Annotated in this window: 48 protein-coding genes (2 of these 48 cut by a window edge); 17 read left to right on the top strand and 31 right to left on the bottom strand. The window is 37.0% G+C overall.

The window, feature by feature from the left end; all coding sequences use genetic code 11:
* A protein-coding gene (locus DRF61_RS04985; RefSeq protein ID WP_111954675.1) for a type I restriction-modification system subunit M crosses the window boundary here: on the bottom strand, window positions 1-561 show its beginning. The gene continues 1,011 nt to the left of window position 1, outside the view; only the first 561 of its 1,572 coding nucleotides appear in the window; its start codon is at window positions 559-561; its stop codon lies beyond the left edge, outside the window.
* Window positions 562-1,220: 659 nt separating this feature from the next.
* On the opposite strand from DRF61_RS04985, the gene DRF61_RS04980 reads away from it, so the two are divergent.
* The gene (locus DRF61_RS04980; RefSeq protein WP_174772305.1) at window positions 1,221-1,400 is read left to right on the top strand and encodes a hypothetical protein; all 180 of its coding nucleotides are present in this window, start codon (window positions 1,221-1,223) and stop codon (window positions 1,398-1,400) included.
* A 98-nt stretch (window positions 1,401-1,498) separates the two neighbouring features.
* On the opposite strand, the gene DRF61_RS04975 is transcribed toward DRF61_RS04980, so the two are convergent.
* From DRF61_RS04975 to DRF61_RS04945, 7 genes are all read right to left on the bottom strand, one after another.
* A complete protein-coding gene (locus DRF61_RS04975) occupies window positions 1,499-2,275 on the bottom strand; it encodes an SDR family NAD(P)-dependent oxidoreductase (protein ID WP_111954673.1) in 777 nt (258 codons plus the stop codon).
* Between the two features lie 12 nt (window positions 2,276-2,287).
* Complete coding sequence (locus DRF61_RS04970) at window positions 2,288-5,353, bottom strand: efflux RND transporter permease subunit (protein WP_111954671.1); 3,066 nt, start codon at window positions 5,351-5,353, stop codon at window positions 2,288-2,290.
* A gap of 6 nt (window positions 5,354-5,359) precedes the next feature.
* Complete coding sequence (locus tag DRF61_RS04965) at window positions 5,360-6,403, bottom strand: efflux RND transporter periplasmic adaptor subunit (RefSeq protein WP_228452590.1); 1,044 nt, start codon at window positions 6,401-6,403, stop codon at window positions 5,360-5,362.
* Window positions 6,404-6,419: 16 nt separating this feature from the next.
* The gene (locus DRF61_RS04960) at window positions 6,420-7,754 is read right to left on the bottom strand and encodes a TolC family protein (protein WP_111954667.1); all 1,335 of its coding nucleotides are present in this window, start codon (window positions 7,752-7,754) and stop codon (window positions 6,420-6,422) included.
* 52 nt (window positions 7,755-7,806) lie between these two features.
* Entirely contained in the window at window positions 7,807-8,424 is a 618-nt protein-coding gene (locus DRF61_RS04955; RefSeq protein ID WP_111954665.1) for a TetR/AcrR family transcriptional regulator, read from the bottom strand.
* Window positions 8,425-8,803: 379 nt separating this feature from the next.
* Window positions 8,804-9,562, bottom strand: a complete 759-nt coding sequence (locus DRF61_RS04950; RefSeq protein WP_111954663.1) for an SDR family NAD(P)-dependent oxidoreductase — start codon at window positions 9,560-9,562, stop codon at window positions 8,804-8,806.
* Between the two features lie 485 nt (window positions 9,563-10,047).
* Complete coding sequence (locus DRF61_RS04945; protein WP_111954661.1) at window positions 10,048-10,635, bottom strand: Crp/Fnr family transcriptional regulator; 588 nt, start codon at window positions 10,633-10,635, stop codon at window positions 10,048-10,050.
* Window positions 10,636-11,165: 530 nt separating this feature from the next.
* Here DRF61_RS04945 and DRF61_RS04940 point away from each other — a divergent pair.
* Complete coding sequence (locus tag DRF61_RS04940) at window positions 11,166-12,677, top strand: serine hydrolase (RefSeq protein ID WP_111954659.1); 1,512 nt, start codon at window positions 11,166-11,168, stop codon at window positions 12,675-12,677.
* 166 nt (window positions 12,678-12,843) lie between these two features.
* Here the strand turns inward: DRF61_RS04940 and DRF61_RS04935 are convergent, their stop codons facing one another.
* The 8 genes from DRF61_RS04935 to DRF61_RS23090 all read right to left on the bottom strand — a co-directional run bounded on the left by DRF61_RS04935 (window position 12,844) and on the right by DRF61_RS23090 (window position 26,154).
* On the bottom strand, window positions 12,844-13,764 hold the full coding sequence (locus tag DRF61_RS04935) for a carbohydrate kinase family protein (RefSeq protein ID WP_111954657.1): 921 nt from the start codon (window positions 13,762-13,764) through the stop codon (window positions 12,844-12,846).
* Between the two features lie 152 nt (window positions 13,765-13,916).
* Window positions 13,917-15,614, bottom strand: coding sequence for a RagB/SusD family nutrient uptake outer membrane protein (locus DRF61_RS04930; protein WP_111954655.1), 1,698 nt, complete (start codon window positions 15,612-15,614; stop codon window positions 13,917-13,919).
* Window positions 15,615-15,631: 17 nt separating this feature from the next.
* A complete protein-coding gene (locus DRF61_RS04925) occupies window positions 15,632-18,733 on the bottom strand; it encodes a SusC/RagA family TonB-linked outer membrane protein (RefSeq protein WP_111955065.1) in 3,102 nt (1,033 codons plus the stop codon).
* A 10-nt stretch (window positions 18,734-18,743) separates the two neighbouring features.
* Entirely contained in the window at window positions 18,744-20,306 is a 1,563-nt protein-coding gene (locus tag DRF61_RS04920; protein ID WP_111954653.1) for a glycoside hydrolase family 32 protein, read from the bottom strand.
* 95 nt (window positions 20,307-20,401) lie between these two features.
* On the bottom strand, window positions 20,402-21,712 hold the full coding sequence (locus tag DRF61_RS04915) for a sugar porter family MFS transporter (protein WP_111954651.1): 1,311 nt from the start codon (window positions 21,710-21,712) through the stop codon (window positions 20,402-20,404).
* Between the two features lie 516 nt (window positions 21,713-22,228).
* Entirely contained in the window at window positions 22,229-24,997 is a 2,769-nt protein-coding gene (locus tag DRF61_RS04905) for a substrate-binding domain-containing protein (protein ID WP_228452586.1), read from the bottom strand.
* Between the two features lie 147 nt (window positions 24,998-25,144).
* Entirely contained in the window at window positions 25,145-25,702 is a 558-nt protein-coding gene (locus DRF61_RS04900; RefSeq protein ID WP_111954647.1) for a dihydrofolate reductase family protein, read from the bottom strand.
* 80 nt (window positions 25,703-25,782) lie between these two features.
* Window positions 25,783-26,154 carry a DoxX family protein gene (locus DRF61_RS23090; protein WP_111954645.1) on the bottom strand — a complete coding sequence of 124 codons (372 nt, stop codon included), beginning with the start codon at window positions 26,152-26,154 and terminating at the stop codon, window positions 25,783-25,785.
* 92 nt (window positions 26,155-26,246) lie between these two features.
* Here DRF61_RS23090 and DRF61_RS04890 point away from each other — a divergent pair, with 92 nt between their 5' ends.
* Entirely contained in the window at window positions 26,247-26,603 is a 357-nt protein-coding gene (locus DRF61_RS04890) for a winged helix-turn-helix transcriptional regulator (protein WP_111954643.1), read from the top strand.
* A 168-nt stretch (window positions 26,604-26,771) separates the two neighbouring features.
* Window positions 26,772-27,188: a nuclear transport factor 2 family protein gene (locus DRF61_RS04885; RefSeq protein WP_111954641.1), complete on the top strand. Its 417-nt coding sequence runs from the start codon at window positions 26,772-26,774 to the stop codon at window positions 27,186-27,188.
* A gap of 202 nt (window positions 27,189-27,390) precedes the next feature.
* On the opposite strand, the gene DRF61_RS04880 is transcribed toward DRF61_RS04885, so the two are convergent.
* From DRF61_RS04880 to DRF61_RS04860, 5 genes are all read right to left on the bottom strand, one after another.
* On the bottom strand, window positions 27,391-28,332 hold the full coding sequence (locus tag DRF61_RS04880) for an alpha/beta fold hydrolase (RefSeq protein ID WP_111954639.1): 942 nt from the start codon (window positions 28,330-28,332) through the stop codon (window positions 27,391-27,393).
* A 398-nt stretch (window positions 28,333-28,730) separates the two neighbouring features.
* Window positions 28,731-29,471, bottom strand: a complete 741-nt coding sequence (locus tag DRF61_RS04875; protein ID WP_146896997.1) for a hypothetical protein — start codon at window positions 29,469-29,471, stop codon at window positions 28,731-28,733.
* A gap of 655 nt (window positions 29,472-30,126) precedes the next feature.
* Window positions 30,127-30,678, bottom strand: a complete 552-nt coding sequence (locus tag DRF61_RS04870; protein WP_111954635.1) for a putative glycolipid-binding domain-containing protein — start codon at window positions 30,676-30,678, stop codon at window positions 30,127-30,129.
* 152 nt (window positions 30,679-30,830) lie between these two features.
* Entirely contained in the window at window positions 30,831-31,310 is a 480-nt protein-coding gene (locus DRF61_RS04865) for a DinB family protein (RefSeq protein WP_228452584.1), read from the bottom strand.
* A 251-nt stretch (window positions 31,311-31,561) separates the two neighbouring features.
* Window positions 31,562-31,747, bottom strand: a complete 186-nt coding sequence (locus DRF61_RS04860; RefSeq protein WP_111954631.1) for a hypothetical protein — start codon at window positions 31,745-31,747, stop codon at window positions 31,562-31,564.
* A 189-nt stretch (window positions 31,748-31,936) separates the two neighbouring features.
* On the opposite strand from DRF61_RS04860, the gene DRF61_RS04855 reads away from it, so the two are divergent.
* The 11 genes from DRF61_RS04855 (at window position 31,937) to DRF61_RS04810 (ending at window position 43,514) form a co-directional block, all read left to right on the top strand.
* On the top strand, window positions 31,937-32,287 hold the full coding sequence (locus tag DRF61_RS04855) for a cyclase family protein (RefSeq protein ID WP_202974494.1): 351 nt from the start codon (window positions 31,937-31,939) through the stop codon (window positions 32,285-32,287).
* Between the two features lie 306 nt (window positions 32,288-32,593).
* Complete coding sequence (locus DRF61_RS04850; protein WP_111954629.1) at window positions 32,594-34,477, top strand: type VI secretion system Vgr family protein; 1,884 nt, start codon at window positions 32,594-32,596, stop codon at window positions 34,475-34,477.
* A 92-nt stretch (window positions 34,478-34,569) separates the two neighbouring features.
* Complete coding sequence (locus DRF61_RS04845; protein ID WP_111954627.1) at window positions 34,570-36,114, top strand: PAAR-like protein; 1,545 nt, start codon at window positions 34,570-34,572, stop codon at window positions 36,112-36,114.
* Window positions 36,115-36,118: 4 nt separating this feature from the next.
* Complete coding sequence (locus DRF61_RS22560; protein WP_146896994.1) at window positions 36,119-36,841, top strand: hypothetical protein; 723 nt, start codon at window positions 36,119-36,121, stop codon at window positions 36,839-36,841.
* Between the two features lie 86 nt (window positions 36,842-36,927).
* Window positions 36,928-38,595: a hypothetical protein gene (locus DRF61_RS04835; protein ID WP_111954623.1), complete on the top strand. Its 1,668-nt coding sequence runs from the start codon at window positions 36,928-36,930 to the stop codon at window positions 38,593-38,595.
* Window positions 38,592-39,074, top strand: a complete 483-nt coding sequence (locus DRF61_RS04830) for a hypothetical protein (RefSeq protein WP_111954621.1) — start codon at window positions 38,592-38,594, stop codon at window positions 39,072-39,074. The genes DRF61_RS04835 and DRF61_RS04830 overlap by 4 nt, the downstream gene beginning before the upstream one ends.
* A gap of 19 nt (window positions 39,075-39,093) precedes the next feature.
* Window positions 39,094-39,963, top strand: coding sequence for a hypothetical protein (locus DRF61_RS04825; protein WP_111954619.1), 870 nt, complete (start codon window positions 39,094-39,096; stop codon window positions 39,961-39,963).
* Window positions 39,950-40,120, top strand: a complete 171-nt coding sequence (locus tag DRF61_RS22555) for a hypothetical protein (protein ID WP_157963359.1) — start codon at window positions 39,950-39,952, stop codon at window positions 40,118-40,120. Before DRF61_RS04825 ends, DRF61_RS22555 begins: the two co-directional genes overlap by 14 nt.
* Window positions 40,121-40,154: 34 nt before the next feature.
* A complete protein-coding gene (locus DRF61_RS04820) occupies window positions 40,155-41,747 on the top strand; it encodes a hypothetical protein (RefSeq protein ID WP_111954617.1) in 1,593 nt (530 codons plus the stop codon).
* Window positions 41,740-42,726, top strand: a complete 987-nt coding sequence (locus DRF61_RS04815; RefSeq protein WP_111954615.1) for a hypothetical protein — start codon at window positions 41,740-41,742, stop codon at window positions 42,724-42,726. The genes DRF61_RS04820 and DRF61_RS04815 overlap by 8 nt, the downstream gene beginning before the upstream one ends.
* 347 nt (window positions 42,727-43,073) lie before the next feature.
* Window positions 43,074-43,514 (top strand): hypothetical protein, encoded by a 441-nt coding sequence (locus tag DRF61_RS04810; RefSeq protein WP_111954613.1) that lies wholly within the window; start codon window positions 43,074-43,076, stop codon window positions 43,512-43,514.
* A 161-nt stretch (window positions 43,515-43,675) separates the two neighbouring features.
* On the opposite strand, the gene DRF61_RS04805 is transcribed toward DRF61_RS04810, so the two are convergent.
* Together DRF61_RS04805 and DRF61_RS04800 are read right to left on the bottom strand one after the other, a co-directional pair.
* Window positions 43,676-44,272 (bottom strand): Crp/Fnr family transcriptional regulator, encoded by a 597-nt coding sequence (locus DRF61_RS04805; protein WP_111954611.1) that lies wholly within the window; start codon window positions 44,270-44,272, stop codon window positions 43,676-43,678.
* A gap of 129 nt (window positions 44,273-44,401) precedes the next feature.
* A complete protein-coding gene (locus tag DRF61_RS04800) occupies window positions 44,402-44,575 on the bottom strand; it encodes a hypothetical protein (RefSeq protein WP_157963358.1) in 174 nt (57 codons plus the stop codon).
* 64 nt (window positions 44,576-44,639) lie between these two features.
* On the opposite strand from DRF61_RS04800, the gene DRF61_RS04795 reads away from it, so the two are divergent.
* Window positions 44,640-45,911, top strand: a complete 1,272-nt coding sequence (locus DRF61_RS04795; protein WP_111955061.1) for an NAD(P)/FAD-dependent oxidoreductase — start codon at window positions 44,640-44,642, stop codon at window positions 45,909-45,911.
* Between the two features lie 34 nt (window positions 45,912-45,945).
* Here the strand turns inward: DRF61_RS04795 and DRF61_RS04790 are convergent, their stop codons facing one another.
* The 4 genes from DRF61_RS04790 to DRF61_RS04775 are packed head-to-tail and all read right to left on the bottom strand — an operon-like array spanning window position 45,946 to window position 52,210.
* Window positions 45,946-47,127 carry an alpha/beta hydrolase gene (locus DRF61_RS04790; protein WP_111954607.1) on the bottom strand — a complete coding sequence of 394 codons (1,182 nt, stop codon included), beginning with the start codon at window positions 47,125-47,127 and terminating at the stop codon, window positions 45,946-45,948.
* Between the two features lie 4 nt (window positions 47,128-47,131).
* Window positions 47,132-49,861 carry a TonB-dependent receptor domain-containing protein gene (locus tag DRF61_RS04785; RefSeq protein WP_111954605.1) on the bottom strand — a complete coding sequence of 910 codons (2,730 nt, stop codon included), beginning with the start codon at window positions 49,859-49,861 and terminating at the stop codon, window positions 47,132-47,134.
* A complete protein-coding gene (locus tag DRF61_RS04780; RefSeq protein ID WP_111954603.1) occupies window positions 49,803-50,681 on the bottom strand; it encodes a prolyl oligopeptidase family serine peptidase in 879 nt (292 codons plus the stop codon). Before DRF61_RS04780 ends, DRF61_RS04785 begins: the two co-directional genes overlap by 59 nt.
* Window positions 50,678-52,210: a long-chain-fatty-acid--CoA ligase gene (locus tag DRF61_RS04775; RefSeq protein WP_111954601.1), complete on the bottom strand. Its 1,533-nt coding sequence runs from the start codon at window positions 52,208-52,210 to the stop codon at window positions 50,678-50,680. The genes DRF61_RS04780 and DRF61_RS04775 overlap by 4 nt, the downstream gene beginning before the upstream one ends.
* Window positions 52,211-52,615: 405 nt before the next feature.
* On the opposite strand from DRF61_RS04775, the gene DRF61_RS04770 reads away from it, so the two are divergent.
* A complete protein-coding gene (locus DRF61_RS04770; protein ID WP_111954599.1) occupies window positions 52,616-53,911 on the top strand; it encodes a hypothetical protein in 1,296 nt (431 codons plus the stop codon).
* A gap of 41 nt (window positions 53,912-53,952) precedes the next feature.
* On the opposite strand, the gene DRF61_RS04765 is transcribed toward DRF61_RS04770, so the two are convergent.
* The 4 genes from DRF61_RS04765 to DRF61_RS04750 all read right to left on the bottom strand — a co-directional run.
* Entirely contained in the window at window positions 53,953-54,828 is an 876-nt protein-coding gene (locus DRF61_RS04765) for a helix-turn-helix transcriptional regulator (protein ID WP_111954597.1), read from the bottom strand.
* 61 nt (window positions 54,829-54,889) lie between these two features.
* Window positions 54,890-56,020 (bottom strand): alpha/beta hydrolase-fold protein, encoded by a 1,131-nt coding sequence (locus DRF61_RS04760; RefSeq protein WP_111954595.1) that lies wholly within the window; start codon window positions 56,018-56,020, stop codon window positions 54,890-54,892.
* 184 nt (window positions 56,021-56,204) lie between these two features.
* The gene (locus tag DRF61_RS04755; RefSeq protein ID WP_111954593.1) at window positions 56,205-57,200 is read right to left on the bottom strand and encodes an alpha/beta hydrolase; all 996 of its coding nucleotides are present in this window, start codon (window positions 57,198-57,200) and stop codon (window positions 56,205-56,207) included.
* Between the two features lie 137 nt (window positions 57,201-57,337).
* Window positions 57,338-57,671, bottom strand: partial view of an AraC family transcriptional regulator gene (locus DRF61_RS04750; RefSeq protein WP_167409396.1) — the final stretch only. The gene runs 524 nt beyond the window's last position; only the last 334 of its 858 coding nucleotides appear in the window; its start codon lies off the right edge, out of view; it ends in the stop codon at window positions 57,338-57,340.

The following is a 57,671-nucleotide window of genomic DNA, read 5'->3' as shown; positions in this document are numbered from 1 at the left end:
TGGAGTTCTAAATTGTCCGTTTTTACCTGCACTGGCAATTTCACCCAACAACATTTCATACACGTCACCTTGTATATCTTGAAAAGCATGACCGCCCTCAATAGCATCTTTTTTAATTTCAATAAAGATCTCTTCAATTATTTTAATGGCTTCTTCTAATAAAGATGGCTTTGGCATAATAAAAACAGCACTTGCCATGGCTTTGGTAAACTTAAATCCGCCTTCAAATTCTTTAAGAAAAGGAAATACTTTGGTTTGTACGTGATGTAAAAGTGCTTCGCCTGACATACTGCTTGTAAATGTGGCCCAACGCAAGTCTTGTTTACTGATTTCTTCTTCGCTTCCTGGCACTTTAAACATACCATCAAACTTTGAGGTATAAACTTCTCCTAGAGATTCTGCCTCGCGTTCACGTTTTGCTTCCAAATCATCCATTTGTTTCATGAAAATCAAATAGGTAATTTGTTCAATGGCAGTAAGCGGATTACTGATACCGCCGCTCCAGAAGTTATTCCAAAGACGGTCAATTAAAGCTTTTAATATTTGGTTATTATGTAGCATAAAAAATCAGATTAACATGTCAAAATTTCTTTAATTGAAGAAATTTTGACAATCTACAAATATACCGATTATCTATATTTACAGGCCTTATTGATGTATTTAATTTATAGATTAACTAAAATAAAAACAAAATTAATTCAACTCTCTCACTTTAATAAACTATGAAACAAGTTATTGCATTTGTAGATGAATTTGGAAATTATTCATTTAAATTTTGAGGAAAAATGTCCATTTCATTGTTACCAGTCTAATATAAGTTTAAAACAAAAATTTCATTACCTATAAATTTAAACTTTTATTGAATATTAATTAGAAAATATGACTTATAAGCTATTATTTCAGATTGTTCTGTGAATTTTTAGTTACATCAACTACGTCCATAAATTCAATCTCTCCCATTTTTAAATTTTTACTAATTCAAAATAGTCATTTATTAATTTAGTAAAATCTGCAGTCGTACAATAACAACCTATAAAACTTATCGGGAATTCCTAATACATCATATTTGTTAATAAGTTTTTCAATATACCTTTCTATTGTTATTTTATTTACCAGATTAAAATCAGGGAGTCTTTCCACACCAGAGCACAATATTTTAAAAATGATAATTGACAATCATTCCTCTTTATGACTTATATCCTATTTTTGTAAAAAAACTAATGGACAAATTAAGTTTTCTGGAAGTTATTGCTGCGATTGCGGTTTTTGTATCGCTGCTGCTTTCTGTTTTTTTATTAACGGTAAAAACAGAAAGAAAACTGGAAAACAGATTATTTGCAGCGTTCCTTATCATTAATGCCATTGATATCAGCGGGCTTTTTATGCGTCGAGATCACTAAAAGCCAAATGGGACTACTTATTAAGACAAGTACCCCATTTTTATTTGTTTCGATAGCACTATTTACCGAATTAATGTCTTTTTACAGTCTTTAAGAAATCACCCCTTTGCAGCCAGATTCTTTTTAATTTTCATCATTAAAAAATCCGGAGTTACGCGTGGAATATTAGACAGGAACCAATTCATAAAACCGACAATTTTCTTACCTTTTCCATGTAAAAGAAGTTTCACACCTTCTTTTGCAACCACCTCGGGCTTAACGGGTTTATTGCTCTTCATCATATTGGCTTGGAGCATTTCTTCATTATAGAAGCCTGTATCGATCGGCCCGGGACATAATGCTGTTACAACTACGCCCGTTCCTTCCAGTTCGGAAGCGAGGGTTTCGGTAAAAGCCAGAACAAAAGTTTTCGTTGCAGAATACACCGAATAATAAGGGAATGGCAAGAATGCCATCAGAGATGAGATATTCATAATCCTGCCTGATTTTCTGGCCACCATATCTTTGACAAACAATTTGTTAAGTACCACGAGACTGGAAATATTCAAATCGATCATTTTTAATTCTTCTTCCAATGATGTTTTTGTAAATTCTCCGTAAGTTCCTACGCCAGCGTTATTAACCAATCCGGTTACAAGCAGATTTCTATCCTGAACTTCACGGTATAGTGCAACGGCATTTTCAACAACAGACAAATCTTTGACAATATATTCCACGGAAATTCCGTACGTAGCAGTGAGTTCTGATGCAAGTTTCTTGAGCTTATCTTCGCTTCGGGCTACCAAAATCAGATCTTTCTTTAATTCAGCTAACTGAACGGCCATATGGTAACCTATCCCGGATGATGCGCCTGTTATTAAAATGTATTCTTTCATTTTTATTCAATTTTAATATTCTTCTTTGTTTTCAATGTCCAGACTTGGAGGAATCAGTTTGTACATTACCGGCGTAACAATTCTGGAGAGAATCGTTGAGCTGATAAGTCCGCCAATCAATACGATGGCTAATGGAGCGATCAAAGGATTGGAGTTTAAAGCCAAAGGAATTAAACCGCAGATCGCCGTGATGGAAGTTAAAACTACAGGAAGAAAACGCGTTTCACCCGCAATAGCAATGGCCTCATCAATCGAATGGCCTTCCAATCTCAACTGGTTGGTAAAATCCACCAACAACAGAGAATTTTTAACCTGAATTCCGGACAGTCCGATAAATCCGATAATTGCCACTAATGACATCGGGCTTCCATCAATCAGTAACAAAATGACACCGCCCAAAATCCCCAATGGAATAATCGACAATACAATGATAATTCCTTTAAAAGTTTTGAACTGAAGCAACAGCACTGCAATGAAAAGAAAAGTGCTTAAGATAATGACAGAAATGAAATTTCCTCCTAATGCATCGCCTTCTGATTCTTTTTCTCCCGACAGTTTATAGTAATAGCCTTTTGGCATTTTCAGCTGATCCAATTGAGGAATAATGTCAACCAATAAATCATTGGCATAATATCCTTTTCCAGACATCGCCGAAACTTTTGCAAATCTTGATTTATTGAAATGGTTGATTGCCGTAGGAGATGTTTCAAATGAAACGGCAGCAATCTCATTGAGCGCAATTGGTACCCCTTGCACATTATTGACATACAGACTCTTCAGAGCGTCCAGATTAGAAAATTTTTCTCTTGGTAGAGTCAGCGTTACTGCTCTTGCATCGCCGCGGTCGTCGATGTAGTCTCCCACCGGCAATCCGGCTACGGCAAGACGAATGACTTTATCCACCTCACTCGTCATCACTCCTAGAGTTCTCGCTTTTTCCTTGTTGATTTTTACTTTAACATCGGTTTTGTAGGTGTTTAGTTCATTGTTGATGTACACCGTTCCTTCTTGCTTTCTCAAAATATTTTCTACCTGAGAAGAAAGTTGTCTCAAAACAGCAGGATCTTCTCCGAATAAGCGCACGACAATATTGGCTTCAATCGGAGTTCCCTGTTCAAAATCTTTTACCTCAACTTTGGCGTAAGGCATTGTTTTGAATTTTTCCCTTAAAGTTTCAATCAGCGCTGTTTTCGTTTCAGGTTTTGCTTCGTCATCCAGCTGCACAAAGATCTGCGCAAAATCAGGTTTTCTGTCCTGTGGATGCACATTGTAGTAAATCTGTGGATTCCCTTTTCCTACATTGGAAGTGTAAAAGGTTATTTCTTGATGCTTTTTTAATTCTGATTCAACAATCCTGGCAACACGGTCACTCTCTGAAATATTAGACTGAAGCGGTGTTTTGATATTGATCAGAAACATCGGTTTTTCTGAAGTCGGGAATAATTTAAAACCTGTTAAACTGAATAATCCAAATGCCAAAACACTTAATGCAATTGAAATTCCGATTGTTATTTTGGGATATTTCAAGGCTTTCGGCATAATTCCTTTGTAACTGTTGGTCAGAAATTTCTGAAGATACTGTAGGAAAATATTTCCACCTTCGTGGTCGTGGGTCTTCAGGAATCGGCTGCCTAAAAATGGAACAAGGGTTAGCGCAACCAGCATGGACGCCAGAACACTCGTAATTACAGCTACCGGAAGGCTCCGTATGAATTCCCCGGCGATATCAGGAAGGAATGCCAATGGTAAAAATGCAATGATCAATGTTGCCGTACATCCTACAACCGCCAAACCGATCTGTTTGGTTCCTTTAAGAACCGCATCTTTTTTAGAATGCCCTTCACGTAACCAGCGCTCTATATTTTCCACAACCACAATACTGTCATCAACCAATAATCCCAATGCTACAACCAACCCCACAATGCTCAACTGATTCAGTGAAAATCCTAGTGCATTCATCGCAATTAAACCTAATGCCAACGAAAGCGGAATTGAAATCATTACAATAACAGATGCTCTTGAGCCTAAAGGCAGCAATGTAATGATAACCAAAACAATGGCCAATCCGAAGTCAAAACCTAAATGCCCCAGACGCTGGGAAACCATATCAGCCTGGTCGAAGTTTTTGATCAACTTAATATTTTCAGGAAGATCTTTTGAGAATTCTTCCAAAATAGGAGCAAATTGTTTCTGAACATCGGTAATATTCACATTATCCTTCATTCCGGCACTTACAAGAATGCAACGATGGCCGTTGATTCGGGTGATATGGTCAACGGTCTGCGATTTGTAACCAACCTCGGCAACGTCTTTCATATAGACAATCTTACCATTGGCATTATAAATGACGGTATTGGCAACATCCTGCTCATTTTTGAATTTACCGCTGGTTTTAACATTGAACACCTTGGTTCCCATATCGATACTTCCTCCGGGGATATCGGCTGCCTCACTCTGCAAACTTCCCATCACAACATTTAAGGGTATTCTGAGTTGTGCAAGCTTATCCAGTTTAAGATCAACCCTAATCTCCTGCTCTGGCATTCCTGAGTAGATGACATTTTTAAGATTCGTGATCTTTTCAAGTTTTGTTTTAAGCTTATCTGCCTCATCTCGAAGTTTTTTCTCGGAAGCACTCTCAGAAACCAGGGCAACCTGCAGAATTTTCACATCAGAAGATGATATCTTTTCTGTTTTGATCTGATAAATATCTTTCGGAAGCTCACTGTTTTTTAAGGCATTAATCTCAGTTGAAATTTCCTGATACTTATTATCGACATCAACACCATATTTAAATTTAACCTGAAAAGCGGCAACGCCGTCTTCTACAGTCGTCAGTATTTTATCAATATTTTCCAGCCCGTAGATTTTATTTTCGATGGGCTTTACCACCTGTTCTTCCATATCTTTCGGGCTTGTTCCGGGATAAATCACGGTGATCAGATATTGTGGCGGATGCGTGGATGGATCTTCGGATCTTGGCATTGTGAAGAGCGTTAAGAAACCGACCACCGCAACAAGAAGAAATATGATCAGCGTAAACTGATAATTTTTAACGGCAAAATTTGTAATCTTCATCGTTTCTTAATTAATAATTTTAATGATTGATTGCTCATTCAGATAAGCACTGTTGGAGATCACGATTTTATTGTTCTTTTGAAGTCCGTCCTTTACAAACACTTTATCATTTTCAAATCTGGCAATCGTAATAGGTCTTTTCTTTACTTTGTTATTTTCTACCACAAAAACGAAAGCTTTGTTCCCGTCAGCTTCAATTAAGGAATTGTAGGGAACCATTATAAAATCTTCCGAATGATCAGTCTTAATCTCAGCTTTCCCGAACATTCCTACTGCGGGCTTGCTGTCATTCATCGTCAGTTTAAGCTCCACCTGAAAAGAGCCAAGCGCCATATCAGCTGCCTGCGACTTCCTGAAAATAAAGGCATCGAAACTTTTACCGGGATAGCCATCCAATGTAACCACTGCTTTTTGGCCGATCTTTACAGAAGCCCATTCGGTATCGGTAAGTCCTACTTTCAATAGATAATTATTATTGTTGGAAGTTTCATTAATCATGAGAACCGGTGAGCCTGGTCCTACAATCTCACCTTTACCGGCCACTTTTTGGGAAACGAAACCGTCCGCGGCTGCATAAATTTTCGCATATCTGGCATTGAATGCAACCGCATCTTTCTGTTTACGGGCGATATCCAGTCCGGTCTTGGTGTTCTGAACCTGCTCCAAGGTATACACGCTGTCTTTATATAAGTTGGTGGCGCGTCTGTAATCACGTTCGTATTTCTGCACATTTAAATCCGACTGATTGAGGCCTGAACGAATCTCTGTCTCGTCCAAAGTGGCCAGTAGCTGACCTTTTCTGAAAAACTGTCCTTCCTCCACAAAAACTCCATTCACGACTCCTCCAATTTTAAAGGAATAGGTGGTTTCATTTTCTGTGGTTACCAGACCGGAGGCATTAATGTTTGAAGCAAGAGCCAATGATCCTACAGACGCTGTTTTTACGGCAATTATATCAGCTGTTTCAAATGGTTTTGACTCTTTTTTTTCTTCTTTGCAGGAAGCTGTCAGCAAGATTGAAAGCAGGGATATGGTTATGGTTTTATTCATAATAACTGTGTTGATTTTATTGATTAAGATTGAAAGTGGCATTGGCTCTTTCCAGCTCTGCGAAGGCAATCCATGAATTGTAAAGGGCAATGTTGGTATTAAGCTGTGTGTTGACGACCTGATTTTGGGCATCCAGTAATTCGATATAGATCGCTAAGCCTTCTTTGTATAATTTGGTGACATCATCATTGTATTTTGTAGCGGTCTCTTTCTGTTTACTGTCAGATTCATACTGTTCCAAAGCAGATTTTAAATTATTTTGAGAAACCTGAAACTGAAGTAGCAACTGCTGTTTGGCATTATTGATCTGAGAATCTAATTTTTTACTTTCTTCATCTACCTGTTTCAGTTTGTACTTATTTTTATTACCGGAAAAAATATTCCATTCCAGGCTCAGACCTGCAAAATAATAGCGTGAAGTCTTATCAACCCTGAAATCAAAATCCTGAAAACCGAGATCTGCGAAGCCGCTTAGTTTTGGAAACCAATTGGATCTTGTCAGCTGATACACATTTTCGTTGATCTCTTTAGCCTGATTCAGCTTTTGCAATTCTTCCCTGTTTTCTGTATTTTCCGAAAGCAATTCTGTCGGAATTTCTATAATTTCATCGGTTTCAATCTCAGTATCCAGCTTCTGATTCAACAGAAAATTAAAGTAAGCCTGGGCATTTTTGCTTGTATTGATGGCGGTTTCGAGATTAGCCTGAATTCTTGTTACTTCATTATCACTTCTCAGTACTGCTGTACGATTGATTTTGTCATTCTTAAAAAGCGCTCTGTTCACTCTCTGATTTTCCTTCACCATCGATAAAGCATTCTGATAAATTCTGATACCTTCTAAAGATTGCAAATATTTATAGTATGCAATCTTGATATCCTTTACCAATTCGCGCCGGTAAATTTCCAGTTCAATTTTTTGTAAACCCACTTGCTGTGTTTTAATCTTTTTGTTGTAAATAATCTCATAATTCAAAAGCGGCATTGTCGTATGAAGCTTTATGTCATAGAAATTATTAGGATTAATCAGCACCGACTGATTCTCCAGCGTTGGAAAAGTGTTGGAATTGGTGATCTGATTCAAGGTGCTGTACACAGGATTCATCATATCTCCGATGGGAATATCAATCGTTCTTCCGCCGTCAGCAATCGTGTAATTGGCTACTACTGCGACCGAAGGTGAAAACAGTGACTTAGCTTCCTGTAAAGCATACAGGCTTTTATTGACATCAAAATTTCTTTGTTTGATAACTTCATTATTTTCAAGACCGATTTCGATGTATCGATCAAGGTTAGTTTGGGAATATGTGATGCATCCTAAACAAATCAGTAATAACATTGACAGTTTTTTCATTTAAATACATTGTTTATAATTTGAACATTGTTCATTTTTTAGACAAAAAAATTTATAGCTTTTCCAGCATTTTCAAAAATTCGTTATACCCTTCAGCCATAATGGTGTCCGGACTGCTGAACTTCACTCCTTTTGTTCTCTGACGAATTTCCAGACAGCACATACCGTGCACAAGGCTCCAGATCAAAAAAGATAATGCTTCTGAGTTATGCTCCTTAAAATGACCTTCTTGCATACAATCTTCCACCGTCTTTTTAACATACCCAAAAGTTTCATTTCCTTCTGACCACAGCTGATTTTTCTGTGTTTCAAGATAATCCATTGGTGCTCTCAGGTTGAACATAAGATCATACATCTCAGAATTTTCCATCGCAAACTTCATGTAGACAAATCCCATTTTTCGAAGCCTCAATAACGGATCTTCTTCACTGATTAAATCTCTGAAGTATCCCCCCAGCTCCTGAAATCCTATGGAATGCAGATCATGAAAAATAGCATTCTTATCTTTAAAATAAACATAAACGGTACCTACACTGTAATTTATTTCATCAGCAATATTTCTAATGGTGGTATATTCTATTCCTTTTTCCACAAAAAGTCTTTTTGCACCATTAAGAATGAGTAATCTTAAAGCTTCCTTTTCTTTTTGTTTTCTTTCACTTATGCTCATAAAATAATTTTATTATGCAAAGATATAATTATTTTTTGAACGTTGTTCATTTTAATTATACTTATCGGTATTTTTGTTCGTCTTATTAAATTCAAATATCTAAAAAGTGTGTCAAAATAAAGCTCTATATTCCCTGTAAATACCTATTTACTTGAATTGAGTTAAATAGAAATTACTGGATAAAAAAGCTTTGTAATTCTTATTTTATTTGGATCAAACGAACCAAATCATGGATAAAAGTGTTTGAAGATACGCTCATCTTGGTCACTAAAAGCCAAATGGCGCTACTTATTAAGACAAGTGGCGCCATTTTTATTTATTTCGATAATACTATTTGCTATGCAATAACATACCCATATCTTCAGTTCTTTCAATGTTTTTAAAAACCAAACATACCACCGGAAACGCTTATTTGCTCTCCTGTAATCCAGGCTGCATCATCAGAAGCCAAAAATACGGCAGCTTTCGCAATATCTTCCGGCTGACCTCTACGGCCAAGTGGTGTATTGGCAACAAACATTTTTTCATAATCACTGCCTTTGGTAACACCAGCACTAATGGCACCTTCTGTTTCTGTAGCGCCTGGCAAAATAGAATTAATACGAACGTTTTTTACACCCAGTTCTTTCGACAAAGAAATCGTTATCGCATCTAATGCTGCTTTTGTTGAAGAGTATAACGATACTCCCGCCATCGGCGATTTGCTTGCACCCGAACTGACATTAATGATATTGCCACCTTTATCTCCAAACAGCTTTAACGATGCTTGGATAGTCAATACAGAACCCAAAACATTGACGTTGAAATGCTTATGAAAAGCTTCTGCCGATACCTGTTCGATAGGTAAAAATTGTTGAAACACCGCGTTGTTTACCAAAATATCTAAGGTTCCGAAAGTTTTTTTAGTTTCTTCAAACAACCTGTTCACATCAGCTTCATTAGATACATCGGCCTGTACTGCAATGGCTATGCCTCCATGATCTGTTATCTCCTTTACTACACTATCCGCTGCTTCTTTGCTTGAAGCATAATTTACAACGACCTTTGCACCTTCATGGGCAAAGTGCTTTGCGATTGAAGCACCTATTCCTTTTGCTGCACCAGTTACTACTGCTACTTTATTTTTTAATTTACTCATTACTTTTTATTACTTTTTTTGTTTGTTAATATTCTTCATATTTTTGTTTTGAAGCTTGTACAAAGATGCAACCCTGTGATGAAGCGTTGGTTGATATACATCATTAAGTAAGCTTGATATGGGTCAAGTCAGGTTGATGACCCAAATCAAAATAAGCTCATAACCAATTGTAATACTGTAAATTAAAATATTATTAAAAACACCCGGGAAACAAAACCAGTCAAGATCAAAACGGCATAAAATCCTTTTTAGTCTTATTTTTTATTCGAGCAAAATATTTTTTAAAGTAGGAAATTTGCTGAGAAAACAAATTGAAAAACCAAGTAATAAGATTTGATCAATGATGAATTGAGAATTGCTATATTTTACGGGACTTCCTAGCTGATTATTATGAAAAATTCTCTTTCAGGGAAAAAGCTGATGTATAATCTTTAATTTTATTAGTCGACATTCGTCATGAATTATACAGTTAGCATAAAAAGAAATTATTTTAAAAAATTTTTCTTTATCCTGCTCAAAGTTTCTGGCGATAAACCCAGGTATGAAGCGATCATGTTCTGCGGAAACCGTTGCAGGAAATGAGGATAACTTCTGATCAGTTCTTCATAACGTTCTTCAGCCGTATAGCTATTTGAGGCCAGCATTCTTTTTTGAGCTGCAATAGCGTAATTTTGATTGATTACATTCGTCATCGCTGAAAAGGCGGGAATATGCTTTAGAAACTGTTCAATTTCAGCATGAGTTGACTGTAGTATCTCAAGTGGCTCCAGTGCTTCAATATTAAAACGGCTTGGAGTCAACAGAAAAAAGCTTTCAAAATCGGCCAGCCACCAATTTTCCACAGATAGTTTCAGTATGTGTTCATGCCCCTTATCATCTGTCGCAAAGGTTCTGGCAGATCCTTTCACAATAAACCCAATGTATTTGCATACATCTCCTTCCTGTAAAAAATACTGTCTTTTTCGAAGTTTTTTGGGTTTGAAATGGGCCATCAACAAATGCTTATCGTCTTCTGAAAGCTGTTTGCCTGATGTTTTTTCTATGTAATCGAAAAACACTGGAAAATCAGACATCGTTTAAATAATTTATTGCAATTTACTTAAACTATCCGATAAACTAAAAGATAAGTATTCTAAAATTTGAGGTACACTATCATAAATTTACAAGTAATAAATGTCATTTAATACCTTCAAAATCTTATCTATAGCTGTTAATAAAAGATTTGAATAGAGCCCGGTTATCAGCATGGAGAAATGCCTTGGTTTTGCGGACAAAAGCCTAAAAAACTTGGCGTAGAAAATTTAAATAAGGAAAATGCAGGAGATAGCCCACTTGCAGCCAATAAATTTGATAAAGTTTGTATAAAGGAACTTCTTGTCAATGAAAAATCAAAATTGAAGTACAGTTTGTAAAATTATTTTTCACAACGATGTATCAAAAATCTATTGAATTAAATCCGGATCATGAAAATGGACAACAGATGCTGTTGAACATTGAAAAAAAATAAACAATAAAACAGAAGATACTAAAAAAATCAGTCATTGATGTAATAAAACTTACTTGTGGATCGTCTTTATATTGAAATAGATAACCAGGAATAAAAATGAAAAAACTACATCTAGTCCTAATGCTGTCTTTAACCTTGAATATTTTTGCACAAAATGTAAAGGATAAAATAAAATCATTCGAAGACAATATGCTCAGTTGGGATAAATCGAAAACTAAGAAATGGACTTTAAAAGACAGGATGGCTTTCTATAATATGAATGCAGTAAGCATCGCAGTCATTAAAGATTACAAAGTAGAATGGGCTAAAGCTTATGGTTATGCAGATGTTGCTGAAAACAGACCAGCGAGCGTTCACACATTATTTCAGGCTGCATCTATCAGTAAATCCATTAATAGCTTAGGACAATTAAAGTTGGCTGAACAAGGAAAATTAAGCTTGGATGATGACATCAATAATTATTTGAAAAGCTGGAAATTCCCATATGATTCGGTTTCAAAAGGAAAAAAAATTTCTATTGCAAACCTCTTAAGTCATAAAGCAGGTTTGTCTGTTCATGGTTTCGGAGGCTATCAAAGAGGAAAAGAACTCCCTACAATAATACAAATTCTTGATGGACTGAAACCATCAAATTCTATTGCGGTTCGGTCTGTGTTTGAGCCCAACCTTAAATTCCAGTATTCGGGTGGAGGAACAACTATTTCACAGTTAATCCTTGAAAATACAACAGGAGAAAAGTATGAAGATTATATGTTTAAAAATGTTTTGAAGCCATTAGGAATGAATGAAAGTTCTTATAATCAGCCTCCCTCTCCAGATAAAGAATTATTACTTGCAACGGCTTATAATAACGGAAAAGAGGTAAATGGAAAATATCATATTTATCCCGAAAAAGCCGCAGCCGGTTTATGGACCAATCCCAGTGATCTGGCAAAATATATCATCGAAACACAATTGTCATTATTAGGCAAATCAAATAATATTTTGTCCAAAGAAATGTCTGTAAGGAGAATTGAGAATAATTACGGTGTATTTCTAAGTGATTTCAAAGGCACAAAATATTTTGCACACAGCGGAGGGAATGAAGGGTTTGTATGCTACTATATTGGAAGTGTTGAAGATGGAAACGGTTTAGCAGTAATGACTAATGGTAATAATTTTAAACTGATAGAAGAAATCCTTTTAAGTATTGCCAGTTTAAACCAATGGAAAAACTACCCTATCGAGCCACAAAAGGAATCTATTGGCTTAACCATCAGAAAAGAATGCTTGAAAAATATTGATAAAGGAATTGCATTATATAAAGACCTTAAGAAAAACAAGCCAAATGACTACAATTTCTCCAACGAAAATGAATTGAATGAACTTGGTTATGAGTTTCTAAAAGATAATCAATTAGACGCAGCGCTTAAGATTTTTGATTTAAATGTCAATGAATTTCCAAAATCAGGAAATGTCTATGACAGTCGAGGCGAAGCTTATTTTAACAAAAAAGAATATGCATTATCAAAAAGCGATTATCAGAAATCATTAGAATTAGATCCCACCAATAATAATGCGAAGGAAATGATTTTGAAAATCAATCAAATTTTTTCCACCAAAAATTAAATTGCTTTATAAAATGAGTGATGTAGTTCTTGCTTAATTTGACTTAAATGAACCAATTATCGATAAAAGTCTGAAGATAATATGTCTTAATCATATACAGTTAAACGGCACCACTTCTCTTAAAGTGGCGCCGTTTTTATTCTTTGGGATATCAGATTAATACTGTTTAAATATTCAGATAAGCATTCTGCTTAAGAAATATCTCTATTTCAGAATTTTCTATCTTAGGATTTGCACCGGAGTAACTCGCTACCAAGGCACCGACAGCGCTTGCAAAATTTAAAGCATCAACAGGATTTTGATCGGACAGCAATTTCGCAATAAGGCTTGCCAAAAAAGAATCACCTGCACCTACCGTATCTGCCACTTTTACAGGATAACCTTCGTGTCTATAAAACTGATCATTCCATAGTAAAATAGATCCGTGTTTTCCTAAAGTTACACATATCGCTTTAGTGTTTGTTTTTTCTGATATGAATTTTATATTGGATTCAAGATCATCGGATTCAAAGCCCATTCCGGCAGCAATTTCCAGTATTTCCTCATCATTAAATTTAATAAAGTCTGCCCTGTTCATAAGCTTTTCAAGAAGCTGAATATTGTAAAAGGGTTTTCTTAGATTCACATCGAAAACTTTAAACATTTTATCGTTGGAATCCAATATGGAGAAAAGTGTTTTTTGGGAAACCTCATTTCTGCAGGCAAGGCTTCCATAGAAAAAGACATCAGCTTCTTTTACGGTATTCATTATTTTTTCGTCAACACTGATAAAATCCCACGCAGAAGGAAACTTGATCTCATACGTGGCAGAGCCGCGCTCATTTAAAGAGACCTGAACAATTCCTGTTTCATATTCCGGAGAAACAATAATTCCGGCGGTTTCAAGAGTATTTTCTTTGCCATAATCCAGAATTACTTTTCCGTCTTCGTCATTTCCTACTGCACTGATCATTGTTACCGGAAAGCCATATGAAGCTGTTCTGAGAGCCAGATTAAGAGGAGCTCCCCCAATTTTTTTCTCTTCTCCAAAAACGTCGAAAAGTACTTCTCCAAAACTTATTACATTAATTTTCTTATTGATAAACATTAATTGGATTTTTGATATTGATATTATTGAATGAACTCTCTGAAGAGCTAAAAATACTCCATTTTTTATTAATAGATAAGATACTCCGAACCGGAATTCATTCCATAATCCGCAATTCTGTTTTTGAATATCGTTTTCATTAGCATTTTGTTTTAGTATCCGTTATTTTGTTTGTACAGTCCTTGGCTGAAATTGATCTGTGCCAAAGGAATCGGGCAGTATTCTTCAATTCCGTGGTCAAACCCCGCCTGCGAATAGTAAGATCTTTTAGTTTTTTCGACAGAATAATAGCTATTCATCGTTCCTGCTGTAACGCCCCATCTTACGAGGTCAAAGAAACGGCTTCCTTCCATGGCAAACTCCATTCTTCTCTCCCATCGCAACGCTTTTCTTGCAAAATCCTGATTCCACGTACAGTTCACTCCCGGCTCATATTTGCTGATCAGGTTGTTGGTGGTATAACTTCCTGTAAGCACCGTACTATTGGCAGCCCGCTGTCTCACCTGATTGATCAGTGGCAAAGCATCGTTATATTGTCCAAGCTCTATCAGCGCTTCAGCTTTCATCAGCAAAACATCGGAATATCTTATGATAATTCTGTTTTTGGAATTTCCATAGAAGGGGTCTACATTCACGGTACAGCCACATCCTACAGGCACATTTTCTTTTAACGAAGAATAGTACCCATAAGTCCCGGGACTTCTGCTCCAGCTTTCCTGAAAAATTTTGTTTTCGTCGTATTTCCAAGGCAGTCCGGGCAAGGCAACGGTGTGGTATAATCTAGGATCTACCTTGTAACTGTTCAGCTGGTTGTAATTCAGATCCACATCGTTAAAAGTATCAAACATCGGTAGTCCCTGCGGTGTCGTTTTGAATGCGTTCACCAGATTCTGGCTTGGCTTATGAAAATCACAGCATCCCAAACCTTGTGGTACAGAAAGCATATCTCCGAAATTGAGCCTTCCGAAAAGCGTACCGTCATTATCAGAATATTGAATGGAAAAAACTGCCTCAGGGCCGTTTTCGTGTGTTCCCGGCAGGAAATTGTACCCGAAATCCGGTTCCAATGTATAATTTCCGATCACCTGATTGGCAGCATCAATAGATTTCTGAAGGGTGACAGGATTTACCTGCGTTACTGTATAGTTATCATCCTGTTCATACGCCTGATACAGCCTTACTTTAGCAAGATAAGCATAGGCAGCACTTTTCTTTGGTCTTCCCACTTCCGACTGTGTTGCAGGCAGATTAGCGGCTGCAAATTCAAAATTAGAAGCAATAGCTTCCCATAACTGCTGGTCTGTCTTTGCCCTGTTTGAGATTTTCGGATACTCATCAAGCGGTGTATTTTCATCTACATAAGGCACATATTTAAATAACGTTTTCAGTAAAAAGTAGTAATGTCCTCTTACGAAGCTCATCTCGGCAATCCGCTTTTGCTTGTTCGGATATTCGGAATCTGAAAGTTGCTTAAGTGCGGCAATTGCTTTGTTACATCTGGAAATCCCTACATAATTGAGATACCATAATCTGTCTAACTCACCAAAATCCGAACGGACGTTATTTGAAATTTCAAAAAAGTGGAATGTCTGGATATCATTGGTTCCGCTTCCTCCTTTGTACGCATCATCAGAACGAACGTTCCCATAGGGCCAAAGGCTGAAAGGGGTATCATAATGGTCGTTTCCAAGAGATGCATAGGCTGCAACCACAAAACCATCCACATTCTGAGGCGTTACCACATCAGCTTCCGACAGGACACCTCTCGGCTCATTGTCCAGAAAATCGTTGCAGGAAGTAGTTCCAAGCAGAAAAGCAAAAGCTATTGTTAAAAGTATATTCTTTTTCATTTTTTATTATTTAAAAATTATAGGGAAAAATTAACTCCAAAATTGAACGTCAGCGGTAACGGATAACCGAATGCCGGTGTTTCGGGATCTACTCCTGTAAAGCTTTTCGATTTTATCGTCCAAAGATTCTGAACACTTGCATACATCCTGAAATTGACAATATTATAATGCTCCATTAAAGATTTCGGAAACGTATAGCCCAACTGTAAAACCCTCAGCTTCAGATAACTTCCGCTTTCTACATAATATGATGAGAATCTGGATTCTGCATTACTGTCCACTGTCGTAAGCGCAGGAATATCCGAATTGGGATTTTGCGGCGACCACGCATTCAGAAGCCTTGTCCCTTTATTGGAACCGACATCATCCACACTCCAGAAATCAGTCTGGTATTTTTTTGAATTAATGACATCCACATCACCGATGCCCTGCCAGAATGTTGAAAGATCAAAGTTTTTATATGAAAAGTTAAGGTTGATACCATACATAAATCCCGGATTCGGATTGCCAATCCACGTTCTGTCTTTGTCGTCAATCATTCCATCACCATTTAGATCTGCATAGCGGATTCTTCCCAAACCTTTACCTGACTGATTGGCAGAATTATCCACCTCTGCCTGCGTCCTGAAAAGTCCGTCGGCAACATAACCGTACATTGAGTTAATGGGGCGTCCCAGAATATTATCCGTTGTTCCGTTTCCACCGTAATTATTGATAACCGATTGCGGAAGTTCGGTAATTTTGTTACGGTTCATCGAGATGTTCCCTGAAACTTCGTAACGGAAACCGCCTGCTGTTTCATTCTGATAGGACAATGCAACCTCGATCCCTTTGTTTTCCATAGATGCCCCATTGATCCATCGATCTCCTCCTTCTCCGATCACCCCAAGATAAGGTGGTAATACCAGGATGTCTTTTGTTGCTTTTTTATAAACATCGATACTCCCTGTCAGTTTTTGGTTAAAAAATCCGAAATCCAGACCGAGATTGGTTTGTGTGGTGGTTTCCCATCTCAGGTCGTCATTTTTTGTCTGAGTTGCGATAAATCCTGATGGTAATAACCCACTTCCGACACCGGAAATATCGTAGGCTGTGCCATAAGATGTTGCCCACGTTGGATTTCCTCCCGCATAATTTGCTATATAAAGGGAATAAACCGCCGAATTGCTGATTTCCTGGTTTCCGGTCTGTCCCCAACCTGCTCTTAATCGTAAATCTGAGAAAAACGGAATCAGATGTTCCGCAAAATGTTCTTTATTGATTCTCCATCCTGCCGAGAATGCAGGGAATGTTCCGAAACGGTTGTTTTTACCGAATCTTGAAGAGCCGTCGTAACGCAATGTTGCGGAAAAAAGGTATCGGTTGTCATAATCGTAAGAGAATTTTCCGAAGTAGGACAACAGGCTGTAATACGTGGAGCTTCCGCCGTTGAAAGCGTCTCCTGTTCCTGCATCTGGATACATATAGTCAGGTGTTTCTATCAGGAATCCTTCTTTTCTCAGCCACGTATTTTTAAACGTATCCTTGTACATTTCCATTCCACCCAACACATCAAAATGGTGTTTTCCTGCTTTCGCAGTGTATTGTGCTGTATTGGACCATGTCCATTTCTCCGTGTCTGACTGGTCGATGTTTACTGCATTGGTTTTGTTTTGCAGATAACCTGAAACATAGCTTCTTTGCAGCATTCTTTTGTAATAATTGGAAAGATCGATTCCAAAGCTGGATTTTAAGGTCAGATTTTTCACAGGCTGCAATTCGGCATAAACATTTCCGAAGAATCTTTGATATTGGTAGCCATTGTCTTTATTGTATTCCAAAAGTCTGACAGGATTTTGCCGGTCATTCATTCCACCAACCGGACCGCCCCACCCGATTCCGTCTATAGTATGAACGGGAATGATGGGCAAAGCACGTAATGCGGGATCCAAAACGCCCGGATCCATAAGCTCATTGGTTTTATTAAAGGTGAAATTTTCTCCGATTTTCAGTTTTCCGTCAAAAAAGTTATAAGAGGTATTGACGCGGGCAGACAATCTTTTGAAATTGGTAAGCTTCACGATTCCATCATTGTTATAATATCCCAAAGAGAAAAAGTAAGAACCTTTGTCCGAAGCACTAGAAGCAGAAACATCCAGCGAATTGGCAACACCTGTCTGCGAAACCTCATCATACCAGTTGGTATCGGCTGACTTTATGGTTTTTGCGGCATCCAGATATTCCGGAACATTGCTGTTATATAAGGTCGGAACACCATTCTGAACACCCCAGTCGAAATTGTAGCTTAAATTGTTGCTATTAGGGTTCAGTCCGTCATTGATGTTGGCCTGCCAAAGCACCTGTCCGAATTGTTTGGCATTCAGAACCTCTGTTTTTTTAGTATACTGTGAATACGCCGTATAATAATTAAGGTCAATTCTCATCTTACCTTTTTTACCTTTTTTGGTAGTGATAATGATAACACCATTGGCAGCCCTGGAACCGTAGATACTTGCCGAAGATGCGTCTTTCAGCACCTGCATCGTTTCGATATCGCTTGGATTGAGTTCGTTCATTCCGGCTTTTGTGGGAACACCGTCAATCACATAAAGTGGATCTGTATTATTTAACGTTCCCACACCACGAATCAGCACTTTGGTATTACTGCCGGAAGGAGATCCGTCGGCTGTGATATTAACACCCGCTACCCTTCCCTGCAAAGATTTGATTGGATTGGGTTCGGTCTGCTTGTTCAGGTCTTTCATATCCACCACAGAAACCGCACCGGTAATGTCTGCTTTTTTCTGCTTGGTATATCCGGTTACGATGACCTCATCTATACTTTTTATTTTTTCTGCAGCTAAAATGATGTTAAGAATTGTCTTTTCATCTACAACCACTTCACGGGTGGAATAATCGGGATAAGTGAAAATTAAAGTATTTCCTTTTTGCAGATCATTAATCTGAAATGCACCGCTGCCGTCTGTTGTTGTATTGGCTCCTGTTTCTGAAACGGTTACAATAACCCCGCTCAGCGGTTTCTGATTTGAGGAAACTACCTTACCTTTAATGACTTCCTGCGCAAATACATACGAAAAAGGCAGAAGGCAAAAGGCGATGGCTATTTTGTATTTCTTCATAGTATAGTTTTTATTTGATATTAATCTGATGTGCATTGATGTTCAGAGTACTTCCTTTTGTATCTGTGGATAAGCTCAGTTCCGAAAAGCTTTCATTAGGGAAGAATATTTCGGTCATTACCTTTTCGCCGTTATTGAAGAAAATTTCGATAGAAGTTTTATCCAGGACAATTTTGAACGCTGCATTTTGGTAGTTTTTTGCTAATGGAGCTTTTGAAACCCTGTCTGCAAAATTGCCCTTAAAATCGGTTTTCCCGGATTGGGTACGGTCAATAAACAGCTCTTGCTTGTTATTGTCAATTCCGAAAATCACCCTTTCTCCCAATGAATTTTTCAAAGCAAAAGTGTAAACTCCTTTGGTCATTTTTTTGAGATCAACATCTAACACTGCTTTGGAAAGATCTATTTCTCCTTTGCCGATGAGCTTTTTATCAGAAACAAGGCTAATTTCTTTTCTGATTGATTTTCCTTCATAATTTTTGAGTTGGGAAACAGGATTATTTTTCAAAATATAACCTTCTTTGGTCCGTTTTAAAGTTACTTCACGAGGAATAGTAGAACTTCCTCTCCATTTTTCCGTAGGCACATTCGGTGAATAATCCCAGTTTGACATCCATCCGATAATCACTCTTTTATTATCCGGAACATTATCAAAAGAAACGCTCGCATAATTATCGCGCCCCCAATCCAGCCAGACCACTTTTTCTTTTTCGAGCTGCTTTGTATAAATATCATCCATTTTGAAGGTTTTTCCGTCAAAATCACCTACAAAATACTGGGCAGCAGAGCCTCCGTTTGGGCCACCCGGATTGATGTTAACGATAAGCACCCATTTTTCTTCATTGGTTCCTTCTACCTTTATGGGGAAAAGATCCGGACATTCCCAAACGCCACCGTGTCCGCCGAAATCTTTGCCAAATTCTGAAAGGAAGGTCCAGTCTTTCAGGTTTTTTGAGGCATAAAAATGCTGCCTGTCCTGTACCGCCAATCCCATTACCCATTGTTTTCTTTTGGCATCCCAGAAAACTTTCGGATCCCTGAAATCTTTTATTCCTGGATTTTTCAATACCGGATTGTTACTGTATTTGGTCCAGGTTTTTCCATTATCCAAAGAATAAGCGATTGCCTGAGACTGTGCGTCAATTTCTCCGGCTTGCTCTTTCTTCATATCGTGATAGGTAAAAATTGCCACCAACGGAACATTCTTCCCATCACCAAAACCTGATGTATTATTTTTATCCACAACTGCACTTCCTGAGAATATGGCACCTTTTTCATCATAGGCAATGGCAGGAGCCAGTTCTTCCCATTTTATAAGATCTTTGCTGATAGCGTGTCCCCAATGCATCTTACCAAAATCCGGTACACTCTGAAACGGCGTATACTGGAAAAATAAGTGATAAGTTCCGTTGAGATAAAACAGACCGTTTGGATCATTCATCCAGCCTTTTTGAGGAGTGAAGTGGTAATTGGGTCTGTAAAGCTGCTCTTCGGACGTTTTCAAATCCGACTGTGCGTTGAGCCCGGAATAAAACGTTGCAGCAATGATTAAAGTTGATATGATTCTCTTCATTATGATTATTTAATAGGAATTTTTTGAATTATTTTAAAAACACTTTATTCAATTTATAGAGGTGTTCTTTCTGATGATTATATTGATTTGTACATCTATTTCGTCAGTGTTTTGCTTAATTTTTCCAGAGATATACCCTTTGTTTCCGGCATCATAAACATCACGAATAATAATTGGAATACCATTGCAATGGTAAAGACTAAAAACACGGTTCCAGCTCCAATGGTGGAAAATAATGTAGGAATCAAGGATGGGATGATCGCTGCCAAAAGCCAGTGTGTGGAACTTCCGAAAGCCTGCCCCGATGCCCTAAGATGATTCGGAAAAATCTCTGAAATGAACACCCAGATCACGGTTCCCTGACCAATAGCGTGAGAAGCAATGAAGAGGAACAGGAAAATAGGAATCGCCAATCCCGACCAATGGAAATAAAACGCCATAGAAACCAACCCCAGAGAAATGATATACCCTACGGAACCTAAATACATCAGTGTTCTTCTCCCGACTTTATCAATGAGATTAACGCCAACCAGAGTGAAAACCATATTCACAACACCAATTCCTATACTGCTGAGCAGTGCTGTTTTCTCGCCCAAACCTGCTTCGCCAAAAATCCTTGGTGCGTAATACAGGAATGCGTTGATACCCGACATCTGATTAAAAAAGGCTACTAGAAAAGCCAACATCAGCGGAAAACGGTATTTTTTCATAAAGATATTTTCCTTTGGTGATTCTGCGTGGTCATCTTCCATCTGCGTGATCAAAGTTTCAGAATCCTGATCCGGACTCAGGATTTTCATCACTTTTTTCGCTTCTTCTATTCTGGAATGGGAAACCAGCCATCTCGGACTTTCCGGAATGGTGAATACACATAATGTATAAATGGCTGCAGGAATTGCCTGTACACCAAGCATCCATCTCCAGTCGTTATCGCCGATACCGCTTAATAAATAATTTGATAAAAATGCAATTAAAATCCCCAGAACAATATTAAACTGATACAGTGAAACCATCCTTCCGCGATCTTTTGCAGGTGCAATCTCTGAAATATAAGCCGGTGCAGCAATCGTAGAAGCTCCAACGCCCAAACCACCCATAAACCTGAAAAATGCAAACAGATAAGGATCATTGGAAAGTGCAGTTCCTATGGCAGAAAACGCATATAAGACACCAATGATCAAGAGCGTTTTTTTCCGTCCTAATGTATTGGTCGGGATTCCGCCGAAAATAGCCCCTATCACTGTACCCCATAATGCCATCCCCATCACGACCGCTCCGTGAAATGCATCTGAGCTGTTCCACAACGTCTGCAATTTTTTGTCTGCGCCGGAAATCACTACCACGTCAAATCCAAAAAGAAATCCTGCCAAAGCTGCCGTAATAGACCACATAAGAATTTTATTCATCCTTTAAAATATTTATTTGTTTGTGGCTAATATATCCCGGGGCGGTAATCCGAAGGTCTAATTATGTAACTAAATATTTCGGCAAGGTTAATTATTTGTTAAGTAACTTCAACAAACTGAAATTCAATAATTTACTGAAAAATAAATTTATTAAAGTTTAATCAGGTTTCAAAAATGTAACATTGTTTTATAAAAATGTTACGTGACTTTTGGTGTTTATAAGATTTATAACCATTTACTATTATGAAAATTTCATCCAAAAAATGAGTCAAGGTATGTGGTTTTTGGGTCAGGAACTTTTAGAAATTATAATTCGTATGGAAAGCTGGTTATTCGTTCGGATGAAGGTGTGTTATTCAGAACGTATAATAAAAAAGCAGCAGTTTGATTTTCTGCTGCTGGATATGATAAAAATAGTATATGCGAAAATTGATATTAAATATAGGTCAAGCTTTAGATTTTGTTATTACAATGTTGCATTCAAATAGGTGATCATTTGACTGCATACATTTTTTATTACTCTTTTCCTGCAGACTTTCTAAAAGTATTCGGCGATACGCCAAACTTATTTTTAAAAACAGTGGAGAAATAATTCGGGGAAGAAAACCCGGTTTTGTATGCAATCTCAGAAATAGTCAGTTCAGGATTTTGAAGCATCGATTTGGCCTGTTCCAGGCGGAAATTGTTGATATAATCACTCACATTCACATCAAACATCGCTTTTATCTTTCTATAAAGTTGAATTCTGGAAATATTGAGCAGGTCTGCAAGATTTTCTACTGAGAAATCGGGATTATCGATATTGGTTTTGATAAGTTGATTCAGATTATTCACAAATGTTTGCTCCATGCTTCCGAACGATTTACTGTCCACAATTCTGCCGATATTATTTGTATAGTAATAACGCAGTTTTTCGCGGTTGTAAAGCAGCGCACGCAGTGACTGTATCAGAATAGGGTAACTGAAAGGTTTTGTGAGGTAAAGGTCAACGCCGGATTTCAGTCCCTGCAGGTAGGATTCTTTATTATCCAAAGCAGTCAGAAGAATAACCGGAATATGTGATGTACGAAGGTCATTTTTTAGAATTTCACAGATTTCAAAACCGTTTTTGTCCGGAAGATTGACATCACAAACGATAATATCCGGAATTTCACTCAATGCCTTATCAATTGCATCCGTACCGTCAGAAACCATTACTTCAAACTCATTCTGAAGCTTTTTGCTTAGAAAGAAGGATAAATCCGAATTATCCTCTACTAAAAGCAGCGAATAACGTTCGCCCTGAAACTCCTGATTTTGGGTAATCGTCTCGTCTTCCAATCCTGTAAAAATAGTATCTTTTGCCAGACTTTCAGCATCTGCGAGACTGGGTTCTTTCACCATTTGGTCTTCGTTGAAATGCTTGTTTCCCTTGTAAAGGCTGATGGTAAATTCCGTTCCCTGAAAAGAGTTCACTTCTATCTTCCCGAGATGAAGCTCTATGAACTGCCTGCTAAGATGAAGCCCGATTCCTGAACTGTTTTTTCTGTTGTTGGAACCTTTGAAATAAGCTTCAAAGACATTGCTGACCTCTTTTTCGGGGATTCCGATTCCGTTATCTTTAAAGCTGATGACCGCCTGATTGCCTTTTTCCTGAATCGTGATTTCAATCTTTCCATTGTCTGGCGTAAATTTGAAAGCATTCGATAAAAGATTGAAATAGACTTTATCCATCAGATTTCTGTCGATATAAAGCTCAAGGTTTTTATTTTGTGAATGAATTTCGAATTTGATATTTCTTTTCTTGGCTTCATTTTCAAAATCACGAAAAATCGCATACGTAAAATCATAGATATTCGTTTTGGAAACTCTCAGATTAAAAGTCTGATTTTCTATTTTTCTAAAATCCAGCAGGTTATCCACCAATCTCAATAATCTGTTGGAGTTTTTATTGATCAACTCTAACTCATAGGATGGTTTTGCACCTTTAGTTTTACCGGAATCCATCAAAGATTCCAATGAACTGAGGATAAGCGTAATGGGTGTTTTAAATTCGTGAGACAATCCCGTGAAAAAATTAACCCTTGCCTCATTACTGTCTTTCAACTCATTGGCAATGGTTTCAATCTGGTTTCTTTGAATAGTAATTCTCTCGTTGGTAAGGGTAAGCTGCTTATTTTTTATCTTGATCGCATAAATAAGGTAAATAGAATAAGCCACCAGGCAAAACATCAATATCAACAATATGATAGACCAGCGGAACAATTCTTTTTGCGAAGAATAAAGCTCGATCTGCTTTTTAACCGCCTGCACCTGATTTTCTATAATACCTTGTTGCTCAATGATTTTATCAAACTGATTACGCATAATTTCCGCATTCATCCGGTCAATGATCGTTGTACTGAGTTTAATGCGTTTGGGAACGGCAACACCGTTATGAATCTTAATCGCAGTCTCGATGGCTTCTGCTCCACCTGTCGGATACAATAAAGTGGCGTTCAGCTTTCCGTCCAGAACCATTTGTATTCCGCCGTCTTTCGTATTCAGTCCGTCAATGCCAATAAATTTGATTTGATTTTCCAAACCTTTATTCCTTGCAGCCTGCCACGCAATGGCGGCAAGCTCATCATTAAAAGCAAAAACATACAGACTTTGATTTCCCAAGGAATCAAGTGTTTTCCGGAAAGCGTCTACAGGAAGACCTTTAAAGGTTTTTATCAGATCTGTGTTGGGATTGTTTTTGATGATTTCCTGAAAGCCGAGACTTCTTTCTATGGTTGGAGAGGAATTGTCATCGCCACTTATTTCGATAACTTTTTTATAATTTTTGGAATCTGAAAGAATGTAACTGGCCGCTTCTTTACCAATCTCCAAGTTGTCTGCGCCTATATAGGTTGTATATTGTTCTGAATTGATTTTCCTGTCGAGCAAAATAACCGGAATATTTTTGGCAGCCGCTTTTTCCACTACAGGAATCAAGGATTCTGGATCAATCGGTGAGATAATAATCACATCCACCTTACGATCAATCATTTTTTGTATGTCCTGAACCTGCTTGCTAACCGAATTTTCTGCTTTCTGTATATTCAGCTCTACTTCGGAATGGAGTGATGCCTGTATCTCCATAGCATGGTTCATTGTCAATCTCCAGGGATGATTTCCCAACCCCTGTGAAAATCCGATACTTATTTTGTCTGAAGTTTTCTGAGATTCTTTACAAGAAGAAAAAACAAGGAAAAACAGAAGAAATAACATTCTATAAGCCTGAGGAAAACCAAAAACTTTCAAAAATTTTATTGTTGACATATGAACACAATATTAATGAAGTTGTTGCATACAGGCAATTTTTAATTACAGTATTTTGTATTCAATCTTCTCTATTTATTATATACATATTTGATTTGATTCATAAGGTGACAGAAATTCTGACTAATTTTAACAGTATTGTCAAGTTTAATCAATAGTTCTTACTGGTTCATAGTACAGTATGACCGAGCCTCCGCTAAAGGTTTGCGTTCTTAAGAGCTTAAGAATAATCCTGCTATTTATGTTTTCAAATAACGGCAGACCATTTCCAACAACAACAGGGTAAACACATAGCTGGAATTCGTCTATCAGATTAAGTTTCATTAATTGGATAATCAGGCTTCGGCTTCCTACTAAAATATCTTTACCTGTTTGCTTTTTTAATTTCAGGACCTCTGCTTTCAACTCCCCAGCGGCTAACTTTGCACTTTCCCATTCTATATTTTTCAGACTGTTGGAAAATACGATTTTAGGAATTTTATCAATTGCCTGTGCAAAGTCGTCCATTGATTTTTCACCTGAGGGATTCTTTACATAAGGTCGCCAATATTCCATAAGCTGATAGGTTATTCTACCATATAAAATAACATCTGCCTGGTTTAACAGATCAGTATAATGTTTATGTATTTCTTCATCGGGAATACCTGCCGTATGATCACAAAATCCATCAAGTGCCATATTAAATGCCGCAATTATTTTTCTCATATCGGTCTAATGATTTTATTTGATCATTAAATTTAAAAATTTACATTTTATCGGGGCTTTGCATAGGACAAGAAAAATGTTCAAAGAATAATTTTGAATTCTTTGTCAGTTACTAAAAGGACTATACTCAGAATACACATTAGCAGTGAGTTGTAATAGTGTTCATATTCATTATGTGACATGTGTGTTGTAAAAGCACCTACTGCAAAAGGAAAAAGTATTAATACAGCAAGATTCTTTATTGGTGGTTTAAACAATCCAATTATCAATAACACAACGCCAATTAACTCGCCAATGCCGATTAATATTGTCCACGTTTTATTAAATCCTAAGTTCTGCATATTCTGCATCATAGTCTGTTTTTGAAATACTTTAAATAACGAAGCGTATCCAAATACATACAGATAGTAGGCATATGCACTCCAATGAATTAATGTTTTAATTACCGTCATTTTGTTGATTTTAGAATTAAGACAAATTTATTTTTTAACTTTCAGAATTAAAAGAACTGACAAAATTGTATGGTACTAATAAAAAAGTATGTATGAATAAAAGGAAAATAAACTCTACAAATCATATTAACGAAGTTCAGATAAATGAGAATTGTGGAATTGCTTACACATTATCATTAATAGGAGGAAGATGGAAAATTAATATTCTTTCTTATTTACTAAACGAAAATAGGTTACGTTACAATGAATTATTAAAACGTCTGCCAGGAATTTCAGAACGCATGCTTATTGCAAAATTGAAAGAGTTGGAAAATGATAATTTGATAAATAGAATTGTTTATCAACAAGTTCCTCCAAAGGTTGAATATGAGTTAACGGATTTAGGGAAGTCATTATCGGATATAATGAAATTAATGGACAGTTGGGGAGAAAAACAATTAAAAATGTAAAATGACAAGCAATTTTGCGTTAGACGGACAGATTTACAAAACCCAACTTTTTTTTATAAATTTGGTTCAATTCAAGGTTTAACGTTTGTGCGCAATTTCCCATCCGAATGCCAGGCTGCGAACCTTTAGCAATCATTGTAAAAAGATAACCCATTCAAATTTAAAAGCATGATAAACGACAATAAACATTTAAAGGACTTTGAAAACTTTATGCAAGTAAGACTTAAAGCCTCGGGAGATTTTGTAGAAGGAAAATTTGAACCTTTAGAGAAAATATCTGTAAAAAAATCTCCTGCAACAATTTTCCCACCACCAGGAATCTGTATTCAAGGTGCCAGCGAAGTGAATACTTTCAATAAAGAAGGAGCGACCAATTTCCTACCCGGTGCCAAAAATGAATTTGAGGTAATGCATCAGGATGCGGATGAGCATTTGGCATATTGGACAGGTATTCAACGTTCGACAGTGAAAATGAAAGGGCAAGACAATGACATTATATTTAATTTAAGAGTGACAGAGATATTTCGAAAAGAGAACAACGAATGGAAATTAATGCATCGCCATGCAGACAAACTAACAGAATAATAAAAGGCAATGATATACTAAAATACACCCAAAATTTTTGTTTCTTCAAAACAGTAAGAGAAGGTATATGACAGTATATTGAAGTATTGTGAGTAGCCTAGTTTTATACTGGTACATTTAAGTATTAACATCTTTATATTAACTAGGATTCTGCTGCATCTCAGTCCATCTGATGCAAAAAGATTGTTGACGATAATTCTTTCTACTTACCTTTTAAGGAAGTTAGACAGTTTTTGTACGTATCTATCAAAGCTTCTGCTACAATTTTGGGATCTTGCTGATGTATTCCATGGCTGTAACGCGGCAACAAGATCAACCGGCTATTACTGTTATTTTTTATCATTTCTGCATAATGATTTATTCTTAATTCATCCAATTCTTTCCACCACGGAATTAAATTGATCCCTAATTTCAGATTTTCGTTCATCTTTGTTTCATAATGTTCAATATGCTTGTTGTATGAAATCATTACGGTTACAGGAATGTCCTTAAGAGGCTGTAAGGATTTGTATCTTTTAAAGAATTCCGGTGAGCTTTCATTCAGTTCTCTCTTTGCCTCATTTCGAAAACCATCTGATGTTAAGGTATCATTTATAATGTTTTTAAGATTTATCACAAATAATTCCCTATAGCCTGTAGAGCTTGATGTATTAATTTTCACTTTGTTGTCTTCGTCTTTTGTAAGCATAAAATCTGTAGGATCTATAAAAAACAGGCCGCAAATTTCATTTGGATACATTGAGGCATACAGACGTATAAACGGTCCGCCTATAGAATGTCCTGCCAATAGATAAGGCGGACTTATTTTTAAAGCTGCTAGCAAATCATGAAGTCTTTTGATAACATCTTCATCTGTTTTTATAGAAGTATCGATTTCTGACTCTCCAATTCCATTTCTGTCATAAACTACCCCTGCAAAACTTTTTTGAATGAAAGGAAACAAACTTCCATACCCTCCACCTCCTGAACCGAGACCACTTTCAAAGATTACTATTGGCTCATTAGCTTTTCTTTCATCAAGTCCAAAAGTTTTATATGCTATTTGCTTATTGTTAATGGATACAAATTTTCTTTCAGAAGTCTGCGAAAAAAATAATGTTATTGAAAAGAAAGTAATAAATACAGTTATTTTTATGGATTTCATCTTTTTTGATTTAGTATAAGTAGCAGGTCTTAAAATTACGTTAACTCAAAACACATTCAATTTGCATTCTGAATATTTTAAACAATATTAATGAATTTTAAGCCACAATATACCTTAATGCATGATTTAACCCCAGCATTGCTTTTAAGCAAAACATAAGGAGATGTATTCCACACAAAACCCTTCATACCAATTTCACAACATCAATTGCCGGCACATTAAAACAAAAAATATCAAATCATTGATTTTCAAATACATAAAACCAATACATTTTCAATCGAGTTTTAACAAGATTCTCCAAATCCGCATCGCCTTTTCTGTTGAGCTTCGCACACATGCTGGCGATTATTTTCCGTTACGAAGAATCTCCGGTATAGTTCAAAAAAGTTCAAAAACCGTTATTTTAATCGTCTTACAGAAACTTGCGTGACAGGACCTGAACCCGTTGAGCCGGAGCTTGCATACTTGAGCGTGTAATCTTGTGTATTTATAGCCCTAAACGAATAGGTATTTGCAGCCTGCATCGGAATCGAAGTAATTAAGGTATATGTTTGTAATCCGCCGGTCGGCGCTGCATATGTGTCATTTACTCTGGCTACCCATAACCCGGTGTTATTATTCCATATACCAATAACCGGTGAAGTTCCGTTGGCAGTGGAAATCTGTACATTCATATTAATCTGATAAACCCCGTCAGCAGACACTTTAAAAGAATTGGTTGTAGCCGTACCTGTATAAAGATTTTCGTTATCGATAATTTCATTGTTCAGATTGCCAATGGGATTGGCTACCGTAGCGCCCGGAGCACCAGCGCCACTCGTATCTGCAGTCATTTGAACAGTAATTTCTTGCGCAACTAAAAACTGTCCATTAACAACTATTACTGTCCCTGTTGATGTAGGAACGCCGGCTAAAGTTTGCCATGAAGGTGCAGCACCTGGTCCATTTGATTTCAGTACCTGGCCTATTGCACCTGCTGAACCTGCAGTATTACTATTACCCCCGACATTAAGTTCATTCGTAACTTGTAACGAACCATTCACATGAAGATTTTTTTGAGGTGTTGAAGTACCGATACCCACTTGAGCAGAAATTGCCGCACATATCGAAAAGGTCAATAAAAAAAGTGTTTTTTTCATACTTAGCATGTTTAAAAATAAAGTTAAAAAGCAGCCTCTTCTTGCGATTCCAGGGATCAGAGAGAATGGAGAGGAGGCTGAATATAGTGTTCATTTGTGTTTTTAGAATCCGAAAATCCTTAGCTACATTCTAATATTGTATTTTGGCTCCATTAATTACTGAAATGGATCACCATCTTTACTCATAGTTTTATAGCAAATAAATATTTTATAAACTAAAAGCTCTTTAAATAATTATCTTATTACAAAATTACCAACATTCGATGTAAATTATAAAGAATTCGCATCGACATATATCGATAAACGCATAGATGTTTATAGCTAATAATCTACTATCGCTAAGTTTGAAACTTTTTCCTGGGGTAATTATTGAGTACAGTCAGTGCTCTGAAACTTACTACGTAAGAATTAGTACAGTTAACAGATTAATATCATTGGAACTAAGATATTATTGATGCAGATATTGCGGATAGTCAGCAATATTTATGTAAACAGTATGGAAATATAGAAGGTTATCTAAAAGATATTCGACTTAACGCCGAGACGGCTGGAAAACTGGAAACTTATAGGGCGTTTCTAAATGTTACTTTGAATCAGAAGTAACGATCTTTCTATCAATAAAAAAATGTAGTCCATCAACTTTATATCATTATAATTAAACCTGGCCAATTTTTTCAAACAGTTCAGGGTACTCCTCAACAAAGCCGTTATGATCAACTGTTAGTATTGCTTTAAAATCAGAGTCTATGTTTTCATAAGAAAAACTGAGTGTATCAAGTTTTGTGTACCTCTGCTTTACTGGTTTTATATGACCCTGTAAAATATCTATGTAAATAACATCAATATCCTGTGGCACCTTTTCCTTAAAGACCAGATTGTTTATAGGTAATGAATTTGTGAAAGGACTAAGGGAAATATCAATATAGTGTATGTTCGCCAATTCAGGTTCAGGTATATTATTAATTTCCCAGGCACAGTCTCTTTTTTTTCCGGTATAAGAAGTTGTGATAGAGTTTATTTCAGTAACTATTGTAAACTCATTAATAAACCAATTATCGTCAATTAGCAAATGATAAGTGACTGCGAAAACTGTATCCTCCTGAATACCAAGAATTTTTGAATTAACCTTTAACGACCCTTCTTTTTTTTCGATTTTAAAATATTCAAGAGACTGATTGGCGAGCCCTTTCCAAAGAATTATTTTCATAAGGTAAATATTGTTTTGTTCATCAAATATCGAATGACCAGCATATTAGGAGCTTAGAATATTACAGAGCATCTTTAAAACATAATAGTTCCAAGCCAAATTTTGATAAAGACTCTTAAACTATATTACCAAAGTGCTACTGATTTCTTGGTTTAAGTTGTGCCATTTGTCAGAAACTTAATAGTGATGCCTATTTGTCCCAGATGATAAAAATCGTGATGGACCAGTCCAGTGGCTAGATATTGGTAATTATGCGGGAAAGATGCATCCGCATATGGATATGGGCTGTATAAATAGGAGTCATCTTTTTCTGCCAGAAATGATATCAGCTGTTGTTGGCTGGTATAAAAACCATTTAGAAGATTTTCCCATCCCATTTCTTTAAGCTCTTCATTACTCCGCCAATTTGCGGCATCACTCATTTCAAGACCTCTTGGATTTCCTTGAAGTCTGCTTAAAACCTCCTTGCGCCATTCGGTTAAATGAGAGATAAGCTCCGCAACACTATGCAGATTGGCAATAGGACGTTCAAAAGCGGTTTCATCATTAACTTTTAAAAGTTTCTTCTTAAAATTTTCGTCAATCCATAGATCTGCATTCTCAACGTCCTTCAGTTGTTGAATTAAATCCATGATCAAAATATTTTCCATTTAGTTAGCATTAAGAAGTTTGACTTATTATTTTTAGTTTCAACTTATGAATTCCATACCATTGCCTACCCTAAGCTTGAATTCATTACGGTTTTGTCTCCAGCAATTTTCCATTAATTTTCCATACTTTTTACAAAATATAGGTATTTTGAAGAAAAATTGAAATGCATAAAGGAGGAATTACCAGGAATGTTCTTCAATTCGGGAATGCAATATTTGACTTTAACTTATAGTTATGCTTCATCTCTTGTATTCTTTACAAGACCTATTCCGGAGAAAAAGAAGATCAAACCGATCACGCCAACTACAGATAACGTAGTATATGCAGAACTTTTGTTGATCAATTCGTATCCGGTATAAACCATACCTGCAATTCCAAGGATTGTAAGTATTGCTCCAAATGTGCGTTTTACGTTCATAATATTTTTGATTAAGTGGGTTATGATTTTTATTTTACAAAAATCACACCGTTTCTTTTCATTATTTTTTTTGCCAAGCAGTCCTCAAATTAATTCCTCGCAGGAATGCAATATCTCCTATCCTATTATACCATTTCGCCCCAATTCTGATGAGGAATTATTGGTTGATCTCAGTCACACGTTTCCGAAATGAGCCTCAAATCCTTTGCAGAACTGGAAGCCGTTGTCATCAGGGTTCCCTATAACGAAACATTGGAAATTACCGAGGAACATCTCAAAAACAAAGAAATCAGGAACAGAGCAGTATTGATTTATACCGGCTGGGATGAGCACTGGAATACAGAACGCTATTATAATAATCATCCTTATCTGACAGAGTCCGCAGCAGAATACCTTAAAAGCTGCGCTGTAAAACTGGTTGGTATTGATTCCTATAACATTGATTATACAGCAGGTAAAACCCGCCCGGTACATTCTATCTTACTGGGTGCGCAAATACTCATCGTAGAACATCTGTGCGATTTGGAGCTTGCTGCCTGATCAAAATTTCACCTTTACAGCTGCACCTCCAAAATTCAAAGGCGTGGGAACATTCCCTGTCAAGGCTTTTGCTTCCATAAAAAAATCTATGGAGAGGTCTTAAGAAAAAAAACATTGCCATAGCAAACAATATTAAAAAAATGGATTTGCCAGACTGGAACTTCCTCAATTTCCAAAACTTAAGCAGGATTTTTTAGTCAATCGTAGTTTTACTACAATTTTGAAGATTTAATGAAATTTTACATTTAATAGTCTATTTTTATCTAACTTAGGTGACATAATACCAAAAAAAACGCACCAAATATTATGAAAAACACCTCAAATTCTGATAAAGTTTCAGAAAACCATATTTCGGGAATCAACCGTGTGGTAAAACTGGACATTGTGGTTGAGGGCAAGGCTGTCAATCACTTTAAACACTTTCGTTTACAACAAAGTGCAAGAAGGCACCATGATTTTGAGCTGGTATTGGCTTATGACTCTTTAGGCGAGGCCCAAAATCACAATCTTGAACAGGCCCAAAAGTTTTTAGGAAAAAGAATCACCATTGTTTTTAAATATAAAGATGCCGAAACTGAAAGCCCCGAAAGAACATTTGTGGGTCTCATTACCAAAGTAGCATTCAGTCAGGAAAAAATGAGTCTGGGAAATATTATTTTAAAAGGAAAAAGCCCCACTATTCTCATGGATTCCGCCCCACATACCCAAAGTTTCGGAGGAAGCCAGGAGGTGAATACCAATATTATTGCCAACCGGATTATCAAGGAGACATTAGGGGCAAATAAATTTGATTTCAGGATAGATACCCAAAACAAAAGTTATATCAGTTACAGCTCACAATACAACGAAACCCATTACAATTACCTTACAAGGATTGCAGAAGCCTACGGAGAACAGTTCTATTATGACGGTGAGGTTCTTCATTTCGGGAAGCTCCCCTCTTCTGAAAAACCTATCCTGTTGGTGTACGGAAGCAATGTAAATGATGTGAATGTTGAGCTGAAAGCCGTTCACACCAAACCGGAATACTTTGGCTATAACAGCAGCAGTCATACTAAAATGGTGGGTGCTGATGATCGTATACAACATTTGGGAGAATTATCTTCCAAAGCCTATGAACTGAATGATACTATTTTCACAACCCGGTCGTTGACTCCTATTCCCATCAATGCCAATATGTTCCGTGATGTAGATGATTCCCAAAAAAGCGCAAGAGGAAGTAAAGCAGTAGAGGTTTTTACTGTTTCAGGACAAACAACAGTTCCATTCCTGTATATTGGCTGTGTTGCAGACTTAGCCATGAGAAAGACCGGCAGCAATGAAACCTCACATTTTACAACGCTGATGATTACAGAGGTGACCCACGAAGTTGATGCAAGAGGATATTATACGGGAAGTTTTGAAGCCATTGCTGAAGGCACTGGTTTCATGCCAAAGCCTGATTTTGAAATGCCCAAAGCTGAACCGCAGGTGGCAACCGTTATATCCAATGTAGATCCACTGAATCAAGGCAGAATACAGGTCCGATTTGACTGGCAGTTAAATGATACGACCCACTTTATCAGAATGATGAGCCCAGATGCAGGTGGAACAGATGCTATTACACAAAACAGAGGTTTTGTAGCCGTTCCGGAAATTGGCGATCAGGTTATGGTGGGATTTGAATACCACAACCCTGATTTTCCATTTGCTATGGGCGGAATGTTTCACGGGAAAGTAGGCCTGGGCGGTGGCGTGGACAATCATTTGAAATCTATACAGACGAGAAGTGGTATCAAGGTGTTAATGAATGACGCGGAAAAAAGTGTAACCATTAAGGATCCAAGCGGAAATACTTATTTTATGGATGGCCAGGGTAATATTCATGTTACTGCGCCCAAGAATATGACCTTTACTGCAGGGGAAGATATGCAGATTTCCGTGGGAAGGAATATGACCACTAAGATTGGGCAGGACAGCACCATGCATATTGGAAATGACCATACCGAATCCATTACAAAGAGATACACTCAGACCTCTGAAAATAAAAGCGTTACCGTTAAACAAGATCAAACAGAAAGCACCGGTAATAAGTTTAAAAGTATTTCCGGAGAAGCAGATATACAGACCTCTAAGGGCGATTTAAAACTAAGAGGAACATCATTGGCCGTATTCCAGGGCGGAAAAGACGTTAAAGTAAGTAAAGGCTAAATCCATCACGGATGATGAAAGTAAATTTTCATTGGTTACCAACAAATGCGATTCCGGTTTCAACAATTGAATCAAATCCAAAATTTTAACACATGGAAAATCAGAATACTTCAGCGCATGATCGTAAGCTTTCTGAAAAAAGAGCAGAAAAACAAAAAAAAGCCAACGAAGATTCTCCTTCAGAAAAAAGAGAAATGGTTATCCATGGAGCCAAGTTGAAATGTCCCTATGCTCAGGCGCCCGGAGAACTGAAAGTTACCTCTAATGAAATAAATCTTCAGGATAAGCTATTTGCAACAGAAGGCGATGGAAACAATATGGTAAACCTTCAGTTTAAAGGAACTTGCGGGCACCCGAAATGGCCTGCTAGAAATATGTCTCCTCCACCCTGTATGAGCGTTATAAAGTTAAGTCCGTGGCAAAATTTAGGCAGCACTATTGTTCAAAAACAAACAGTTTTGGTGAAAGAATCTTTTATTTTTTGCGACCCTACCCCTAATGTGGCTTCTGCTAAGCCGATTCCACTTGAGGAGAGAATTTTAGCAGCACTAGATGACGTCTACACCGTTTCTGTTTTTTATAATGATGTGAAAATAGATCCTGAATCTTTCGTATTTATTTCACCAGAACCTGCAATGCCTAAAATAAGAATTGAAGTTTATATAGGAAAGGACTGTATCCATAAAAGTTTGCGATTCAGATTAAAGACAGAATTTAAGTTTAAAGCAAGTGCAACACTCTATGACAGAAATGATATTGATTATTTTCCTGCCAAGTCTGATGGTGGGAATGCATTTATGATTGCCAATATAGGAAAAACTAAATGGGATGTTGACTTTCGTGGGCTATTTAGAGGAGGCACAGCCACTGTAGAAATATGGAATGAAGCAAAAACTTCTATTTTAAGCAGTTTCCGATTTTATATAAGAGGAAAAAATCCTACTAAGGAAGTAGTAAAAAAATATTTTACGGATAAAGGATATTTATCAAAATACTGGTTTATTTATAAAATGGCAGTTAGTGAATCAGGAAGCGAAGGCATTCCACTAATGAAGCAATTTTGGGATCCAGAATTTGTGGGAAAAGGGAAAAACAGAAAAGAGGCAACATATGGACCTTCTGGTAGAAATGCTGAAAGTAAAGGGATTCCAAACTATGGTTATCCTGATGGTTGGGGAATATGCCAGATAGACTTTAAGTATGAAAAAAACAACTTAAGTACAACACCTGCAGAATCAAAAAAAGCAATTGAAAATCCTGATTATATTTGGAATTGGAAAGAAAATATTGCAGTGAAAATGAATATAAAATTACCAGAAAAAATAAAAGCTGCAGTTAATCATATTCGTCGCCTTTTGAAAAATACCAAACAATTAAAATCTTATTCAATTGAAGAAGGAAATTTAACCTATAAAACATGTCCAAGCACAATACCAGAGCTGCAACAATTTAGTGGATATTTACCGGACACATCTACAAATCAGAATGAGAAATCCATATTAGATGCAGAAATAATTAAATTATACAATGGTGGACATTACATTGTAGGAGTTTCTAAACACGGAACACTAAGTATAGATCGAAAAAATAGCTTGGATTTTAATTATAATGAAAGAATAGGAAAAATCAACGAATAATTTTATGAAAACACATCATCTAATCATATCACTTTCTCTAATATTTTCTATAAATATTAATTGTTCAAGTAAAGATGCACATACCAATAGTCCAACCTATAATCGTAATAATATTAGCGTTGAAAAGAAAAAGTCATCAGATTCTTTCACTTTTATTATTCCATTAAAGTATAATAATAAAGAATATTCTATCCAACTAGTGTGTGAAAGGGATGGTGTTGACACAAACATCTCAAGCATTACAAGCAATCTTACTTTACCAAAAGAATTTTATAAAATATTGCAGGACAATTTTGGTTTGGCAACCTGGCTAATTAATTCCGATTATAAATCTGCTTACGAAAATTATAAAAAATTGAAATTTAAGAGAGCAGATTTTGTAGAATACGAAAAAAAATATATCAGAGAATTTTCTTCTAAACTTTTATATATTTCAGATGTAGACCAAGATGGTTATGATGATATTTTACTTCTCGATCTTCAAAACAGTATGCAGGATAAGGATGTATATGATATGTTCAAAGGAGGTAAAAATGGAATTTCATTTGAAGAAAATTTTTTCGATCAAGCCGCTTTTTATGGATGGGACAAAACAGGGAAATATCTAATAACAGGAGTGAGTGACACCAAAGAAAGAAAACTCTATAAAAATAAAATTGTTGGAGGTAAATTAAAGACTGTTGATGAATGTACAGAAAATGCAACAACAGATAAACTTTGTTGGTAGATAAATATTAAAAAAATAATTAAAGACTTAAAAACAAAATATAATAACTCAAATGATTTTCAATAATAAGCTCAAAATAAAATGATATGAGTGAAGTACAAGAAAAAGATGATTATTCTGTAAACCCCAATCAGAAGGTTTATGATCTCCCCCACCAGGTGGATCATGAAGTGAATGTGGTAAAAATATATTTTGCAAAACAAGTTCCTAAAATGACCTGGGAAACTAAAGAAGAAACTTATACCGTTAAAAGTGGAGGTCTGGTATCTGATGTCAAAAAGAAGTACGAAAAAAAAGGAAGAAGGAACCTCAAGGCAGATCAGGAGGATTCTGTAAAATTAAAGGCAAAAGAATCGGTGAAAATTACCTGGGAAGAGGAAGTACAAGCGAAAAAAGCTGATGGCAGTCCTGATTTTGATTTTGAGAGAATAAACAGCACCACCATTAAAAAGAAAGTATGGGTAGTCGCCAATTGTGAAGGAGCAAGCGGCAAACTCTCTGTTGAGATCCATGAAAATAAATTGAAAAATACTGAAAACGTATATGAAAATCCTGTCAAGTTTTTAGATGGCGAGGAGGAGAAAAGTAAAATAGAATTCACTATCAACGGAACACTGGTGTATGCCAAAGAAATAACGATGCGTCCCAAAAGTGACGAAGATTTAAAAAAATTAATAGATAAACTGAATAAAAGAGAGGACTTAAATGCCTTTTTATATTTCAAAGCTGAAGTAACAGGAACAGAAGATGAAGTGAAATTCCCGGATGAGACGCATGAGTTTTTAAATAAAGACAATGAAAGGTTTGAGATCAGATACTGTAATTGTGGAAACAACTATGATATTACCTGTACCCGATATAGTAAAAAATATGGACCAGCCTACTGGGGATCTAAAAAACTTGAAAATTATTCCGATTGGGATACATTGATTGAAGAAAAGAAAATTACGGCTGAAGAAAAGGCTATTTTGGTGGGAATGTCTGAAAATGAAGGCAAATTAGATTCTGTTCAATCCTATGACTGGGACCTTTCAGGTGAACAGATGATATTAACTGCGGGGGCCATGCAGAAAACAGTGGATCATACCGGAAAAGGTGAATTTACTACACAGGTTGAAGAATTTAAAGCTCAGCATCCTGAAAAATATGACGAGTTATTTGTATCATGCGGATGGACGGTAGACTCCGGGATTCTATACTATAAAGATCCGGCAGATCCCAAAGCAGAGAAAATTACAGGAAATACATTATCAAATAAAATCAGAGAAAACTGTAAAGAATCCTTATTTGGAAAAACAGTAGAATGTAAGCCTCTGCAACCGATTGTAAATGCTGTTATTGATAAAGTATTTCAGGAAAAACAGGTGCTGGATTTTATTAAGAGGTTAAAAGAAGTTGTACTTCCTCTAACTCCTACAGGCTATTCATATAAGCTGTCAGATTATTTAAAATCAAAATTAGGTAAAGCAACTGCATTGGATCATCACATTAACAGACCAGGATATGTACAAGATGATTTCGGCTCTGCACTAGACCGGTTTTTTGCAAAAAAAGATGCTAACACAGCCAAAGAAAATAAAACCAGAAAAGAAGGGGAAAAATTAGAAAAAACATCAAGAAATCCTGGCGAATGGGGAGATATGCACAGTAAATACGAGCAGGAAATTCTTGATGATTACGGGAATAAAAGAAGAGGTACAGATATGGATAAACGCTATGAAAAAATGGAAAAAAACTCAAATTTATCATCATGAAAAAATTGACATTTATGCTAATGATTTTAATCATTTTTGTTACCTGCGGAAACGTTGTTTCCCAAAAACATCATGATGTACAGAATAAAACGGCAAAGAAAGACACTATCATTACTTTAAATGATACTCTATCGTTGTATTATGCTTCCTACAATAGCCCTATGAAACTATGGTATAATCTCCATATTATTAATAAAAAGAAAAAGATAAAAGTAGGTAAAGGAAGTGAATTTAAAGGTACCGGAAGTGAGCTCTTTTCTTCACTGTCCCCTAATGCAAAGTACGTAGTAGTAGACGGCATCATTAAAGAATATGTACATGAAAGTGATAAGGACAGTACCCTGCATGAAAACTACACGTGTGCCATTATTGACATAAAAAAAGCAAAAATAGTTAAACAAATGCAACAGGATTGTGATGGGTCTTGGAACAAAAAAAACCAGTGGGTTTCCTCCGGAGGGAAAGTAGTTTTTAAGTAAAAATAATGAGTGAAAAATTATGGAACCAGAGTTTCCCATAGATATTAAATTAAACCTTTTAGAGGGAAAGAAATTTTATCGCTATTCCTGTAATGAATATACCACCATCAACGGAAAAACGCACAGAAGTGAGCTCAATAAAAATTTTCATGTTACGCTGAAGCGTTTAGAAAAAGAAAGATTTGAATACCATATCGAAATTTTTGACAGAGTTCATCGGGATAAAACACTATCCCTGTCCGAAAAAGATTTTCTAGCCAGAATTGCAGATATCAATGACGATGTAGTGCTTATAACGGACGAATATGGTCATTTAAAAAATGTACAGGAATTATCAATTCTTCAGGATAAGGTGGAAAAAACAGTAGAAAAGCTCTCCCGCTCCTATGTTGGCAAACAGGCAGAAGATTCTTACACCTTTTTAAAAACATTTTACCAAAACGAAAACTTAGTGGGTAAAGATTTTTTAAAAAGTAATCAATTGGGAATGATCCTCCATAAGTTTTATGGAAGGTATGAGCAGGAAGATCGGGTAAAGTATAGCGTGCGTTACCTTAATTTTATGACCAATACCGTAATAGATATAGAAGAACGTGTACAAACGGAGGCCATGCGCTGTGATGATGAATTATTACTATTACAGTATACCGGGAACATTCCTTCAGATAAAAATTGGGAAATGTTTTATGGAGAAATGAACAGAAAGGAAATTGCTTATAACAGGGAAACAGATTTTCCAAAACTTGACAAATATAAAGGGCAGATTTTATTGGATTTTAAAACCAAAGAAGTATTAGAGCATAAACTTACCATAGAATTTTCCCTGGGTGAAAACTACCAAAAGAAAATCATCTATCATATAAAAGAAATAAGCTATGAAGAACTATAAAAATACAGGATGGATTAAAGAAATGCAGGACCAGCCGGATGAAAAGTCTGGCAAAGGGTTGTACAATGGCCGTTTTGTATTTTTATTATTTGGAAATCCGAACCTTACCTCATTTAAGGAAAATGAAATCTCGGATAATCCTCGTCAGGAAATGTAAAAAACTCCCGTATTAAAAAAAGAAAAATCTTAAAATGGCGACACGTATTACAATAACAGATTCCGGGCAAACCCAAACTTTAAATGGCCCATTGGCTCCGGATACCCCCGATAACTCTTTACAGCGTATTACTGAAGTTTATTTTGCCAAGAAAACGACAACAGACAACGGAACAAGAGTCAATTTTACAAAAATTGATTCTGCTCATGTACAGCAGGATCATCAGAATCAAAATATCCCATACGATTCCATATTAGGCAAAACAGTATATCTGATCATAGAGACCAGCAATATGACAGATCTGAGTATAGATGCGGTGATAAGGCCTTCAGCAAGTACGATGACAGAAAATACAGATCCATTACAGTTAATGCGTTTTGTATCTCCTGACCGGTATGAGGCACAGAGGCTGTTTACCGTACAGGTAGGAAATTTTGATGCTCTTAACAATAGAGATGGCAGCCATGATCATTATACTAATTTACGGGCTGACCATATCAATAAAGCCATTATTAAGCTGCAGCTAAGGCCTGACGGAAGAGCTACTTTTGATGACTGGACCAGAAGACTGGCAGATAGCAGTATTAATTTGGAAGTGGCAGTAGAAAGAACAGACAATAATCCCTGTGCCTATGGAGATGGACAGGAAGAGGTAAACGGCGCCGGTATTTTCTTGAATGATGACAGAGGAAGATTCAGGGTGGTCAATAAAAATATCTATACCATTCATCATGGCAGCAATACGTACAATGCTTTACAGGTGATCAGTACAAATCCGGAAAGAAGAAGAAGGATTCAGAAGGTTCTGAATAACCATTCCACTGATGTTATCTTTTTTTATTACGACCAAAACGATAATGAACACAGGATCTGTAACAGAACTAAAGAAACTGTAACCAGAAAAAGAAGAGTCAACACCATCCCACCGCTGGCCCAAAGAGGCAATCTTTTGGACACCATAGATTTCACAGCGAACAGAGCCGCCGGAGAGCAGATAGATGCCCATCAGTTATTGGTGTATGCTAACGGAACTCTTGGTGATGGAGCCACCGACAAATGGTACATCAATCAACCGGGAAATGTCGAGTTGGTCAATATGGATATTTTAGCGAATGACGGTGTAGGGCCACAGATTTTTGAGGCATTCAATTATAATCAAGACGGGGTCATCATCCGGTATGGGTTTCAGCATACCAGAAGAAGAAGCATCCAGCCGGATTTATTTGCAGGTTTCTTAGGAGCATTGGCACAATTCAGACAGGAAGGACATAATCATTATATTGTATCTCAGGGTTTTTCTTATTCAGACGCGTCATGCTATCCCAGCGCAGAACATGTGAACGGAGAAGCGGGAGATCTGAATTTATTAACGGCTCAGCAAAATGGAGTCAATACCATCCTTACGGCTGCGAATTTTGATTATGACAATCAGGTTATTCTCCGGAATATTCTTTTTGATTTTGGATTTGGATCAGGCCGGTCAGAGAATTTTTCCAATACCTCAAATGCCAGTACTGCAGACAATGCCAGCACACGGTTACCTCATACCACGCATACCGCTACCCCAAGACATAATAATCATTTGCATGTTCACGGTTTCACCCCAATATTAGATATATATGCCTAAAATTAATATCGCCTGTTTTACCATTCTGTTTTTCCTTTTTTCCTGTTACAGTAAGGCTCAAACAGAAAATAAGGCAATAAGCACAGAATCTCATTCCACAGATAAAGAATCAGTTTCCTTTAACACCAATAAAGCGGATTGTATTATTCTGCCATTTGGATATCCAGATATTTCAAAACGGATCACTGTTGACTCCATTCTGTCTGCTATACAGGATGAAAATAAATTAAAGGAAATCAATGCATTGCAATTTGAAAAACAAATAAAAAAAGATTTTGTAGTACTTCCTGAAGAATACAATGTTTTGCTGCCATTCAGCACTACTGTCAATGAAAAATATGATCAAATTAAAATAGCCTCAGATTTTTTGTGTTATGGAGACTATTCACTGTACTTTATGGCGGTTTATAATACTGTTCGTTATGCCGAACCGTTTATTGAAAAAATGTATTTAGTTTCAACGAAGGACGGCAAGCTGATCGATATGAAAAGAATCTATCTTAATCATCAGGGAGAAATGGGATTTGCCAACTATACCCTGTTTAATATCGATAAAAATTACACCATTTCTCTACAGGATTATGAATTGACTGAAAGCCCTTTTCAATTAAAACCTTTACAGAAATACCAGATTCTACCTTCCGGAAAATTTGCCAGATACTATGACAATGATGGCCCTTATAAAGATGATGAAGAACAGGGTATGGTAAAAAACCATCATAAAGAAGGAAAATGGATAGAATGTAAACCCAATGGATCTATGGATTTACAAAAACATCCGCAATTTACCGATCCGTATACGTATCTGGAAGCCGAATATAAAAATGGTTTACCCGTTGGAACATGGAAATTTTACAAATTATTGCAAAAATATAATGAAGAAACAGGAGAACCTCTATTCAATACAAGAAAAAAAGGACCATTGATCTATACGGAAATGTATAGAGACGGAGTTTTAGAAAAACGGGAATTTCATTAACGCAATTAAAGAATATCAAAATAAAATGTTTTTCCCTACGCCCGCTACCGCACGAATCCTTTCGTGTCGTTTTAGCATTATAAATCAAACATTCTAAAAACAACAATATTATCTAAAAGTCCTTTTTCATCGGAATAATCAATTGCACTGCTGTATCTATAATCTTCCGCACGAAAAACTAAACCTGCTTCTACCGGATTTTGATGTACATGATTAATTTTCTCATTAAAGAAACCATTTTTATTTTACTTACTCAAAGTCAGAAGACTTTTCGCAGCAGATTTTTTAAAAACAAGATCTTTTACAAGAAACACCCAAATATTCCGTTTAATTCTTAAATTTGGCTTATGCGAAAGAATCTTTATTTCATCATTATATTATTTTCTCTGACCAGCTGCTATACGTACCAGGTAAAAAAGCAAGTGGATCCAGCAGCCGACAATAAGCAAAATACAGCTGCGCAAATGAAGAGCACAACAACTGCATCCCAAAGCCTGAACGCACAACAAATGCCTGCTCCTGTTAATATTCAGGAGAAACTTGCATCCGGTAAAAATGTTAGAATTGAAGCAGATGGCAAAAGTTATAAAGTAATTGTTGACAAGTGGGAAAGTGACAGTCTGGTGGCACACCCGGTTCATAATCCTAAAAAAATTCTGAAATTCCATAAGAACCAGATCAATGCTGAGAAAATTGCAGAAAAACGATTCTCACAACCCATAGCTGATATTCTTACGGTTACCGCTTATGCTGCAATTGGTGTTGGAATCTATCTTCTTGTCCGCTAGTTTTTTAACCTTTTCCCAGTAATGATAGAAAATATTATAAGATAATAATGAAGCATACTATCCGTGAAACGGATCAATAAAATAACGCCATATGATTCATATGGCATTATTTATAAAACATTTCACAATTAATACGTTATAATTAAAATAGGTTCAAAAGCTTAATAAAGTATTTTTCGGCCTTCAATTTTAACCATATTTTCATTTTCCATTTTCTTAACGGTTCTTATAACCGTTTCAACACGCAGTCCTGTAAGATTGGCAATCTGCTGCCGGGTATAAGGTACCTGAAAAGTCTGGTTATGATCATTACCCTGGGTTGCCTTTAAATAGTCCATGACCGTTTTGATTTTGAACTGTGGATCTGTGGATGAAATATTAAAAAGCATTAAATATTTGTAGTAGAGCCGGTCGGACATGCATTTAAACATATCCATCATCACATCCTTATTTTGATGAATGAGCGAACAGAAATCTGCCTGAGGCAGTTTCATGACGGAACATTGTGTTTTGGCAACGGCAGTCATGGGATACGGCTTATCGTTAAAAAGTAACGATTCGCCAATACTTTGCCCATCGGAAAGAATATTCTGTGTGAATTCTTTACCATCCTCATGGTAATTATTGAGCTCGACAACACCATTAACAATCTGGAAATAAAATTTAGCAAAGCTTCCTTCACTAAAAATAATCTCATTTGGTAAATAGGTTTCATATTCACCTCCATAAGCTAACAAAAGGTCTTCACTGATTATCATATCTTAAAATTTTATTGATAGTTAAGTAATGAACATCGTAGTAAAAAATTGGTGCTTTTCCAATATCAAAAAGCAAGCCATATTAATTTATTGTTACAAACAATACCAAATAAAAACCAGTGTTTATGATCAGGACAATAATATAAATGAGAAGTATTTGTTAATTTTATAAAGATTAGCGTGCCTGATGGTAAGCATTAAACAATGTTTTATGATAGCAGGAACCATATCTGCCTTTACATCGATAGCTTTTATAACTGTTGCTGTATTGTATTTCCGGACCTGTTCAACTAAATGTAACATACACGATCTATTTTTTGGTGCCATTATTGGAGGATAATCAAAACAATTCCAAATGTCAATTAACATGAAAAAGCATATCATTATTGTTGGTGGAGGATTTGCAGGAATTAATCTTATTAAATCCTTAAAAAATGACAATAGATTTCTTATTACGCTTGTTGATAAGAACAATTATCATTTCTTTCCTCCCCTTATTTACCAGGTGGCGACCTCTTTTATTCAGGCCTCCAACATCAGCTATCCTTTCCGTAGATTATTTTCAAAATACAAAAATGTGAATTTTCATATGGGAAGTCTTCTTAAAGTGAATCCCGAAAGCAAAACCATAGAAACAGATACAGGAAACCTGACTTACGATTATCTGGTTATTGCATTGGGAACTGAGTCCAACTTTTTCGGAATGGATAATGTGCAGAGATGTGCACTTCCTATGAAAAGTATTGAGGAGGCACTTTATCTGCGGAATCATATGCTCCTCAACTTGGAGGAAGCTGCCAGAAATAAAGACCCGAAAACCGCAGAAAAATTACAGAATGTGGTTATAGCAGGCGGCGGACCTACCGGGGTAGAACTGGCGGGCATGATCGCGGAAATGGGAAAATATATTGCTGAAAAAGAATACCCGGAGATCAAGCTCAACCTTTCCAATCTGTATCTGATTGATGCCTTACCTACCCTGCTTTCCCCGATGAGTAAAATGGCGCAGGAGACTTCCCACAAGACTTTACAGGAGCTTGGTGTAAAAATACTTCTTAATGTTTCGGTAAAAGACTATGTCAATAATCAGGTGCTTCTGTCCGACGGAACATCGATAGATACCGAAACCCTCATCTGGACCTCCGGAGTTATAGGACGGGAAGTTCCTGGAATTCCGGAAGACAAAATAGGAAAAGGAAGAAGAATCTTAACTGATGAATACAACCGGGTAGAAGGAATGGAGAACATCTATGCGGTAGGAGATATCGCGCTTCAATTAACGGATAAAGAGTTCCCGAAAGGACATCCCCAGCTTGCCCAGGTGGCCATACAGCAGGCTAAAAATCTGGCTAAAAATTTCATCAGGATCGAAGAAGAAAAAATACTCATTCCTTTCAAATATAATGATAAGGGCAGTATGGCGATCATTTCAAAATTCAATGCCGTGGTGGATCTTCCCAAATTTTCTTTCAAAGGTTTCCTGGCCTGGCTTACATGGCTGTTTATCCATATTATTCCGCTGGTAGGCTTCAGAAGCAAAATCAGGCTAGCACTGGATTGGTTACGGCTGTTTATCACCAATAACCCATCCATCCGTTTAATTCTTTATCCAAAAAGAAATACAAGCAAACAACAATAACATCTGCCTAAAAAAGTTTATTATTATGCTTCTATCAGTTTTCCAGATGATTATTTTTTAAAAACTCTCCTATTTTATTCCATTCAATCTGCCCTGCAATGGAATTGGAATTGGCGTCAAAAACGTGTTCCCCGTAAGGAATTTCAACATAGGAAACAGGGAGCTTCATTTCTTCCGTTTTTTTTACAAATTTTCTTGTAGCTTCTACATTTACGACATGATCTATTTCGCCGGCAATAATGAACGTCGGGGAAATTCCTTCGGAAAGCTGGTCTATTAAATTCAGCTGTGCATAGCGCTGTGGGAATTCGGTGGGTGAACCTCCGAGATATTTTCTAGCCGCATATTTGAGATCAATATTCTTTTTTTCATCTATTTTCTGCCAGAGCTCGGATAAACTGACAGGCGGATAAATAGCAATAACTGCAGCCGGAACCGGAGGTTGAGGGGAATCGTAAGATTTGGCAAAACCTTTCCTTAATCCTAAATCTGCCTGCATCACCAAAGCGGCCCCAGCGGAGCCCCCTACCAAAACTATTTTGTTCGGGTCAACATTGAATTTTTTTGAATTTTTCACCACAAATCCCATTGAAGTCACAACTGAATTAACAGCAGATTCCCAATTGTGCCGGTCTTCTTTTCCTAAAGGATAATCGATGGAAAAAACGGTGTATCCATGATCTTTAAACCAATTGGCTGCATAACCTACCTGGGTTCTGTTCCCTTCAATAAAAGCACCACCGTGAACAAGAATAACAGGAATCGCAGGCACAGAAGATTTTACTTCCGGACGGAAAACATCTATATGCTGCTCTTCATTATAAATCGTAAGATAAGAATAGGTTTCTGTAGGTTTTATCGGTACTCCAGAACTTTTTAATCCCTGGGAAAAAGAAACCTTGGTATTGTATTTTTTGGCCGTGGAAAACATCACAGCCGTGAAATAAATCTGGGCAAGAAAAAACAAAACCGAAAGGACCAAATTGGCTATCAGTAATTTCCGCCAGTATTTTCGATATCGGTAGAAAAGAAAACAGATCAATAGTAAAACCAACCCCAAAACAACAAACTGTGAATTGAACTGCATGGTAAACGAACTGCTGTAACCGCTCAGAAGCATAGGTGCTTTCAGATATACAGAAATCATGGGAATAACCAATAATATCAGGATAATAAAGAGCAGAACTGCAAAAAATATAGATAAGGACTTTCTCATAGGATTAAAATTTATAAGTTACCGTAAAATATCCGGATGTGGGTGGAATGGCAATTGTAAAATAAGGAGTATTATTGGCCACTGCTGAGTTGTATTCAGCCTGGGTAAAGTTTTCGAAGCCGGCAAGCTGCTGCTGCAGGGTTCCCGGCCTCTGGTAGCTCATTACCCCATATTTGTTAAATACATTGTTCACATTAATAAGCATACTGATATTTTCGTTTAAATTATACCCTATTCCAAGATCAAACTGGGAAAATCCCGGAAGTTTATAGATATTGGTGTTGCTTCCTTCTCTTTTACCCATATAGCTCCAGGTCACGAATCCATATGCTTTGCCGATTTTCAAATTAGGAGTGACGTGGGCCATAATTTTCGGAGTATAAGCAATCGTAGTTCCCGAATATGAGGAAACAGTGTCATCTGAAGGACCGGCACTTCCCAAATTCCATAAATATCCTTCTTTAACTTTCGGATCCTGCAGGGTAAGCACAGCTCTGATACTGAAATTATCAGCCGGTTTTATATTGGTTTCCAATTCAATACCATAGGTTTCATTTTTATTGTACAGGGACGGTGTGGTATAGAACCCGCCTTTGCCGTCATCAGCCATAAAGCTGTAAGGAATATTGCTCAGCAAACTGTAAAACGGGGTTATAAAAGCATCAAAATAAGTGGTTTTGGTTTTAAAGCCCATCTCCACCTGCTGTGTTTTTCTGGATTGCGGATTCAATAAGTCTATCGTTTCCGTCCTGTTGGCTGCAAAGAACATATCAAGATCCGGAGATTTGCTGCCTTTAGAATATCTGGCATATATGGCAACATTATTATTGAACTTATAATTCACCGCTGCTGAATAGGAAAAGTTTTCCAGCTGCCTGCTATAGGCAACATTGGTAAGTTTCGTTAAAGCATTGTTATTGTACAGGGTAAAAATGTTACTGTCCGTCCCTCCGTTTTTATCTGAAAACAGATAGGTTCTGGTATTATCCCCTTTGATCCATACTTTTTCATACCGGATTCCCCAATCCAGAGTCAGATGATCTGTGATATCCCAGGTATGTCCGAAAAATACGGCCCCCTGCTGCTGTTTGGCTTTAAATTCAATTAAATCCCCCGTACTGCCTGCTGCCTGCGCAAACCCGTCATTATTGGTCAGCTGGTAAACACCGGGTTTTGTAAAATCTAAAGTAGTAACACCCGTTAAGCTTACCGTCAGCATTCTCGGCCTGTTTTCCAAAGTCGTAAGCCCTATCCCGTTAATTCCGGAAAAACGCCATACATCAGAATAACCGTAATATCCTCCAAACGAGAAATTCATATGGTTCCATTTTTTATTGATGGTCAGCTGATTCATGGATTCTTTTACTTTATTTTCATAAAAATTTAGCGCCGACATTGCAAATGAATTATTCTGGATAGACTGACCCGGCAACTGATTCTTGGTGATCTGGTAAACAGGTAATCCTCCGGCTCCCAGGGCAGCATTCACATTGGCAAGTTCCTGTCCTGTAAGCGCATCTTTAAAGGAGTAAGTTCCGATTCCCAGTCCACCGACTAAAAAATAAGAGGTCATATCATCCAGTGAGGTAAGAAAAGAATTACCCACACTGTTCTGCACCACATCATTATCAGAATATTTGCTTGCAAAGAACAGCTTCCAGTCATTTCCCAGGTTATGATCCCAGTTGAGTCCTACGGAACGGTATTTATTGCTAACCAAACGCCCTGAATTATAATCTACATTACCTCCGTGAATAAAATCCGGAGAATTGTACTGCAGCTCCGGAATAAGCAAAGACGAACTGCTGCTGAACCCTTCCGCCGGTTCGGGAGCCGTATAGTTTCTGGTAGGAATCAGCTGCGCATAGCCATTTCTGTCATCCAGATATTTAAGGAAAACTTTCAGGCTTCCTTTATTGTATTTTTTTACAATATTTGCTTTTACCTGGCCTCCGTTATTAAACGGATAGCCTGCATACCGGGCACCTAAATCATACCGGTAAAACCCGCCGACATTAAAAAACCAGTTATCACCCAGAGGTCCTCCAAAGTTGGCATCAATTCTGTGATATCCTGAGTTATTAGCTCCCTGAATTCCATATTTTGCACGGATTTCTCCTCCGAATTTATTGCCTCCTGTTTTGGAAATATAATTGAAGATTCCTCCTGGTGCATTGGCCGCCGTAATAGAGGCAGGCCCTCCTCTCACGGCATCAATCTGGGAAATGGTTGCATCTGCTCTTAGAAAAAAGTCGGGACCGTAATTATAATAGGTGGTATTGGTTACAGGCAAACCGTCTTCCTGCATAGAAATATATTCGTAAGCAAAAGTACCGTCTGAAGAACCTGCACTGATTCCTCTTGAGCTTACATTGTTCCTGATCTCTCCCAATGATGAGTTCACATATACTCCGGGAACGTTTTTAAGCAGATCTGCAGCACTTACAGGGACCTGTTTTTCAATGACCTCGCTTTTCAGAACAGAGATAGCCACAGGAGCATTCATCCTTGTTCTTTTATCAAATACCCCGGTCATAATCACCTCATCGATATCTTTTGTTTTCGCTGTATCAGCTTCTTTTTTCTGGGCCGTTACATTGGAAAAAGCTGCCAGGAAAAGTACTGCTACCGTGATTTTTGTATTCAAAAATGTAGTCTTCATAATATTGTAATCATTAATTTGTGCCATACTTTTTAAGCCATTCTGCCACATGGGTGAATACCACCTGCTCATCTGCCGGTAATTTTGTGATAAGATGCCCTGCGCCGGGAACTACAACCAATTTATACGGAACACCTTTTGCTTTCAGGGCTTTTTCCAGAATATAAGCCTGCTGGATGGGAACCACTTCATCCTTATCTCCATGAATAATCATTGTGGGAATCTGATTGACAAATTTTACAGGACTGGTTTTAGCATAAGCTTCCGGAATCGCATCACCGGGTTTCCAGACTACTTTGTTTCCAGACATTTTATCCAGGACATTCAAAAGGTTAGCTGCTTTCACGTACTGTAACGTCTGAACATCTGTAAAATCTACGGGACCACACATTTCTATGATGGTTTTAATCTGAGGATTTTTGGTATAGGCATACATCAGCGAAACATGGGCACCTGAGCTCCCTCCGGAAATTGAAAACCCGTTTTTTCTGGTATTCCACTCATTGGCATGGGAAGAAAGATATTTTACAACGTTATCAATATCATCTAAAAGCTCAGGAAGATGGGTGTCAGTAAGATTGGCATAACGGTAATTGAGATTGGCAACAGCAATTCCCTGTGAAAGAAGATATTCGGAAATTTTACCATCATATGCCCTATCACCTTGCGTCCAGGCTCCACCGTGGATATTAACAAGAAAGGCAGTTTTCGGGCTTCTGTTTGCCGGTAGATAGACATCCATTACGTTCCTTTCGTGTGAGCCGTATTGTATATCGGTAAGCTTTTCTTCCTTTTGGCTTACAGAAACCGTTTTGGTGTTTTCAACATTTTGTGTTGAACAGCTTACCGTCAATAATGTAATGGACAGGGCTGCGATTTTAAAATAATTCATTTCAGTTGTTTTTTTAAATTCTTTTTAAGTATTTTTCCTGTAGCGTTTAAAGGCATCTCGTCTATAAATTCTATGATTCTCGGATATTTATATTTGGCAATTCTTTCTTTTGTCCACAGCTTAATATCTTCCTCGGAAGCGTTGCTTTCTTTTTTCTTTACCACAAATGCTTTAATTTCTTCACCTAGTTTTTCATCATCGATGCCGATAACCGCAACCATGGAAATATCAGGATTCCGCATCATCACTTCCTCTACTTCACGGGGATAAACGTTCATTCCGCCCCGGATAATCATTTCTTTTTTACGGTCAACGATGAAGAAAAAACCATCCTCATCCTTTACCGCGATGTCTCCGGAAAACATCCATCCGTTCTTCAGAACTTCCTGAGTTTCTTCAGGCCTTTTGTAATAGGCTTTCATCACATTGGGACCGCGATAGATCAACTCTCCTTTTTCACCAATCGGGAGTTCATTACCTTGATCATCTATAATCTTTACCTCAACTCCCCAGATTGGAGTTCCGATAGAACCGGGCTTTCGTCCCACTGCCAGCTGATTGAATGTCACCACAGGAGAACCTTCGGACATTCCATATCCTTCAATAATGGGAACTCCGAAACGGGTTTCAAATTCATCAATGATTTTTACAGGAAGAGAAGCTCCTCCGGAAACACAGATTCTCAGTTTCTTAATGCTGTTTGTATTTTCTTCAGTGTTTTCCTCATTCAGCAGGGCCCAGTACATGGAAGGAACGCCGGCAAAAATCCGGATATCAAAACGGATAATGAGCTGATAAACTGCTTTGGCATCAAATTTCGGCATCAGGATAAGATGAAGCGATCTCCGGATTCCTGCAAGCATCATTACCGTTAAGCCAAAAATGTGAAATAAAGGTAAAACAACAAGCTGGGCTTCAAATTCGGTAGATGCAATTATAGTTGTGCTGGCTTCTGAATTGGTAAAGAGATTAATATGCGAAAGTTCGGCTCCTTTAGGTTTTCCGGTAGTTCCCGAGGTGTAAATAACAACGGCCGTATCTTCTGATGAGGTAATATAGGATTCAAATTGGGTTTCTTCGTCTTTAATTAAATCATCAAAATTCTCAACATCTTCAGCGAGATTCCCTATACTGATAAAATCTTTACATGAGGCACTTTTATCAAACCCCTCCTTTCCAAACTTTCCTACAGGCATTTCCGGAGTTCCTGCAAAGCACAGAAACATTTTACTGTCAGAATCGGACAGCTGGTAAGCAATCTCATCAGGTTTAAGAAAAATGCTAAAGGGTACAACCGTTGCCCCGGTTTTTAGTATTGCGAAAAAAATAACCGGAAATTGTAGAATATTAGGACATAGCAAAGCAACCTTATCGCCATATCCGATTCCTCTTTTTGCAAAGGCATTGGCCGCCTGGCCAACTTTTTCATGAAAAATTTTATAGTTAATCGTAGTTTCTCCCAGGCTTAAGGCCGGCTTTTCCGGATTCCTTCTTGCGCTTTCTTCCACTAAAATTGATAAGTTCAGCATAGTTTTGTTCACATTAAGTTAATATTGATATGAAAAACTGCCTTGGTTAAAGGAGATTCATATGAACTAATCTTAACTCCAAATTAATCATATGCCGAACAGGTGCTGACACGAAAAGGAAATTCCGTGATACGAAAAAGAAATTTTTTCATGGTGTATAAAAATACAAGCCTTCATAAATAGCAGTACAACCCATATTTACAGTTTTTTCATACAAAAGTGTTTAAGTTTTAAACCATTCTTTAAATATCGCCTTGTACTGTACCATCTTTAAGAAGAATGAGAAGCATTTACAGAAATGAAGGTTCCTTGCCTTAAACTCCCTGTAATCAAGCTTTTTTTGATTATATTTAAAGAATAAAATCCAAAGATTGTTTGAAAATATTAATTTAAAATAAAGCTGTAATGAAGAAAATTATTTTACAATTTTTATGCTTAATTCAGGGTTTATTTCTATCCGGACAACTGTCAGAACCTATAAATTCCGATAATATTTCCACTTATTTCGAGGAGATCCAAAATGCAACTAAAGAAGGGTTTAAAGTGTGGAACAAAGATTTATATGGAAGTATCCTTTTGGTTGATCCTAAAACACGACAGGTTTACAGTAATGAACCTAATGCAGATAACAGCTTAAAACTTCAAAATAAAATCTACATTGGTAAACTACCGGATAGCATGAATATTGCCAATACTTCTGTTCAGTGGAGTGGCAAAAACTGGGCAATGATCATGTTGCCATTACCCGAAAACCATTATGAGAGGGTCAATTTACTGGCTCATGAACTTTTCCACAAAGCACAGTCTTCTCTGGGATTCACTCAGAGCAACAAGGAAAGTAATCATTTGGACCAGAAAGATGGAAGAATATATCTTCGGTTAGAACTGGAGGCTCTTAAAAAAGCCGTTCGCTCTGAGTCAGAGAAAGAAAAGAAAATACATTTGACTAATGCTTTTATTTTCAGGAAATACAGAAATACTCTTTTTCCACAATCTGCAACAACTGAAAACCAGCTGGAGCTTAATGAAGGTATTGCCGAATATACCGGGTTTATTATCAGTGACAGAAATAAGGAGCAGTCTAAAAAGCATCTCATCAATTCTACCGATGCCTTCTTTTCAAACCCTACCTATGTAAGATCCTTTGCTTATCATACCGTTCCTGTTTATGGGTATTTATTGAGTTTAAAGAATAGATTTTGGAATCGGGAGATTTCAGCAAATACTAATATTACCGACTTTTTTATTAAAAAATTTGAAATTAATATCCCCGTCAATTTAAAAGCTGCTGCTGAAAAAAACTCTAATCATTATCACGGGGTTCTAATTTTCACAGAAGAGCTGGCCAGGGAAAATAAAATCAAAAAAAAGATTGCTGAATATCAATCCAAATTTATTGAACAGCCTCACCTGGAAATCCGTTTTGAGAAGATGAATGTTTCTTTTGATCCCAGAAACATTTTACCCATTGCAGATAAAGGAACTGTTTATCCTAACATCAGGGTTATTGACAATTGGGGAATCCTTGAAGTGGAGAATGGAGCATTAATGAGTCCTGACTGGAGCAAAATGTCCATAAGCATACCCACAAAAATTGAAGAACAAAAGGCTGAAGGAGATGGATGGATACTCCTGTTGAAAGACAGCTATACTATAAAAAAAGACGAAAAAACGAATAATTACAGTATTATCAAAAAATGATAAGTCTTTTTGATTAACAGCAAGAAAAATTAACTGCAAGTTTACTGACGTTCTTCAGAAGGAAGCTTCCCGAAATGACGAAGATAAAGCTGTGAAAAGTGTCCCCGGTTGTTATACCCGATAAAATCACTGATCTCCCCTACTGATTTTTCGGTTTCCAGAAGCATTGCACGAGCTGTTTCCATTCTGGTTTTGATAATATACTGATGAATAGGCAATTGGGTATAATCCTTAAATCCTTTTTTCAGATCACTGCTATTGAGCCCGCAGTAACGGCTTATCTCCCTGATGGCCAGACTCTGGAACGCATTGGTATCTACAAAATCTTTGGCCAGTTTTATTTTGTCTTCAAATGCCTTCTTATGCTCAAAAGTCTTTTCATCGGACAGCAGATAATGGATCCAATAGCTTAAGAACTCTAAAATCCGGCTTTCGAGAATAATACTGCATGAAGCATCGTCAAACGGAGTATCGAAAATAGTTTTAAGTTTTTCCTGACTCAGGTAATTGCGCTGTGCATTTTCCAGCTTTTCTTTCAGAAGCCCTTTATCTTTTGAAAATATGGTTTTGGGTACAAAAATCCTTACGCCATCGATATCGGTAGTATTGTGTTCAAATTTTTTTTCGTCATTAATAAAATTACTGCTGATCTTCCCTTCTTTATTGATCCGGAAATCCATCATCCCATTATCTCCTACTTTATGCGGGGAATGAAAAATGGTTTCTTCATGAAAATTCCATTTTCCACGGAAAAAATGAAAATTCTTCTTACTGAAAAGAATCAGCTTCCCGGTTCCTAAATCCTCCGGCATCTCCAGAACAGTAGAGTTCAGGAAATCTTTATCACAAAATCTGTAATCCTTCATCAGACCTTGTTTAAAACCATCCGGTTCCAAATAAGGAAGGAGTAATTCCATACAACGGTAATTTATTGGTGTAAGTTAATAAAATTTCAAAACATGACAAATATCATGTTTTTTATTTGAAAATTTGCTGGGCAAACTGGTAGAGAGATCTTCTCCACGTAAGCCATTCATGGCGGGTTTCAGAGGATTTGTATTGGAAATAAGGATAATTATTCCTGTTTAAGAAATCCGTCAATAATTGATCAAATTTAAAAAACATGGCGTCTTCTTTTTCCCCGATTCCGATAAAGAAGTAAGGTTTTTTCTTAGACTTCAGCAAGTTTCCAATAGGAAGTTCTTTAAAAGGTTCTGCCTCAGTTCCTTCATAGATCACAGGACTAAATGCTCCTATCGCCGAAAATGTTTCGGGATGGGAAACTCCAATGAGCATGGCCTGGTAGCTTCCTCTGGAAAGTCCTGCAATAGCCTTCTTGCCGGAAGTTTTATATTTTTTCTCTATATAAGGAATCAGCTCCTGCGTAACGATTTTATCAAGATTTTTGGAAGAAAGCACTGTTCTGGGATAGTTGTCCGGCATTTTTTCCTGTTCGGGATTCAGGGCAACCCCATAGTCCATCACCACTATCATTTCCCGTGCTTTTTTTTCTGCGAAAAGATTGTCTAAAATGTTTAGGATATACCCTTGCTTTTCCCAACCTGTAATATCTTCTCCGGTTCCATGGTACAGATACAGAACGGGTAATTTTTTTGTACCGTAATTGGGGGGAAGATATACTTTAAAATTCCGTTTACCCTGGGTAATTTGTGAGTTTAAACTGTCATTAATGATTTTCCCATGCTTTACATTTTTTTCCTGGAAAAAAAACTCCCCGGAAGGAACTTCAATTCCACTCGTCGGCTGGCTGTACCCGAAATACAGCTGTGTATTGGGATCATTAGTCCGTTGCCCATCTACATTGAACCAATAGTAATGAAATCCTATTTCCATAGGTGTTGTGAAAATGTTCCAAAAGCCATCTTTATCTTTGGAAACGGAAGATTTTATACTTTTCATGCCGTCTCCTCCATCTAAAGTTACAGATTTTGCATCCGGAAAGTAAACACGGAATTCTGCTTTTTTCTCAGAGTCTATTCTGGGAAATTGCTTTCCCGGTAAAACTGTTGAAGAAGTTTTATAAACCTGGGAAAATACGATGGAAGAGAATAAAATAAGAATTAAAGGTATTTTTTTTGAGTACTGCATTATTTTAGTTTTAAAATATGATTCACAGTCAGACAGCTTTTCTGAAGAAAAGGGCTCTTGTTACTTCTGTCAATCCTGTGTTATTACATCAATATTAAGGAAAATATTTTTTCTTTATCCGGATCTATAGAATATTATTCTATGACAGTTTGAAATCCAGATTTCTGCCTCATCCCTGTCCTGATTATTTAAGAAACTGCTTCATCATTCTCAGCGTGATTTCCATGCTTTCCGGGAGTGGCATTCCGTGGGCATAGCCTGCAAAAACGTGTAATTCTGTGAAAATACCTGCTTTTATCAGACGGTCAGCGTAAGCTATTCCACTATCCCGTAAAGGATCTGCTCCGGCAACAAAAATTACAGCAGGTGGAAGATTAGAGACATCTTTAATATTGCCAGGCAATACGTATTTTTCTTTTGAATTACCATTTTCTCCTATATAGAAGTCTTTTAAAACTGGGAAATCATCACTTTTGACACCGGGAATTCTTTTAAATTCAACAACAGACGGGTAATCCATCCCGAAATCACCGGGAGGAATTTCCAGAACCTGTAAACTGATTTCCGGACCTTTCAGATCTCTTGTATATTGTGCCAGACTTCCGGATATCCCGGCTCCCGCACTGGAACCTCCAACTGCAATCAGTTTTGGATTTCCACCAATACGCACTGCATTTTTACTGGCCCATAACAGGGAAGCATAGGCATCGTGAAGTGCCGCCGGAAAAGGATTTTCCGGGGCGAAACGGTAATCTATATTGATAACAACAGCATGCCCTTTCAAAGCATAATCTGCACACCTCTGATGATCCCATTTAGGAGTTCCATATACAAAAGCACCACCATGGAACCAAAGAAATAAGGGAAGATTTTTCGCGTTTTTGGGTTTATAAATCGTTACCGGGATTTCGGGATCTTTGGCATTCAGTCCCGGAATTTTAGATTGGGTTACATCAACGCTGTCTTTGTTTTTCAGTTCCGGCCAGGCCATTTCTGCCTGGGTTTTGCGCTCTTTTTTTACTTCTTCCAGGGTAATATCCTGAATCGGAGCATTAATCATAGCTCTAAACTGGGGCAGTAATCTTTTTTCTGCTTCCTGAAGGGTAAGTGGATTATATTGTTGTGCAAATGATAAGCCCGGGATCAGGAAAAATATTAGGAATAACAGGTATTTTTTCATAATAACAATAATGATAGATTCTATTCTTTCAAAAGTAATGTTATGCCTACCATTGGATGATACGAAAAGGAAATTTTGTGATACGGAAAAGAAATTTTTATAACCGGGTTTTCAAATTTGTCAGCAATTTTTTCTCTTTAGCTTTTAAACTGTTTCCGGAAGGCAGCAGCAGTTATCCCTTTATGCTTTTTGAACTGTCTGCTTAAATGGCTTTCATCAGAAAACCCTAAATCGTCTGCAATCTGTCCTATTGAATATTCACTGTAGATTAGCCGCTGTTCTATAATATTCATTTTATACTGAGTGAGATAACAGTGTAAGCTGTCGCCGGTGAGGTTCTTAAAATATTCGCCGATATAATTTGCCGACAGGTTAAACTGTTCTGCAAGATGTTTTATTCTTAAATTCTTAGGACTGTGTATGTTCTGATGCAGATAAACGAGTATTTTATTAATCAACGGTTCATCCATG

It is taken from the genome of Chryseobacterium lathyri, assembly GCF_003290185.1.
Taxonomy (GTDB): domain Bacteria; phylum Bacteroidota; class Bacteroidia; order Flavobacteriales; family Weeksellaceae; genus Chryseobacterium; species Chryseobacterium lathyri.
Note: the sequence above shows the minus strand (reverse complement) of the source record. Positions and strands in the feature narration are given on the sequence as shown.

What these genes read in the sequence shown, in the direction of transcription:
- DRF61_RS04790 (WP_111954607.1), bottom strand. Translation starts at nt 47,127, where the DNA reads ATGAGAAAGTCCTTATCTATATTTTTTGCAGTTCTGCTCTTTATTATC.
- DRF61_RS04870 (WP_111954635.1), bottom strand. Translation starts at nt 30,678, where the DNA reads ATGAAAATAATTCTTTGGAAAGGGCTCGCCAATCAGTCTCTTGAATAT.
- DRF61_RS04815 (WP_111954615.1), top strand. Translation starts at nt 41,740, where the DNA reads ATGCCTAAAATTAATATCGCCTGTTTTACCATTCTGTTTTTCCTTTTT.
- DRF61_RS04805 (WP_111954611.1), bottom strand. Translation starts at nt 44,272, where the DNA reads ATGATAATCAGTGAAGACCTTTTGTTAGCTTATGGAGGTGAATATGAA.
- DRF61_RS04955 (WP_111954665.1), bottom strand. Translation starts at nt 8,424, where the DNA reads ATGAGCATAAGTGAAAGAAAACAAAAAGAAAAGGAAGCTTTAAGATTA.
- DRF61_RS04940 (WP_111954659.1), top strand. Translation starts at nt 11,166, where the DNA reads ATGAAAAAACTACATCTAGTCCTAATGCTGTCTTTAACCTTGAATATT.
- DRF61_RS04905 (WP_228452586.1), bottom strand. Translation starts at nt 24,997, where the DNA reads ATGTCAACAATAAAATTTTTGAAAGTTTTTGGTTTTCCTCAGGCTTAT.
- DRF61_RS04780 (WP_111954603.1), bottom strand. Translation starts at nt 50,681, where the DNA reads ATGAATTATTTTAAAATCGCAGCCCTGTCCATTACATTATTGACGGTA.
- DRF61_RS04825 (WP_111954619.1), top strand. Translation starts at nt 39,094, where the DNA reads ATGGAACCAGAGTTTCCCATAGATATTAAATTAAACCTTTTAGAGGGA.
- DRF61_RS04755 (WP_111954593.1), bottom strand. Translation starts at nt 57,200, where the DNA reads ATGAAAAAATACCTGTTATTCCTAATATTTTTCCTGATCCCGGGCTTA.
- DRF61_RS22560 (WP_146896994.1), top strand. Translation starts at nt 36,119, where the DNA reads ATGAAAACACATCATCTAATCATATCACTTTCTCTAATATTTTCTATA.
- DRF61_RS04835 (WP_111954623.1), top strand. Translation starts at nt 36,928, where the DNA reads ATGAGTGAAGTACAAGAAAAAGATGATTATTCTGTAAACCCCAATCAG.
- DRF61_RS04785 (WP_111954605.1), bottom strand. Translation starts at nt 49,861, where the DNA reads ATGAGCAGGTGGTATTCACCCATGTGGCAGAATGGCTTAAAAAGTATG.
- DRF61_RS04865 (WP_228452584.1), bottom strand. Translation starts at nt 31,310, where the DNA reads ATGGATTTAATTCAACAACTGAAGGACGTTGAGAATGCAGATCTATGG.
- DRF61_RS04925 (WP_111955065.1), bottom strand. Translation starts at nt 18,733, where the DNA reads ATGAAGAAATACAAAATAGCCATCGCCTTTTGCCTTCTGCCTTTTTCG.
- DRF61_RS04970 (WP_111954671.1), bottom strand. Translation starts at nt 5,353, where the DNA reads ATGAAGATTACAAATTTTGCCGTTAAAAATTATCAGTTTACGCTGATC.
- DRF61_RS23090 (WP_111954645.1), bottom strand. Translation starts at nt 26,154, where the DNA reads ATGACGGTAATTAAAACATTAATTCATTGGAGTGCATATGCCTACTAT.
- DRF61_RS04775 (WP_111954601.1), bottom strand. Translation starts at nt 52,210, where the DNA reads ATGCTGAACTTATCAATTTTAGTGGAAGAAAGCGCAAGAAGGAATCCG.
- DRF61_RS04850 (WP_111954629.1), top strand. Translation starts at nt 32,594, where the DNA reads ATGAAAAACACCTCAAATTCTGATAAAGTTTCAGAAAACCATATTTCG.
- DRF61_RS04810 (WP_111954613.1), top strand. Translation starts at nt 43,074, where the DNA reads ATGCGAAAGAATCTTTATTTCATCATTATATTATTTTCTCTGACCAGC.
- DRF61_RS04935 (WP_111954657.1), bottom strand. Translation starts at nt 13,764, where the DNA reads ATGTTTATCAATAAGAAAATTAATGTAATAAGTTTTGGAGAAGTACTT.
- DRF61_RS04950 (WP_111954663.1), bottom strand. Translation starts at nt 9,562, where the DNA reads ATGAGTAAATTAAAAAATAAAGTAGCAGTAGTAACTGGTGCAGCAAAA.
- DRF61_RS04960 (WP_111954667.1), bottom strand. Translation starts at nt 7,754, where the DNA reads ATGAAAAAACTGTCAATGTTATTACTGATTTGTTTAGGATGCATCACA.
- DRF61_RS04980 (WP_174772305.1), top strand. Translation starts at nt 1,221, where the DNA reads ATGGACAAATTAAGTTTTCTGGAAGTTATTGCTGCGATTGCGGTTTTT.
- DRF61_RS04930 (WP_111954655.1), bottom strand. Translation starts at nt 15,614, where the DNA reads ATGAAAAAGAATATACTTTTAACAATAGCTTTTGCTTTTCTGCTTGGA.
- DRF61_RS04875 (WP_146896997.1), bottom strand. Translation starts at nt 29,471, where the DNA reads ATGAAAAAAACACTTTTTTTATTGACCTTTTCGATATGTGCGGCAATT.
- DRF61_RS04765 (WP_111954597.1), bottom strand. Translation starts at nt 54,828, where the DNA reads ATGGAATTACTCCTTCCTTATTTGGAACCGGATGGTTTTAAACAAGGT.
- DRF61_RS04915 (WP_111954651.1), bottom strand. Translation starts at nt 21,712, where the DNA reads ATGAATAAAATTCTTATGTGGTCTATTACGGCAGCTTTGGCAGGATTT.
- DRF61_RS22555 (WP_157963359.1), top strand. Translation starts at nt 39,950, where the DNA reads ATGAAGAACTATAAAAATACAGGATGGATTAAAGAAATGCAGGACCAG.
- DRF61_RS04965 (WP_228452590.1), bottom strand. Translation starts at nt 6,403, where the DNA reads ATGAATAAAACCATAACCATATCCCTGCTTTCAATCTTGCTGACAGCT.
- DRF61_RS04795 (WP_111955061.1), top strand. Translation starts at nt 44,640, where the DNA reads ATGAAAAAGCATATCATTATTGTTGGTGGAGGATTTGCAGGAATTAAT.
- DRF61_RS04880 (WP_111954639.1), bottom strand. Translation starts at nt 28,332, where the DNA reads ATGAAATCCATAAAAATAACTGTATTTATTACTTTCTTTTCAATAACA.
- DRF61_RS04860 (WP_111954631.1), bottom strand. Translation starts at nt 31,747, where the DNA reads ATGAACGTAAAACGCACATTTGGAGCAATACTTACAATCCTTGGAATT.
- DRF61_RS04945 (WP_111954661.1), bottom strand. Translation starts at nt 10,635, where the DNA reads ATGTCTGATTTTCCAGTGTTTTTCGATTACATAGAAAAAACATCAGGC.
- DRF61_RS04770 (WP_111954599.1), top strand. Translation starts at nt 52,616, where the DNA reads ATGAAGAAAATTATTTTACAATTTTTATGCTTAATTCAGGGTTTATTT.
- DRF61_RS04820 (WP_111954617.1), top strand. Translation starts at nt 40,155, where the DNA reads ATGGCGACACGTATTACAATAACAGATTCCGGGCAAACCCAAACTTTA.
- DRF61_RS04845 (WP_111954627.1), top strand. Translation starts at nt 34,570, where the DNA reads ATGGAAAATCAGAATACTTCAGCGCATGATCGTAAGCTTTCTGAAAAA.
- DRF61_RS04920 (WP_111954653.1), bottom strand. Translation starts at nt 20,306, where the DNA reads ATGAAGAGAATCATATCAACTTTAATCATTGCTGCAACGTTTTATTCC.
- DRF61_RS04885 (WP_111954641.1), top strand. Translation starts at nt 26,772, where the DNA reads ATGATAAACGACAATAAACATTTAAAGGACTTTGAAAACTTTATGCAA.
- DRF61_RS04900 (WP_111954647.1), bottom strand. Translation starts at nt 25,702, where the DNA reads ATGAGAAAAATAATTGCGGCATTTAATATGGCACTTGATGGATTTTGT.
- DRF61_RS04800 (WP_157963358.1), bottom strand. Translation starts at nt 44,575, where the DNA reads ATGTTACATTTAGTTGAACAGGTCCGGAAATACAATACAGCAACAGTT.
- DRF61_RS04855 (WP_202974494.1), top strand. Translation starts at nt 31,937, where the DNA reads ATGAGCCTCAAATCCTTTGCAGAACTGGAAGCCGTTGTCATCAGGGTT.
- DRF61_RS04760 (WP_111954595.1), bottom strand. Translation starts at nt 56,020, where the DNA reads ATGCAGTACTCAAAAAAAATACCTTTAATTCTTATTTTATTCTCTTCC.
- DRF61_RS04975 (WP_111954673.1), bottom strand. Translation starts at nt 2,275, where the DNA reads ATGAAAGAATACATTTTAATAACAGGCGCATCATCCGGGATAGGTTAC.
- DRF61_RS04830 (WP_111954621.1), top strand. Translation starts at nt 38,592, where the DNA reads ATGAAAAAATTGACATTTATGCTAATGATTTTAATCATTTTTGTTACC.
- DRF61_RS04890 (WP_111954643.1), top strand. Translation starts at nt 26,247, where the DNA reads ATGAATAAAAGGAAAATAAACTCTACAAATCATATTAACGAAGTTCAG.